Annotated in this window: 34 protein-coding genes (1 of these 34 running past the window's edge); 18 read left to right on the forward strand and 16 right to left on the reverse strand. The window is 59.7% G+C overall.

Going from position 1 to position 57671, the window contains the following annotated elements:
- Positions 1 to 4: 4 nt before the first annotated feature.
- Positions 5 to 655 carry a class I SAM-dependent methyltransferase gene (locus TBK1r_RS00915; RefSeq protein WP_473772518.1) on the forward strand — a complete coding sequence of 217 codons (651 nt, stop codon included), beginning with the start codon at positions 5 to 7 and terminating at the stop codon, positions 653 to 655.
- Positions 656 to 859: 204 nt separating this feature from the next.
- On the opposite strand, the gene tsaD is transcribed toward TBK1r_RS00915, so the two are convergent.
- Positions 860 to 1882, reverse strand: a complete 1023-nt coding sequence (gene tsaD, locus TBK1r_RS00920; protein WP_145207105.1) for a tRNA (adenosine(37)-N6)-threonylcarbamoyltransferase complex transferase subunit TsaD — start codon at positions 1880 to 1882, stop codon at positions 860 to 862.
- Positions 1883 to 1988: 106 nt separating this feature from the next.
- Between tsaD and rpsL the strand changes: the two genes are divergently transcribed.
- From rpsL to fusA, 3 genes are all read left to right on the forward strand, one after another.
- The gene (gene rpsL / locus TBK1r_RS00925) at positions 1989 to 2354 is read left to right on the forward strand and encodes a 30S ribosomal protein S12 (RefSeq protein ID WP_095742113.1); all 366 of its coding nucleotides are present in this window, start codon (positions 1989 to 1991) and stop codon (positions 2352 to 2354) included.
- Between the two features lie 70 nt (positions 2355 to 2424).
- On the forward strand, positions 2425 to 2901 hold the full coding sequence (gene rpsG, locus TBK1r_RS00930) for a 30S ribosomal protein S7 (RefSeq protein WP_095742114.1): 477 nt from the start codon (positions 2425 to 2427) through the stop codon (positions 2899 to 2901).
- Positions 2902 to 3107: 206 nt separating this feature from the next.
- Positions 3108 to 5204 carry an elongation factor G gene (gene fusA / locus TBK1r_RS00935; RefSeq protein WP_145207106.1) on the forward strand — a complete coding sequence of 699 codons (2097 nt, stop codon included), beginning with the start codon at positions 3108 to 3110 and terminating at the stop codon, positions 5202 to 5204.
- Between the two features lie 126 nt (positions 5205 to 5330).
- Here the strand turns inward: fusA and TBK1r_RS00940 are convergent, their stop codons facing one another.
- Positions 5331 to 7163: an ABC1 kinase family protein gene (locus tag TBK1r_RS00940; RefSeq protein ID WP_145207107.1), complete on the reverse strand. Its 1833-nt coding sequence runs from the start codon at positions 7161 to 7163 to the stop codon at positions 5331 to 5333.
- 179 nt (positions 7164 to 7342) lie between these two features.
- Between TBK1r_RS00940 and TBK1r_RS00945 the strand changes: the two genes are divergently transcribed.
- From TBK1r_RS00945 to TBK1r_RS00960, 4 genes are all read left to right on the forward strand, one after another.
- A complete protein-coding gene (locus TBK1r_RS00945) occupies positions 7343 to 8365 on the forward strand; it encodes an AAA family ATPase (RefSeq protein WP_145207108.1) in 1023 nt (340 codons plus the stop codon).
- Between the two features lie 244 nt (positions 8366 to 8609).
- Positions 8610 to 9512: a lipase family protein gene (locus TBK1r_RS00950; RefSeq protein ID WP_419580830.1), complete on the forward strand. Its 903-nt coding sequence runs from the start codon at positions 8610 to 8612 to the stop codon at positions 9510 to 9512.
- Between the two features lie 44 nt (positions 9513 to 9556).
- On the forward strand, positions 9557 to 10570 hold the full coding sequence (locus TBK1r_RS00955; protein WP_095742119.1) for an AAA family ATPase: 1014 nt from the start codon (positions 9557 to 9559) through the stop codon (positions 10568 to 10570).
- On the forward strand, positions 10563 to 12161 hold the full coding sequence (locus tag TBK1r_RS00960; protein ID WP_145207110.1) for a Ppx/GppA phosphatase family protein: 1599 nt from the start codon (positions 10563 to 10565) through the stop codon (positions 12159 to 12161). The genes TBK1r_RS00955 and TBK1r_RS00960 overlap by 8 nt, the downstream gene beginning before the upstream one ends.
- A 3-nt stretch (positions 12162 to 12164) precedes the next feature.
- Here TBK1r_RS00960 and TBK1r_RS00965 read toward each other — a convergent pair whose 3' ends face one another.
- Both TBK1r_RS00965 and TBK1r_RS00970 read right to left on the reverse strand, forming a co-directional pair.
- Positions 12165 to 13004: a hypothetical protein gene (locus TBK1r_RS00965; RefSeq protein ID WP_145207111.1), complete on the reverse strand. Its 840-nt coding sequence runs from the start codon at positions 13002 to 13004 to the stop codon at positions 12165 to 12167.
- Between the two features lie 148 nt (positions 13005 to 13152).
- On the reverse strand, positions 13153 to 19812 hold the full coding sequence (locus tag TBK1r_RS00970) for a dockerin type I domain-containing protein (RefSeq protein WP_145207112.1): 6660 nt from the start codon (positions 19810 to 19812) through the stop codon (positions 13153 to 13155).
- Between the two features lie 383 nt (positions 19813 to 20195).
- On the opposite strand from TBK1r_RS00970, the gene TBK1r_RS00975 reads away from it, so the two are divergent.
- On the forward strand, positions 20196 to 25490 hold the full coding sequence (locus tag TBK1r_RS00975) for a protein kinase domain-containing protein (protein ID WP_145207113.1): 5295 nt from the start codon (positions 20196 to 20198) through the stop codon (positions 25488 to 25490).
- A 231-nt stretch (positions 25491 to 25721) separates the two neighbouring features.
- Positions 25722 to 28262 carry a TonB-dependent receptor gene (locus tag TBK1r_RS00980; protein WP_419580831.1) on the forward strand — a complete coding sequence of 847 codons (2541 nt, stop codon included), beginning with the start codon at positions 25722 to 25724 and terminating at the stop codon, positions 28260 to 28262.
- Here the strand turns inward: TBK1r_RS00980 and TBK1r_RS00985 are convergent.
- Entirely contained in the window at positions 28259 to 33331 is a 5073-nt protein-coding gene (locus TBK1r_RS00985) for a caspase family protein (RefSeq protein WP_145207115.1), read from the reverse strand. The genes TBK1r_RS00980 and TBK1r_RS00985 overlap by 4 nt on opposite strands.
- 118 nt (positions 33332 to 33449) lie before the next feature.
- Entirely contained in the window at positions 33450 to 33851 is a 402-nt protein-coding gene (locus TBK1r_RS00990; RefSeq protein WP_145207116.1) for a class I SAM-dependent methyltransferase, read from the reverse strand.
- 188 nt (positions 33852 to 34039) lie between these two features.
- On the opposite strand from TBK1r_RS00990, the gene TBK1r_RS00995 reads away from it, so the two are divergent.
- Both TBK1r_RS00995 and TBK1r_RS01000 read left to right on the forward strand, forming a co-directional pair.
- Positions 34040 to 35479 carry an NTP/NDP exchange transporter gene (locus tag TBK1r_RS00995; protein WP_419580832.1) on the forward strand — a complete coding sequence of 480 codons (1440 nt, stop codon included), beginning with the start codon at positions 34040 to 34042 and terminating at the stop codon, positions 35477 to 35479.
- Between the two features lie 327 nt (positions 35480 to 35806).
- On the forward strand, positions 35807 to 37033 hold the full coding sequence (locus TBK1r_RS01000) for a pyrophosphate--fructose-6-phosphate 1-phosphotransferase (RefSeq protein WP_145207117.1): 1227 nt from the start codon (positions 35807 to 35809) through the stop codon (positions 37031 to 37033).
- A gap of 124 nt (positions 37034 to 37157) precedes the next feature.
- Here TBK1r_RS01000 and TBK1r_RS01005 read toward each other — a convergent pair whose 3' ends face one another.
- A complete protein-coding gene (locus TBK1r_RS01005) occupies positions 37158 to 38756 on the reverse strand; it encodes a PP2C family protein-serine/threonine phosphatase (protein WP_145207118.1) in 1599 nt (532 codons plus the stop codon).
- 399 nt (positions 38757 to 39155) lie between these two features.
- Positions 39156 to 39938, reverse strand: a complete 783-nt coding sequence (locus TBK1r_RS01010) for an enoyl-CoA hydratase-related protein (protein WP_145207119.1) — start codon at positions 39936 to 39938, stop codon at positions 39156 to 39158.
- A gap of 200 nt (positions 39939 to 40138) precedes the next feature.
- On the opposite strand from TBK1r_RS01010, the gene TBK1r_RS01015 reads away from it, so the two are divergent.
- The gene (locus tag TBK1r_RS01015) at positions 40139 to 41350 is read left to right on the forward strand and encodes a GumC domain-containing protein (protein WP_145207120.1); all 1212 of its coding nucleotides are present in this window, start codon (positions 40139 to 40141) and stop codon (positions 41348 to 41350) included.
- A 131-nt stretch (positions 41351 to 41481) separates the two neighbouring features.
- On the forward strand, positions 41482 to 42468 hold the full coding sequence (locus TBK1r_RS01020; protein ID WP_145207121.1) for a hypothetical protein: 987 nt from the start codon (positions 41482 to 41484) through the stop codon (positions 42466 to 42468).
- 37 nt (positions 42469 to 42505) lie between these two features.
- Here the strand turns inward: TBK1r_RS01020 and TBK1r_RS01025 are convergent, their stop codons facing one another.
- The 5 genes from TBK1r_RS01025 to TBK1r_RS01045 form a co-directional block, all read right to left on the reverse strand.
- Complete coding sequence (locus TBK1r_RS01025; protein WP_145207122.1) at positions 42506 to 43300, reverse strand: hypothetical protein; 795 nt, start codon at positions 43298 to 43300, stop codon at positions 42506 to 42508.
- Positions 43297 to 44232 (reverse strand): ABC transporter ATP-binding protein, encoded by a 936-nt coding sequence (locus TBK1r_RS01030; RefSeq protein WP_145207123.1) that lies wholly within the window; start codon positions 44230 to 44232, stop codon positions 43297 to 43299. Before TBK1r_RS01030 ends, TBK1r_RS01025 begins: the two co-directional genes overlap by 4 nt.
- 3 nt (positions 44233 to 44235) lie before the next feature.
- Complete coding sequence (locus TBK1r_RS01035; RefSeq protein ID WP_145207124.1) at positions 44236 to 45231, reverse strand: ABC-2 family transporter permease; 996 nt, start codon at positions 45229 to 45231, stop codon at positions 44236 to 44238.
- Positions 45218 to 46144: an ABC transporter ATP-binding protein gene (locus tag TBK1r_RS01040; protein ID WP_419580833.1), complete on the reverse strand. Its 927-nt coding sequence runs from the start codon at positions 46142 to 46144 to the stop codon at positions 45218 to 45220. Before TBK1r_RS01040 ends, TBK1r_RS01035 begins: the two co-directional genes overlap by 14 nt.
- A gap of 106 nt (positions 46145 to 46250) precedes the next feature.
- Positions 46251 to 46817: an RDD family protein gene (locus TBK1r_RS01045; RefSeq protein WP_145207126.1), complete on the reverse strand. Its 567-nt coding sequence runs from the start codon at positions 46815 to 46817 to the stop codon at positions 46251 to 46253.
- 247 nt (positions 46818 to 47064) lie between these two features.
- Here TBK1r_RS01045 and TBK1r_RS01050 point away from each other — a divergent pair, with 247 nt between their 5' ends.
- Positions 47065 to 51270 carry a neutral/alkaline non-lysosomal ceramidase N-terminal domain-containing protein gene (locus TBK1r_RS01050; RefSeq protein ID WP_419580834.1) on the forward strand — a complete coding sequence of 1402 codons (4206 nt, stop codon included), beginning with the start codon at positions 47065 to 47067 and terminating at the stop codon, positions 51268 to 51270.
- A 262-nt stretch (positions 51271 to 51532) separates the two neighbouring features.
- Here the strand turns inward: TBK1r_RS01050 and TBK1r_RS01055 are convergent, their stop codons facing one another.
- Positions 51533 to 51781: a DUF2513 domain-containing protein gene (locus TBK1r_RS01055; RefSeq protein WP_419580835.1), complete on the reverse strand. Its 249-nt coding sequence runs from the start codon at positions 51779 to 51781 to the stop codon at positions 51533 to 51535.
- A gap of 517 nt (positions 51782 to 52298) precedes the next feature.
- On the opposite strand from TBK1r_RS01055, the gene TBK1r_RS01060 reads away from it, so the two are divergent.
- The gene (locus tag TBK1r_RS01060) at positions 52299 to 52913 is read left to right on the forward strand and encodes a response regulator transcription factor (protein ID WP_372898114.1); all 615 of its coding nucleotides are present in this window, start codon (positions 52299 to 52301) and stop codon (positions 52911 to 52913) included.
- Between the two features lie 99 nt (positions 52914 to 53012).
- Here TBK1r_RS01060 and TBK1r_RS01065 read toward each other — a convergent pair whose 3' ends face one another.
- Both TBK1r_RS01065 and TBK1r_RS01070 read right to left on the reverse strand, forming a co-directional pair.
- Positions 53013 to 54251, reverse strand: a complete 1239-nt coding sequence (locus TBK1r_RS01065; RefSeq protein ID WP_145207130.1) for a zf-HC2 domain-containing protein — start codon at positions 54249 to 54251, stop codon at positions 53013 to 53015.
- The gene (locus tag TBK1r_RS01070) at positions 54248 to 54772 is read right to left on the reverse strand and encodes an RNA polymerase sigma factor (RefSeq protein WP_145207131.1); all 525 of its coding nucleotides are present in this window, start codon (positions 54770 to 54772) and stop codon (positions 54248 to 54250) included. Before TBK1r_RS01070 ends, TBK1r_RS01065 begins: the two co-directional genes overlap by 4 nt.
- Before the next feature lie 232 nt (positions 54773 to 55004).
- Here TBK1r_RS01070 and TBK1r_RS01075 point away from each other — a divergent pair, with 232 nt between their 5' ends.
- Together TBK1r_RS01075 and TBK1r_RS01080 are read left to right on the forward strand one after the other, a co-directional pair.
- Complete coding sequence (locus TBK1r_RS01075; protein ID WP_145207132.1) at positions 55005 to 56408, forward strand: hypothetical protein; 1404 nt, start codon at positions 55005 to 55007, stop codon at positions 56406 to 56408.
- A 491-nt stretch (positions 56409 to 56899) separates the two neighbouring features.
- Positions 56900 to 57671 carry the 5' end (the start) of an AMP-binding protein gene (locus tag TBK1r_RS01080; RefSeq protein WP_419580836.1) on the forward strand. 1067 nt of this gene lie beyond the right edge of the window, so the window shows 772 of its 1839 coding nt (coding positions 1-772); it begins with the start codon at positions 56900 to 56902; the stop codon falls past the right edge of the window.

Below are 57671 nucleotides of genomic sequence, written 5' to 3' on the forward strand. Positions count from 1 at the left end.
CGCTCTGCACGTCACGCGACATCATCACGTTGTGGGTCGCGCGGATGGTGCTGATGAGCCTGAACAACCTGAACGAAATTCCGTTCGACGAAGTCTTTATCCATCCAACGATTTTGGACGGAAACGGGTCGGAGCGATTGCCCCGAGCAGCCCGGGCTTGGTTTCGGCGATGGTGGATTGGTTCGATTGGCCGTCGATCCGCAACGTCGTCGAATTCGGCCCCGGCACGGGGGTTTTTACCGAAGCAATCGTCGAGCGTCTGCATCCGGACGCCAAGTTTTTTGCGATCGAACGCAGCAGCGAAATGGCTGCGGTGGCCCGGGCGAGATGCCCGGCGGCGAAGGTGATCGAAGACAGCGCGACCAATCTGGGAGCGATTTGCGACGCCGAAGGGATGGGCGAGATCGACGCGGTGATCTGCGGATTGCCGTGGGCGTCGTTTCCCGAGTCGCTGCAAGCGGAAATCATGCAGGCGATGATCGATCGGATGTGCGAGGGCGGCCGGTTCGCGACGTTTGCCTATTGGCAGGGCGTCGTGTTGCCCGCCGGGCGGCGTTTTTCTCGGCGGCTGAAAGCCAGCTTTGCCGAGGTCGGACGCAGCCACACGGTCTGGCGAAATCTGCCTCCGGCGTTTGTTTATCGTTGTGTGAAGTAGAGGGGGGAAGCTGAAGCTTTCTGGGGGTGGCAAGCTGGAAGCGTGCCCCACTAGTATTCCGCCGCACCTTGGTTTTCGGGTTGGCGGTAGTGGACGAGGCGACGAGTCCTTGCAAATTTGCCGACTACAGAGGACTCGTCGCCTCGTCCACTACCTGGACTCGTCGCCTCGCCCACTACCTGAAAATTGAGCTGCGGTAGACTACTAGAAGCCGCGTTGCAGGCCGGCGGTGATGTCGAGATCGAGGGGGGCGAATTCGCCGCGACGAATTTTTTCGAGCGCGATCGCTCCCATCACGGCATTGTCGGTGCACAGGTTCATCGGGGCGATCACCAGCTGGAAACCGTTTTTTTCAGCGGCCGTTTGCAGGCCCGTGCGCAGCACCGGATTCGCCGCGACCCCGCCGCCGACGATCAAGAACCCGGCCTCGTACGCTTTGACCGCGCGGACCGATTTGGCGACCAGCACGTCCACGACCGCGGCCTGAAACGAGGCACAGATATCGGCTTTGGCTTGATCGCTGAGGTTGATGTTCGAGAAATCCTTCACGCCGGGTGGGGCGATGCTGTAGCGGACCGCGGTTTTTAGGCCGCTGAAACTGAAGCGGTACCCGGGTTCTTTGAGCATCGATCGCGGGTAGGCGTGTGCTTTCGGATCCCCTTGGGCGGCCAAGCGGGAGACGGCAGGCCCACCGGGAAAGCCGAGATTGAGCATCGCGCCGACCTTGTCAAACGCCTCCCCGGCCGCATCGTCGATCGTCCCGCCGAGGTATTCCAGGTCCAGCGGGCTGGTGCAGTGATACAGACTGGTGTGCCCGCCGCTGACGACCAGCCCGATACAGGGATAGACCGACAGGTCGGCTGCCATTTGGCAGGCGTACAAATGGGCGTGCAGATGATTGATCGCCACCAGCGGCTTTTTCCAGGCCACCGCCAGGGTTTTGGCGGCGACGACTCCGACCAGCAGCGATCCGGCCAACCCGGGTCGGTCGGCGACGGCGATCGCATCCAAATCGGCGCCTTGCAGCCCGGCCTTTCGCAGCGCGGTGTCGATGACGGGCAAAATCCGCTCGACGTGGGCTCGGGCGGCGACTTCCGGGACCACCCCGCCGAACTGTTCGTGCAGGGTTTCTTGGGTGGCGACACACTCGCCGAGCACGCTGCCGCCGTCGGAAATCACCGCCGCAGCGGTCTCGTCACAGGTCGATTCAATGGTCAAAATGGGCATCGCCAAATCTTACTGCTGATCAGCCCTTGACACCAACCGGTAGGGCACGATACTTGCACGCTTCCAAATACGGCAAACAACGGATAAACGCCAGAACGACGACTCTATGCCCACCATCAATCAACTCGTCCGCAAGCGACGCAAACTGAAAAAACGCCAAAGTAAGTCTCCCGTACTGGAGAAATGCCCGCAAAAGCAGGGCGTTTGTCTGCAAGTTCGTACGATGACCCCCAAGAAGCCGAACTCGGCACTGCGAAAGATTTCGCGGGTCAAGTTGAGCAACGGCAAAGAGGTCACCGTTTACATTCCCGGCGAAGGTCACAACCTGCAGGAGCACTCGATCGTGCTCGTCCGCGGTGGCCGGATCCGTGACTTGCCCGGTGTTCGCTACCAGGTCGTCCGCGGCAGCCGTGACGCGTTGGGCGTCGAAGGCCGTAAACGATCTCGCAGCCGTTACGGTGCCAAGAAATAGCATCGGCGGCTCGGCCGCTTGAAACACGCATTATTCAGAACGAACATCACTCGACATTTGAAAGTTTGAAATGGGACGGATCACCGCAAGTAAGAAACAGCTCAAGGGCGACCCACGCCACAATTCGATGCTGGCCGGAAAGTTCATCAATTGCTTGATGCTGGATGGAAAGAAGACCGTCGCCCAGAAAGTCTTCTACGATGCGTTGGCGGAAATCGCTCGACGTGGCGAGACCGAAGGCGACGAGCCGATCGAAGTCTTCGAAGCCGCGCTGGAAAACATCAAGCCGTACATCGAAGTTCGCAGCAAGCGAGTCGGTGGTGCCAGCTACCAGGTTCCGATGCAAGTCAATCGTGCCCGTCAGCAAAGCTTGGCCATCCGCTGGTTGCTCGAAGCGGTCCGTAGCAAGAAGGGCCGTCCGATGCACCTGAAGCTGGCCGACGAAATCATGGCCGGATACAAGAAGGAAGGCGTCGCGTACACCAAACGCGAAAACACGCACCGCATGGCCGACGCCAACAAGGCGTTCGCACACTTTGCGTGGTGATCGGCGTTCCGATCACTCCCAAAAACAACAACGAACCAAAACTCTCAAACCGCGACACGGCAATCCCGCCGTGATCGCGGTTTTTTGTTCCCATCGGATCCATTCCTGTGCGGTCTAGCGGAAATCGCTAAGACGTTACAAAATCCTTCCCATCGACGTTGCCCTCGGCGGAGCTCCGCTGCCACTTCCCTACCCCCTGATCAATCATGTCTGCCGACATCAATTTACTGCGCAACATTGGAATCATCGCTCATATCGATGCCGGTAAAACGACAGTCACCGAACGGATGCTGTACCTCAGCGGCGCAAAGCACCGCGTCGGACGTGTCGACCACGGCACGACCGACACCGATGACGACCCCGAAGAACAGGAACGCGGGATCACCATCTTCAGCGCCTGTGTGAGGTACCGCTGGGACAAGTACCACATCAACTTGCTCGACACGCCCGGGCACGTCGACTTTACCGCCGAAGTGGAGCGATGTTTGCGTGTCCTGGATGGCGCGGTCGTCGTGTTCTCGGCGCGGGAAGGCGTCGAGGCGCAAAGCGAAACGGTGTGGCGGCAAGCGGATCGCTACAACGTGCCGCGAATCGTTTTCATCAACAAGATGGATCGCGAAGGCGCCGATTTTGATTCCGTCTTCAACGACATCGGTCCCCGACTGGGCGGCCGACCGGTCGCGGTCGAGTTGCCCGTCGGCCAAGGCCCGACTCACGTCAAAAACCCGTTCCGCGGGGTAATCGATCTGGTCGAGCTGAAGTTGTTGCAGTTCGATCCGGCGACCGAAGGCAAGGAGGTCACGCAAACGGATATCCCCGACGAGTTGATGGACGATGCGCTGCTGTGGCGTGAACAACTGCTGGAAACGGTTTGCGAGATTGACGACGACGCGATGGCCCTGGTGATGGAAGACCAGGAGGTGCCGGTGGACGTGATTCGCAAAGCGTTACGCAAAGGCTGTATCGAGCAGACCATCCAACCCGTACTGTGCGGGTCGGCGCTGCACGGCATCGGCGTCCAACCGCTGATGACTGCCGTCGGGCACTACTTGCCCAGCCCGCTCGACCGCCCACCGGTCGAAGGGACCAATCCGAAAAAGCCGGACCAGCAACTGATCCGAAAGCCGGACCCGACCGAGCCGTTTAGCGCGCTGGTGTTCAAGATCCTGCCTGCCAAGACGGGCGACAATTATTGGATTCGGATTTACAGCGGACAACTGAAACAGAACTCACGGGTCTATTGCCCCAACCGCGACAAGAAAGAAAACGTCGCCCAACTGTGGCAGATCCACGCGTCCAAAAAAGAACGCGACGGGCAAACCGAATCGCTGGCCGCCGGGGACATCTGCTGTGTCATCGGTCCTCGCTTTGCCATCACGGGCGACACCCTCTGCGACACCCAGAACCAGATCGAATTGCCCAGCATCACGTTCGCCGACACGGTGTTGTCGATGGCGATTGAACCGGAGAACACGGGCGACCGCAAGAAGCTCGATGACACCCTGGACATGTTGCGTCGCCAAGACCCGACGTTTCGCGCGGTCGACAACGAAGAACTGGGGCAGACGATCATCAGCGGCATGGGCGAGTTGCACCTGGAAGTGATCCAACACCGGCTCACTCGCGACTTCGGGTTAAACGTCAAGTTCTACAAACCGCGAGTCAACTACCGTGAAACGATTGGCGGTAAAGCCGACGTCATCGGTGTCTGCAATCGGCAAATGGGCGCCAATCAGATGTTTGCCCGTTTGAGTGTCCGGGTGTCGCCCCTGGAAGACAGCTCCGCGAAGCCGATCGTGTTCGATCGCCTGCCGCCGGACACGCTGTTGCAAGGCGACGTGCGGCACGCCGCGATTCAAGAACTTCGCGACCGCGCCGAAGGCGGTGGTGTGCTGGCAGGTTTCCCGCTCTCGGGAATCAAGCTGGAAGCCTATGACGCCGAGGTCAGCGAAGAGGGGGGAATCGAAGAGGTCGCGTTCCGCATCGCCGCCGGCGATGCCTTTGACAAGGCGCTCGAAAAAGCCGGCCCCGTGCTGCTCGAGCCGATCATGAAGGTGGAAGTCACGACGCCGGAAGACTACATGGGTGAGCTGGTCGGCGACTTGCAACAACGCCGTGCCTTGATCGCCGCCACCGAAACACGCGGCGCGATGACCGTGATCACCGCCCACGCCCCGCTGAAAGAGCTGTTCGGCTATTCCAGCGCCGTCCGCAGCCTCAGCCAAGGCCGCGCCGGAAGCAGCATGGAACCGCTCGGCTACCAACCGGCTCCCAAAGAAGACGCGCACAGTTTCCAGTTTTGATCGTTGCCACGTGCTTCGACACTGAACGTGTTAGCGGAACGGCGCGAGCCGTCCGGTTCCCGCGTTGAAAACGCGGTGGCGGACCGGAGGGCTCGCGTCCTACCGCTAACAAGGCCTGCCCCCGATTCAGTTGTCGTTGTCACGCGTCAGGTGACCGCTGCGGGCGATCGCCAGCAGCAACCACAACATCACCGAGATGCTTCCGACCATGCCGACCAGCCCGAACAGGCTGATCGGTTCCAGCGTGGTGAAGTACAACGGAATCGAGATCAACGGCGAGACCTGCTGCGCGAGCAACAGTGACGATCCGAGAAACACCGCGCTGGCCATCACGCCCAGAACCAGACGATTGACGGACGGTCCCAAACGCTGATGCTCCAGTGTGAATCGTGTTTCGCCGCGGCGAAGCATTTGCATCAACGAAACCAGTTCGTCGGGCGCCGATTCGAGAAAGCTTTCCGCTTCTAAGTAAATGCGACGGGCTTGGCGAAACCGACGCTGCGGGCTCAAGCGGCGAAGCATCGTCTTGTGCGCCAGGGATCGAATCACTTTCAAGGAGTCAAAACTGGCGCCCAGCTCGCTCAGGGTGCCTTCGAGCGAGATCAACATTTTCAGCAGCAAGGCCGATTGGTTGGGCAATTTGATCGAATGCTTGTGCAGCAGTTCGGTCAGCGCGGTCAACGCGCCGGCCAGATCGAATTCGTCCATCGATTGCTGGCCGTAGGTGCCGATAAAATCGGCGACGTCGATCGACAGCGCGGACTCGTCGAGGGTGGGAGGCGTTTCACCGACGCGGCGGATCAGACGGGTCAAGCGGTTTTGGTCGCCCCCTGAAATGGCGACCAACATGTCTTCGATGTTCTCTCGCAATCGCTCATCGATCCGTCCGGTCATCCCGAAATCCAAGATTCCGAGCCGACCATCCTCGAGCAAAAACAGGTTGTCGGTGTGGGGATCGGCGTGAAACAGGCCTTCTTCAAAGATCATCGCCAGATAGACATCGGCGATCGCATGGCCGATCATCTCGCAGCGATCCGCATCCAGGGTGATCTTGGCCAATTGTTCCCGTCGGCCATTCTCGGCGGACGGCTTCGCCGCGGCGCCGTTGCCTTGGGATGCCGGTTCGTCGGTGCGCGTCGATTTGGCTCGCCGCGATGCAGTCGAAGAAGTGGAGTGTTCCGCGTCACGCAGGCATTCGGCCAGCGAGCGGCCCATCAGTTCGTCCATCACCAAGACGCGGCGGGTGCACAGTTGGGCAACGGGATTGGGCACCACGACGTCCGCGCTGTGTTTGGCGATCCACGCGGAAAAGTGCTCCAGCGATTGCCGCTCCCGGCTGAAATCCAGCTCGCGGGTGATGATTGGGGCGAGCTGGCGGACCACATCGCCCGGTCGCCAGGCCGCCACGGTTTCGACGCGTTCGGCCAGCACGGCCAATCCGCTCAAGACCTCGATGTCCTGCTTGACCGTCTTTTCGATTCCCGCCCGCTGGACCTTCAAGACCACCCGCCGCCCGTCATTGAGCACCGCGCGGTGGACCTGGCCGATCGAGGCACTGGCCAGCGGCTGGGCATCGATGCTGGCGAAGTGGGATTCGTAATCGTCGCCCAATTCGCCGGCCAGCGTTTTCCGTACCGTCGCAATGTCGTCCGGCCGAACGTTCGCCCGCAGCCCCTTCAACTCTTCGCTCAACGCGATGCCGACCAGGTCGGGGCGTGCGGCCAGGATCTGGCCGAGTTTAATGAACGTGGGGCCGAGGTCCGTCAGCGCCATCCGCACCCGTTGTTCCCGCGTGTACTCTGCCAACGGCGTGCCCCGATGGTCCTTGAACCAGCCCTGGAAGGGGAGCCGACGGTGTTGGCTGAGCCAATCGGCCAACCCGTAGCGGCGCAGCACGGCCAGGATCTCGCGCCAGCGACGCAGATTCCGGTAAAGCTGGGGGATGGCGGTGATTTTCATGCGAAAACGATGAACAAAGCGGTGGCCGGGCCATTGTAGCTGGAAGGATGAAATTCAAGCCGTTGGCGGGGGTCGCAAAAAGATTTAGACAAATAAACCAAACGGATTGATCAGTTAAACTGGTAGTCAGCCTTCGCCACCGCCCCGCTCCAGCTCGTCTTTCCCGCGATTTGTTTCTTATGACCGAAGCCCCACCTGTCGTCGACCCGTCTGCCCACGCAGGAGCCTCGGGCGGGGGTGCCGGCGAAGTCGCCAATGTCGCGGCGGTCTCCGAATTCGCCAAACGGGTGATCGCCAATGTCGAGCACGCGATCGTCGGCAAACGAAAGCAACTGGTGCTGTCCCTGGTCGCCTGGTTCAGCGGCGGCCACGTGTTGCTCGAAGACGTGCCGGGGGTGGCCAAAACGATGCTGGCCCGGGCGTTGGCCAAAAGCATCGGCTGCCAGTTCAAACGGGTCCAGTGCACGCCGGACTTGTTGCCGACCGACGTGACGGGGACATCGATTTTCAATCAGAAAGAGGCCGAGTTTGAGTTTCGCGCCGGGCCGGTCTTCACCCAGATTTTGCTGGCCGACGAAATCAACCGCGCCACGCCGCGAACCCAGGCCTCGTTGCTGGAGGCGATGGCCGAGGGCTGTGTCACCGTCGACGGAACCACGCATGTTCTGGAAAAGCCGTTTCTGGTGATCGCCACCCAAAACCCCGTCGATCACGAAGGTACGTTCCCGCTGCCGGAGGCCCAGCTGGACCGTTTTCTGATGCGTTTCAGTCTGGGTTACCCGTCGATGGAAGAAGAGATGCGGATGCTGGAATTGCTGCAGCACACCCATCCGATCGATCGCTTGCCGGCCGTCGCGACGGCGAAAGAGCTGATTGCGGCGCAAGCGGAGATTCGCAAGGTCCACGTCGATCCGCGCGTGCGGCAGTACTTTTTGCAAATCATCGAGCAGACGCGCCGTCACAATGACCTGGCACTTGGCGGCAGTCCCCGGGCGACGATCGCGTTATTTCGCTGTGGTCAGGCGATGGCGGCGATTCGGGGTCGTGGATTTGTCACACCCGATGATATCAAACGCGTGCTCTCCCCGGTGATGAACCACCGTCTGATCCTGCGGCCGGAAAGTCGACTTCGCAAAGTCACCACGGAAAGCGTGTTGCAGGAAATCGTCAGCGAAATCGCCGTGCCGACCGTCCAGGCTTAGTATTCCGCGTCAGTTCAATTTTCGGGTAGTGGACGAGGCGACGAGTCCTCTGCAGTCGGCACATTGGCAAGGACTCGTCGCCTCGTCCACTACCGCCTACCCGAAACGCACGGTGACAAGGAATACTAGTGCTGGGCTGGTCAGCAGAGTGGGCTGGTCAGCAGGGGGCTGCTGGCTCTAGGCTGTACGCCGATTTCGTCTCTTTCGCCATTTCGGGCAGCGAGGTGCAGGGGTGCTTGAAGACGTGACCCAACGATCCGTCGAAGCGATCGACAAGGTACAGGATCCGGGCGAAGTCCCGTTGGTCGTCCATTCTGCGGTCAAGGGACCGGTCGCGGAATTGAGTTTTCTACGTCGATCGTTGTTGTTCGCGGAATTATCGATGATTGCGTACAACGACGAAGCCGAGGCGCGGGCGGCCGCGGCGATCGCCGGCTTTGACGACGTGACCTTCTTCGATCGCGACGGATCCCAAGCGTATCGCTTTCGCAACCAGCACGACTGCGTGATCGGGTGTCGGGGCACCGAACCGAACGACTGGAACGACATCCGGGCCGATGCGAACGCGGCGAGTGTGGTTGCCGAAACGATCGGACGGGTGCACCGCGGATTCAAGACCGAGGTCGACGATCTTTGGCCGATGATCGAAACGGCGCTGTTGGACAACGAGCACGCACTCTATTTCTGTGGTCATTCGCTCGGCGGGGCGATGGCGACGATTTGTGCCGGTCGCTGTCATCTGTCGCACATTCCCAGTCACCCGGTTGAGCTGTTTACGTTCGGGAGCCCACGGGTGGGTGACAAGCGATACATCAACTACGTTAAACTGGATCATTACCGCTTCGTCCACAACAACGACATCGTCACACGAGTGCCGCCTTCGTTTTTGGGTTACCGACACAGCGGAAGCGAAGTCTACTTTGATCGAAATGGCCGCATCCGCAAACTCGGGCGTGTCTCCAAACGTCGTGACAAGTGGCACGGATTTCTCCGCGGGCTTCGACGGTGGAAGATCGATCACTTTGCGGATCATTCAATCCATCAATACATCGATGCGATTGTGGCGGCCGTTCGCGACGAAGAACAACGGGTCCGATCGGGCGGTCTGGCGAAACCCGCCTCCGCCTACGCCGACACGGACGAATGAGTACGATTCCTAACGGCCAACCTGGCACGGCACCAACAACACAGATGAGCCCTACGAAAGACGCGATGACGAACCCCGACGAGAATGATGCGATGCGATCGACGCACGTTGAAATCGACGGTGTTCGATTGAAACTGGCCAAGCCCTATGTCGATCCCGGCCGCTGGATCGGCCAAGCGGAGATCTTGCAGCAACTGTTGGCGTGTTGGATTTCACTCGACGAAGCCGATTTGCCGCTGACGCCGCGGTTGGTCGGCGCACCGGGCGTGGGCAAGACCCAACTAGCGATCGCGGCGGCCAAAGCACAAGGCCGGCCGCTGTACATCTATCAGTGCACCGCCGACACACGCCCCGAGGATCTGTTGGTCACCCCGGTGCTCAGCCAGAATGGCGAGATCGCCTACCACGCATCCCCGCTGGTCACCGCGATGCTGTGTGGCGGCGTCTGTGTGCTGGACGAAGGCAACCGGATGAATGAGAAATCCTGGGCATCGCTGGCGCCGTTGTTCGACAATCGACGCTACGTCGAATCCATCGTCGCAGGGATCACGATCGACGCGCACAGCGAATTTCGCGCCGCGGTGACGATGAACCAGGACGAGTCGACGTTCGAGATTCCCGATTACATCATGAGCCGGTTGCAACCGACGTTGCCGGTCGGCTTCCCCAACAAGCAGGACGAAATGGCGATCCTGCAATACCACCTGCCCTTTGCCGAAGCGGAAATGCTGGCTATGACGGTGGAGTTCCTGCAGCGATCGCATCAATTGAAATTGGAATTCTCGCCGCGTGACGGAATCAATTTGCTTCGTTACGCCCTGAAACGCATCTCGCAAAATCCCGATCACCCGGTCAGCCGCGATGCCGCCTGGCAGGAGGCGCTGCAGAGTTGCCTGGGCGATGAAGCATTCGATCTGGAGCAATTGTCGCAGCGGAAGAGTCGAACCCTGGGCGGCGACGCCGTTCCGCTGGGGCTGGCCGATCTGTTCTTTGATCCCGACGATCCCATGCATCCGGATCGAGACGACGATGAAGAGGATGAAGATTTCAATGTCTAGTTCGCCTGTCAAAGAAGCCGACGTGGGACAACTCGAACCGGCGGCGTCGACGATCCAGCGGGTCGTTGCCGTCATCGACATCGGGGCCACCGCGATGCGCATGGCGGTCGCCGAGATCCACGCCGGCGCCAAGGTCCGGATGCTGGACCAGTTGGTGCAACCGGTGCAGTTGGGCAAGGAAGCGTTTGAGACGCGACGCTTGTCGCGAAAGAGCACCGAACGGGTCGTTTCCGTCCTGTCCCAATACCAGCGTGTGCTGCGCGAATACGGCATCGAAGGCACGTCGGACATTCGCGTGGTGGGAACCAGCGCCGTCCGCGAAGCCTCCAATCGACTCGCCTTCGCCGATCGCGTCTACACCGCGACCGGCTTGCATGTCGAACCGATCGACGAAGCGGAAGTCAATCGGATCACCTACATGGGCATCACGCCCCAGTTGCTGGCCAACGCCGAGCTTTCCAACGGCAAGGCGATGGTGTTGGAAGTCGGTGGCGGCAGCACGGAAGTGTTGATCGTGCGCAGCGGCAACGTCTTGGCCAGCAATTCCTTTCGACTCGGATCGCTACGGATGTTGCAGGCGATCGATCTGGCCCGCGCGGGCGTCGATCGCCGCCGCGCCCTGTTGGAAAATCATATCAATCGGACGTTGAACCAGTTGAGCGATTTTGTTCGCGGCGATTCGCAATTGAATTTGGTGGCCGTCGGCGGCGACATTCGATTGGCAACACGGCTGATCGTCGACGACTGGCAACCAGGTGAATTGGCGGTCATGCCGACCAAGTCGCTGACCGAATTGACCGACACCGTGTTGAAGATGGGCGATGATGAAATCGTCAAACGATTCGATGCCTCGTTCATCGAAGCCGAAACGTTGGGGCCGGCGCTGCTGGCGTATGCGATGTTGGCCAAGCAGTTCCGGTTGGAACACGTCTACGTCAGCGACACCAACCTGCGCGAGGGACTGCTCAAAGACATCGCGGTCGGCGGAAGCTGGACGGCCGAATTTCGCAACCAGATCGTGCGTTCGGCGCTGTCACTCGGACGGCGATTCCATTTCGACGAAATGCACGCCCGCAGCGTCGCCGAGTTGGCGCGAAAACTGTTCGATCAGCTTCGATCGGAGCATTTATTGGACAACCGCCATGAAGTGATCCTTCACGTCGCGGCGCTGCTGCACGAGATCGGCATGCAGATCAATGTCCGCAGCCACCACAAACACTCCCTGTACATCATCAAGTACAGCGAACTGTTCGGACTCTCCAGGAGCGAGTTGTTGCAAGTCGGGCTGATCGCACGATACTATCGCCGGGCCCCACCGCAACCGTCGCACACCGATTACATGTCGCTGGACCGCGAGACGCGGGTGATTGTCAACAAACTGGCGTCGATCCTTCGGCTGGCAACGGCGCTTGATGACACGCGGACCAGTCGCATTCGCGAGATCGAATGCCAGACCGATGGAAAACGCTTGATGATCCACGTCCCGGGCGTCCGGGACGTCTCGTTAGAACAGATCGCGATGAAACAACAAGCCGGTCTGTTCCGTGACGTGTTCGGCTTGTCGGTCGTGCTGCGAGCCGGTGAGACGTAAGCCTCAGGCTCCGCAGCCGCAGCTGCATGCACAGGTTTGCTGAACCGTCTTCATCACGGTGCAGGGGACCTGTTTTTCAACCGTGTAGGGAACCTTGACGGTGCAGGTGCGGGTTTCTTCGACGTTGACGGTTTCCGGCACGCAAGCGGTGACCATCTTGGTCTTCTTGCGATATTCCATCGTCTTGTAGGGATGCTTGATGGTCTTGGTTTCCGTCTTCGTGAAGTACTCCTTCACCTTGCGAGTTTTCTTGATCGGCACGGAGATGCAGACTTCGCACGTGTAAGGTTCTTCGACACAGACTTCCTTCATCACCGTGACTTCCTTGGTGACTTCGACCGGGTTGGGGCACCAGACTTTCTTTTCGGTGCACTTGCATCCGCCGCAGGAATCGGTGGCCACCATTTGCACTTCCCAATGCCCCTGGTCTTCGATGCAGGTCTTGGTTTCGGTCACGGGCACGCACTCGGTTCGCTTGCGAATCTTCGTGACGGTGTCCTTGCCGGGGACCATGATCGTGTATTCTTGATCGACCCAGCGGAACTTGGGCGTTTTGACTTCGATGACCTGCTCGTCAACTTTGTCGACACACACCAGCGCGTTGTATTCGTAGGGAACTTGTTTCTCGACCGTGATTGTCTTGGGAACCAGCACGGTTTCGACGCGTTGTTCTTCGCGATAGCAGGTTTGCGTGACGGTCTTCATCACGGTGCAGGGCACCTGGACCGTTTTGGTGCAGACGCCGGACCCCTTGCATTTGGCACAATCGTCACAGGCGTTTGCGGTTCCGACCAGTAAGGCGGTTGCGGCGACCAGTCCGCCCCAGAATTTTGCGGCTAACATTTCGGTTGAACTCCCCCGAGTCTTCGATCTTGTGGTTTGATTGCCGCACCCGGATACGCTGGATTGTGCGGATTCGAAGTAAACCTAGGTCGATCGTGGGGGGAGTCAAATCAACAATGTTGACTTTTGGCAACATTGTTGCAAATGATCACAGCTCGCCGATTCCCAACAACAGATCGTCCAGGAAACGCTCTTCATCGTCGGTGTCGCCAAAGACGCTGTCAACGGCGGGGATCCAGCCGGACGCCGCACTCGCCTCCCCTTCGCCACCGGTGTCGCTGTTCTTGGCCAGTTCGTTGATCACCATCAGGGCATCGGACGGTTCGATCGCTCCATTTCCGTTGACGTCCATGCTGCGGTTGGCCGCGCTCAACAATTGCTCGCCCGACGCGTCACTGTTTTGCATCCGAGCGACGTGGTTGATGATGATCAATGCGTCTCGGGCGGAAACCAAACCGTCTTGATTGACGTCGGCGGGATCAAAATCCTGGTGCCGTGTCTTCGGCTGGGAATTGTTGGTGTTGGCGACCAACGACGGGATCTGGCTCAGTTCGGTCACCGCCAGCAACGGAGCCGGATTGGGGCGAACCGGAACGAAGGGCAACAAGAACGGGTTGTTGGGGTCGGCAAAGTTGACCGAGCCGGCGGGCAGAATCACTCCGCGTAGCCAGGTCAAGACATCCTTGATGCCACCGCCATCTTCAAACGCTTCGCAGCTGATAATGTTATCGACACCGAGCTGAACGCAGACGTCACCAGGGGTGAGACTGGTTTCACTGCCCCCATTGAGCACCTCGCCGTCGGTGATCAACGGCGTGTCGCTGCCGAAGTCCTGGTCACTGATCAGCACGTCGTTTCCGGCGCCACCGAACAGGAAATCGACACCCGGACCGCCGGTCAGCAAGTCTTGGTTGAATCCGCCATAAAGCGTGTCGCTGCCCTCGCCGCCGTTGAGCGTTCCCAGGGTCGGCGTTTGCGTCGAAATCTGGTCATCGCCGCCGTTTCCGTCGATCCGGACCAATTCGACGTTGGCGATTCCGAACGGTTCAAGCTGTGCGTCGCCGGATTGACCGACGGTGATCAAATCCGCGTCGTTGCCGCCGATGACTTCGAATTTGTCGGTTCCGTTGCCACCGTCAAAGGTCAACAACTGGGCGGTCCCGGTGATTTCGATCGGAATGTCACTGGTGACGGTCAAGATGTCGTCTTGTGTGCCGGAGACGATATCGATCGACTCGATGCCCAGCGTTTCGAACACTTCATTGCCCGTCGTGGCTCGGGGCGTGCCGGGAGTCGTGGTTGCCAAGACACCCTGCGAGGCCGCGGTGATGACGTATCGCAAGTCCAGCGACTCGGTGGCACTGCCGGCGAGCAGGTTGACGCGGTCGCCGGTGGCGATGCCCGGTACGCTGCCTTCGACCGGGAATCCACCGGCGTTGGTCACGCCTTGGGTCACCGAGTTCGTGCCCGCCGAGTTGACTCCGCCGTCGAGGAACAATTGGCGGGTCGCTGCGACCGCGTCGTTGCCCAGCGGGTCGTTGTTGATTCGCCCCAGGTATCCGGCCGTGTCGGCACCGGACGCGTTGAGATTGATCGTGTCGTCGCCGGCGTCTCCGTTCAAGTCAACGATCGTGTTCAAAAAGACTTCGTTGACATTCAGCGTGTCGTCGCCATCTCCGGCCGCGACATTCACGACCGCGGATCCGGTGCGAGTCGGCGGGGCGGTTTCGAACAGCAAATCGACGCTGTCAATGTCGGCTCCCAAATTGACTTGCAATCCGGCCTGGTCACCGAGCGATGAGATGGAAACGGCATCGGAGCCCGCTTCGGTATCGATCACCGTGACGCTTGGGTCGTTCGGCGGAGCAACGCTCAAGCCGCCGGTCGAAGCGACGCTGACGACATCGGCGTTGTCGCCGGTCGCGATCTGGCTGATCGAACCCGCCCCGGTCGATGTGATCGTCAGCGTGTCGGCGCCGGCATAGCTGGTCAGAGTGAATGTGGTGTCATCGGCCGTCGAGGCGACCGTGACGGTGGCGTCACCCTGAGTGGTTCGCACGTTCAACGTTTCGGTCGTCTCGTAAGCCACATTGCCACCGCCGGTTCGCTCGACCGAAGTCGCCGTGACCGTGTAACTGTGGGCTGCCACGGAGAGTTGATCGGAGACGTTCAGCGTGTCCCCCGTGTCGACGGTGGCGGTTCGTGTGACGTCCGATCCGATCGTTTGACGGCCCGTCACGGATTCGCTGATCGACACCGCGTCGTGGGCTTCGCCAAACACGCAGATGTCGCCCAAGATCCCATCCAAATTGCCGTTCAAGTTCCCGTTCGGTGTCCCGAGCGAGCCATCGGCGGTGGAGGTGATGTTGAAGGTGTCGTTGTTGCTGCCGCCGGTGACATCCACCGCGCTACCGGTCGCGGTCGCACGGATGTTGGTGATGTCGTCGCCAGCACCGAGCGAGATTGCGGTCGCCGAAGTCGTCCCGGTGCCAAGCAATGTCACCGTGTCGTTGCCGCTGCCGGCATCAATCGCCAATCCGCTTTCGGCACCGGTGGTGGTCACCATCACGGTGTCATCGCCATCGCCGGTGCTCACCCGCGTGACGCTGGCATCGACAACACCGGGTGTTCCCGTGGTTCCCGTGTTGAGAATGTTGACCGCGTCATTGTCGATTCCCGAATCGATCAGGAGAACGCTTTCCAGTCCCGTCGTGGTGACGTCGATCGTGTCCGCACCGGCATAGGTGTTGACCGTCGTCCGAGTCCGGTCTCCGGTCGTGGTGATCGTGACCCTGTCGGCTGCGGAGCCGGTTTCCAGGTTCAGCGTTTCGATCGTGTCGTAAACCAGCGGAACGGCCAAGGCGGTCGACGTCAACGTCGTTGCATCGAGTGTGTAAGTGTTGGCCGCACCACTTCCTTCGTTGCTGATGTTCAACTCGTCACCCAGGTCGTAACTCTGCTCGACCGTGATGGTCTTGGCCGTCACGCTTTCGGTGACTCCCGGGCTGACCACACCGGGATCTTCGCCGTAAACGCAGATGTCACCCAAGATGCCATCGAGCACGCCAGCCGGATTGCCTCGCATCACTGCACGATCCGCACTGCGTGTGCCGGCGGCGTCGGAGGAGATGTTGATGGTGTCCAGCCCGGTGCCGGCAAAGATGTCCGTGGCACTGCCTGCGGCGGTGGCACGGACGTTGACGACGTCCGAGTCTGAGCCGGTGTTGATGTCGGTGGCCGAAAGTCCGCCGGTGTTGATCACGGTCACGACATCGTCACCGCCAAGGGTGTCGATCGCCAGCCCGCTTTCGGCGCCGGTGGTGGTGACTGTCACGTCGTCGTCGCCATCGCCCGTGGTGACCAGCGTGACGCTCGCATCCACCACACCCGGTGTTCCCGTGGTTCCCGTGTCGAGAATGTTGACGGTGTCGTTGTCGATGCCCGAATCGACCAGCAGCACACTTTCGAGCCCCGTCGTGGTGACCGTGATCGTGTCCGCACCGGCGTAGGTGTTGACCGTCGTCCGAGTGTTGTCGCCGGTTGTGGTGATCGTGACGTCATCGGCCGCGGCGCCGGTTTCCAGGTTCAGCGTCTCGATCGTGTCGTAGGTCACGCCACCGGTCAGCCCGACACGAGTCAACGTGGTGGCGTCGAGGGTGTAGGTTTGTCCGACCAAGTTGCCTTCGTCACTGATGTTCAGCTCATCGCTGAGTTCATAGCTTTGGGTGACGGTGATCGCTTTGGCGGTCACGCTCTCGCTGATCCCCGGTGCCACGATACCTGGATCTTCGCCGTAGACGCAGATGTCACCCAAAATGCCGTCCAACACGCCGGCCGGATTGCCTCGCATCACCGCGCGATCCGCACTGCGTGTTCCAGCAGCGTCGGAGGAGATGTTGATGGTGTCCAGCCCGGTGCCGGCAAAGATGTCCGTCGCACTGCCAGCGGCGGTGGCACGGACGTTGACCACGTCCGAGTCAGCGCCGGTGTTGATATCGGTGGCCGAAAGTCCGCCGGTGTTGATCACGGTCACGACATCGTCACCGCCAAGAGTGTCGATCGCCAGCCCGCTTTCGGCACCGGTGGTCGTGACCGTCACATCGTCGTCGCCATCGCCCGTGGTGACCAGCGTGACGCTCGCGTCCACCACACCCGGTGTTCCCGTGGTTCCCGTGTTGAGAATGTTGACAGTGTCATTGTCGATGCCCGAATCGACCAGCAGCACACTTTCGAGCCCCGTCGTGGTGACCGTGATCGTGTCCGCACCGGCGTAGGTGTTGACCGTCGTCCGAGTGTTGTCGCCGGTTGTGGTGATCGTGACGTCATCGGCCGCGGCGCCGGTTTCCAGGTTCAGCGTCTCGATCGTGTCGTAGGTGACGCCGCCGGTCAGCCCGGCGCGAGTCAACGTGGTGGCGTCGAGGGTGTAGGTGTGTCCGACCAGGTTGCCTTCGTCACTGATGTTCAACTCATCGCCGAGTTCATAGCTTTGCGTGACCGTGATGCCTTTAGCGGTTACGCTCTCGCTGATCCCCGGCGCCACGACACCGGGATCTTCGCCGTAGACGCAAATGTCACCCAAGATGCCGTCCAACACGCCGGCCGGATTGCCTCGCATCACATTGCGATCGGCGCTTCGTGTTCCAGCAGCGTCGGAGGAGATGTTGATGGTGTCCAGTCCCGCGCCGGCAAAGATGTCGGTGGCACTGCCGGCGGCCGTGCCGCGCACGTTGATGACGTCGGATCCCAGGTCGGTGTCGATGACGGTTGCCGAGTCGGCACCGGTGTTGATCAACGTGACGACGTCGTCACCGCCTTCGGTGTCGAGGATCAGTCCGCTTGCGGCTCCGGTCGACGTCACGACGACATCATCGTCCTGATCGCCGGTGGCGACCCGCGTGACACTGCCGGCGCCGGTGTTGGTGATGGAAACGGAATCCGCGTCGGCGAGGGTGTTGACAGAAAGAATGCCGCCCGCCCCCGTGCTGGCGATCGTCACGGTATCGTCACCGCTACCGGTATCCACCGACGTCGAGCCTGCGGCGATGGTGCTGGTGATCGCGACGATGTCATTGTCGCTGCCCGTTTCAAGCGAGACCGATTCGACACCGGCGTAGGTCAGGCTGCCGGTCAAACCGGTGGAGACCAAGGTGGAATCGGTCAGGGTGTAGGTTTCCGCCGTCACGCTGGAGCTGTCCGAGACGATCAGTTGGTCGCCGATCGGAAGTGTCAGGTCGACGGTGAGGGTCTTTGCCGTGACGCTGTCGCCGGTCGTCGGTGCGGCATCGTTCGCGTCACCGCCAATGACGACGGCCCCGAGGATGCCGTCCAATGACGTCAATCCGACGTTGAAGACATCGTTGCCGACGCCACCGTTGAGATTGGCCGTCAACGTGGCCGGGACGCTGGCGATGTTGATCGTGTCGTTGGCGTCGTCACCGTTGATCGTCAGGGTGGGGGACAGGGTCAGCGTGTCCAAATCGAGAACATCAATCAGGTCGTCCCCGGTTCCCGCGTTGATGGTCAGCGAACTCGTGGGGTTCAAGAAGTCGACCAATTCGCCCAACGTCGAATCGATCCGGTTGACGTTGTCGGCCGCGACCGGATCGTCAGAAAGCGTGATCGTTTCGCTACCACCGGTGAACGTAAACACGCGGTCCACGGCACTCAAATTGTCGACGATCGGTTCCAGCCCGGTGTACTGAATGGTCCCCGAATCGACGGCATTGAACTGGATCGAAATCGTGCCGCCCATCTGGTCATTGATCGGCGCGGCAAATTGGTGCTCGACCATCAGCGTCGCGCCGTTGACCAGCTGCAGCGCGTCGCCGGGGACCCCAGGGTTGTTGGGATCGTTCAACGGATCGGCGCCGTTGAAGGAGATGGGCGTCACGATCACGCCGCCGGAGTAATCAATCGTCAATGTGTCCTGATCCGAGCTTCCTTGAACGGCGATGTTGGTGATCGTTGCAATTGGGACCCGGCTCAGCAGCGTGCCGTTGATGGAATCATTGACCTGGAGATCGGCACCCGAGATTTCGATCGTGTATTGGTCGGCGACGTTATCCGAGACCGCGGGGAAGATGAACAGGTCGCTGATGTCGACAGTTGCCTGAGCGGTCGAGCTGAGTCCACCGCTGTCGGTGACAGTCAAGTTGATCGTGTGGGAACCGACACCGATATGATTGATCACGGTCAGCCACGGAATGGTGGCAATCGCGTCGGTGGTCGTAAAATCAGCGACGTTGTCCTGATCGAGATCCCAGTTGTAGGTCAGCGTGTCGCCGGCATCGACGTCGGTCGATCCGCTGGCATCGACGTTGATCGTCAAGCCTGCGTCGATCGAATACGGGCCACCCGCGTCAGCCACCGGGGCTTCGTTCACACCGGCGACGGTGATTTGAATCGGTTGTGAGTCGGAGTTTAAGTCGCTGTCGGTGACCACCACGGTGACGTCATAGACGTTGTCTTGGCCAGCATCGGCGGGCTGTTCGAAATCGGGGGCAGAATTGAATTGCAGCACGCCGAAGTTGGGATCGATGGAGAACAGATTCTGATCCGCTCCACCACCGAGCGAATACGTCAAACCGCTGCCTTCGGAATCGAGATCGTCGGTGGAATTGACATCGATCGCGAACACTTGGTTTTCATCGACCGTCGCGGTGTCGGCCGAGGTGATGACAGCGAGAAGACGGCGATTTTCGAGGGATTCGACCAGAACTCGACGCCGCTGGGTCCGCTTGCGGGCGTTCTTTCGGGGCTGGCGTTTGGAAATCGAGCCGAGCAGACGGTGTGGCCAGTTTCGCGGCATGACAGAACCTGGATGACCTGAAGACGTTGAGGTGAAATAATGTCGACCACTCGAAAGCGGGCTGGCTTTCATGTTCGTCGACCGATTCGGATCGAGAGTTCGGCACGTTTACTGGAAATCCGGCCCCTAGGATCACCGATGCTCTCACCCCCGAGTAAAGTCACCCAGCTGCGAAAAACAAGCCAACAGTCACAAAAGGACCAACTTGCCTGCTTTCTCCCCTTTCTCAGCTGCTAAATCCCTGCAAACGCTTAAAATCAATTGTCAGGTTGGGGGACGCAAAACAGCGCTTGAAAGCACACGTTAAGCTGGTATCACAGGGTTGGCCCCCCGATTCGATCTACCCGCCGGACATGACCCCCTCCAATGAGCCATGCCCTCTAATGAGCAATGCCCCTCCCGTCGAATTCCATCCCGGTATGGAAGTTGTTCCGGGTTACACCTTGATCGCCCCCCTCGGCAGCGGAATGGCGGGCGATGTGTGGCAGGCTCAGGCTGCCGGCGGGATCAAGGTCGCTTTGAAGGTGGTTCGGAACTTGAAGGATTTGGGCGGTCGCAAGGAGCTCAAGGCACTCAAGACGATTCGGGATGTGCACCACCCGAACCTCTGCCCCCTGTTTGGGTTTTGGACAAAAGACGCCGACGGCCGCGTGTTGGCCGACGGCGAAACCGAAGACCTGACGTTTGATTCGGTCAGTGCCGCCGGAGTCGGCATGCCTCCGAGTCCCGCCGCGGGGTCTCCCGCCGCGGCGGCCGACAGCGGCAACGTCGCCGAAATGGGCGGCACGATGGCGATCGGCGCCGGGATGCCCTATTCCGCGGCCGGCGCGGGGACCGGCGGAACAGGTGCTGGCGGCCCAGCCGCTGGCGGCCCAGGCGCGGCCGACCATGGCTCCCAGGGACAGCCTGCCAAACCGAAGGTCACCGCCGAGCAATTGATCGTCGTCATGGGGCTCGGTGATTGCACCCTTTACGATCGGCTGAAATTCGTGCGTCAGGAAGCTGGGCTTTCCCCCGACGCCCACGACACGCCGTATGGATTGGACGCCGCCGAAACGATTCGTTACCTCCGTGCGTCGGCCAGTGCGATCGATCTGCTCAATCAAGAGCACCAGATCTACCACTGTGACATCAAGCCCCAGAATATCTTGCTGGTCGGTGGTGAAGCCCAAGTGTGTGACTTCGGGCTCGCCAAACAGATGGAAGGCGACATGCGTCAAACGCAACAAGCCTTTGCGACACCCGCCTACGCACCACCGGAGGTGCTGCACAACGAAGGGTACAGTCGGCAGGTCGATCAGTATTCGCTGGCGGTGACGTATTACGAGCTGCGAACCGGTCTGCTGCCGTTTGACATCACCACGCACGCCAGCATGTTGGTGGCCAAGTCGACCGGAAAGCTCAATCTCGACGCGCTCACCCCTGCCGAACGCAAGGTGTTGCAAAAAGCACTCCGCCGGGTGCCCAGCGAGCGATACGGATCGTGCACCGAATTCATCAACGCGATGGCTGTCGCATCGGGTGTCGAAAAAAGCGGCGGCATCACGATCGGTCGAATCATCTCTGCTGTCGCCGTGTTGTTGGCAGCCGTGGGAATCGGAATCGGAATCTGGAGTGTCGCCCATCCGGAAAGTTTTAATTCTGTCTTCCGTCGCAGCGCCATCGAAGTGGCGAAAGATCTGCAAGAAGTCAGGGCGAGCTATGAACGCACCGAACCGTTGTTGCTTGAGGAGTCTCACGTCACGCTGACCGAGGTGATGAGCCGGTCGGCGGAAATCGGCGCGCAATCCGAAGGGGAATTAAAAGCGAAGGCCGATGCGTTATTCGCCGATGCGGCCGCCCGATTGATCAACAAGATCCACGCGGCGTTGAAGCAGTATGAAGAACGACCGGGTTTGGCGATCGCGCAAAAGGAAATTAATTCGTTGACGAGTTGTTTGGACGAACTCGTGATCGAACCCGAGAAACCCGAGTCGCCGATCTGGCTGGGATTGCAACGTTGGCAATCGTCCGACGACGAGATGCTGAGTAACGCCTGCGCCGAATACCTCTCGCTCTATCATGCCGCCGCGATCCGGTTCGACCTGTTGCTCGGCACACGCCCGTTGCCCGATCGATTGCAGGCGCTTCGCCAGACGTTGCCGCAGCATCTGCAATCGCTGCGGCAGTCGCTCGAGCAGCGCCCCGGTGATTTCGCGCAGCAGTCGATCGATTTGACGCTCGCGTCGCTGCTGCCGGTGCTGGCGACCATGCCGACACAAGAGATCAAGACCTGGCCGGCCGAGGCTTGGCTAGAAGAGTCGCGACTCAATGATCTGATCCGTGCGGAATCGGTGGTTCGCCAATTCGGGCCCTACCCGTTGTACTCACAACGTTGGTCGGAAATCCGCGAGACGTTCACCGTGGCGGTCGAACCCGCCGTCACCGAAACCGTCGCATCCGATGCGACGATCAGCCAGCAAACCAAGCAACGTGTGCTGGACGGATTCCCTGACTTGAGAACCGAGAAGCAGTTCGCCGAACTTCGCAATGCGGTCCAACAATCTGACTGGAGCGAGGTGGATCGTCTGCTCACAGAATTGCGGCTTGCGACTTCGATCAACACCGAACAGAAAGCGGTCTTGGCTGTCGTCGGCGCCATGGCGCAACATCGCTCCGACGACCAAGCGTTGGAACGGACGCTGACGTCGATCACCAGTGCCGACATCTCGCCCATCGAGTTGCGTGAGATGCGGGCCCAGCCTTTGTTGGCCAGCTTCATGCGTTCGACGGGCCAACGCATCCTCGACAATCCCGATCGATCGGCAACGCGTTTCTACACGCAAATCAAGTCCGCCCGCTGGATTGAGCGCGAACTTGACACGCAGGTGCCGGAAGCGTTTTTGTCGGCCGCCGCGATCTCCCTGCTTCGTGAAAGCCCCGAACTGATCTCCGATCCTGCCGGCCGAGCCGACTTGGACCTCGATGGATGGTTGAGTCTGCTTGATGGCTCGCCGCAGTCAGCCGTGCTGGCCGCCGCGATCCGAATGGAGCAACAAATCGCGGCCTCCTCGGCCGACCAGGCGGTCGTTGCCGCGGCCAACCAAGTGCTCACGTCGTCCGGCCCCGGATACTTGGAACAGATCTCCAACGGCTACGCCAACTATTTGTTGGCCTGTGCCGCCTGTCTGCAGAACCAAGACCTCGGTCCACTTGGCGAGCAATTGGCCACGACGGCACGGGAATCGATCCAATCCCTCGGGCCGACACGGCTGTACAAGGGAACCGAGATGTTCGTCCGCCAAGCCATCGCGACCTCGGAGATTGCCGACGAGGAAATCACGTCACTGCGTTATTCCGAAGGATCCGCAAACGCCTCCGACGTCAGTCGCGCCCGGTCGTACTTGGACCTCGCCGAGACCTTGGTGCGCTCGACCGATCAGGGTTTGCCCACGGTGCTGGAAAACGAACTGTTTCTTCAATCGGTGGCGAGCGGCGCCGCTGGCGCGTCCACGATCGTCATCCCGCGACTGATCAACGACCGCTTGGGCAGCCCGGAAACGACAGCGGAACTGTCAACACAATTGCTCAGAGCGGTGCATCGGATCGGGCTGGAGCGATGGGAACAGACCGGGGACACGAAAGCAAAAAGCGAGGTGGCCCTCCGCCTGCTCATTCGCCCCACGCGCGCGTTGCTTGAACGATTCGGTCGAGAGCGTTTCGGCCCACGGACATTGCAATCGAATCCCAAAGGGGTGTTGATTCGAATGGTGGTGCTGCCGACAATCACCGATGTCGTCGACGAAGCGTTGCGATTCAACGACAACCAGTTGCTGCCGTCGGGCTTCCAACCCGAATTTCAATGGCCGAAGGACGAGGTCACCAAACTCTGTCAACTTGCCGCGGTCGCCTACACGGATCCGCTGACACGGTCGGAATTTCAGGATCAAGATCTGTTTCGTCGTCAACAGGTCGCGATCTCCGCCATCGCAGCCCAGGACGCAACGTTGGCCGATGTCGAAACACGTCAATACCTGATCGAGGTTGCCATGGCTGCGGTCGATATCCGCAGTTGCGATGGAAACCAGTTGCTGACGCTGGCCGACACGCTCTCCCGATCGGGCAAGGCCGAGGACGTCATCCAATTCCTCCGCAGCGAAGGCTTTGAACGATTGGCCAACGCCAGCGCGACACGGGAGGAACGCGGCGGCTTTCTCCGCCAAGCCCACGACGCCGCCGAATCCGTCCTCAGTCAGACCCCCACACAGGTCGACGCAGATCAACCCTACCAACGACGGCTCCTCTATGAAGTCTTCGCCAAGAGTGCCGACCTGGGAGTCCGATTGGCGTTCCTGCAAAAATCAATCCCAGACAAATTGCGGCTTCTGCAGCCCTCGTTGACCCGAGCCGACCGGGCGTTGGAGTTGTACGACGAACAATGGGGCGATGACGTCCACTGCCCGATCGTATCTGCCTACATCACCAAGGGAAATGTTTGCGAAGACATCGCCCACTATTGCTCCATCGCAGACGACCAGGCAACGGTCAAGCAACGCGAGGAGCACTTCCGGCTCGCCATCGCCGCCTTCACCGAGGCCAAGAACAAGAACGATCAAGACCTGAAAACACGATTCTCGCTGGGACGTTGTGAATACCGCTGGGCGCTGACGTTGGACGGCAGTGCCAAAGACAACGCGCTCGCCGACGCATCCAAATCGCTCGGCGCACGCCCCGCGGACATCGCCAATCTGAACGACGTCGAAGCGAACAAGGCGGCCGAGTGGTACGTTTGGAAAATCAATGTTGAATGGGAACGTGGCAACCAGAACGACGCACTGCAATTCTCCCTCGCCGCCGTCCCGTTGGTCGGCGACGATCTGGTGCATCTGAGTATTCGCAGCGATCTGGCTCGCAAATGTGCCTGGGTGATGGCCAAAAGCAATCGGCTGGCCGAAGCGATCGAGTGCTTGCGGATCTTGGACGGGCGCGGGGACACCGTCGACGTGATCATGCGAATGGGGCTGCTGTCGGACATCGCATTCTTCCGAAATTGCCCTGACAAGGAACTGTTCACCGTCCCGCTGAGAATTCTGGATCGCAGCGAGAAGCAACCGGCCCTCAGCGAGGGCGATGATGCGACGTATGAATTGGCTAAGATCGCGACGCGCTGTGTCCGCGAACAACTGACCGAACTGATTCCCAGCGTCCCACGCAAAACCGCTAGCAAACCCGATGATCTGTCGATCGGTCCCCGAGAACTCGACGCGCGACTCGATCGCGATCAAGGCGGCAGCTACCGACAACTGTCCCAGGTCTTTCTGCAGGGTGACACCGCCGCACGGAATCGCGATGCCGATACCATCTTCCGCTTCGCCTGCGATCTTGCCGCGGTCTCCGACACGATCCCCCAGCCGCCTGCTTATGTCGAAGACCAGGACTACATCACTAACAATTTGTGCCTGACGGTGCTTTATTCGCTCAATTACTGGGTCAGCGAAATCGCAGGCCAAGACGCCTTGAAAATCCAGCAAAGCCAACGCAGTGCGAGTCAGGCACTGGCCGATGGGAAACACGAGCAAGTCATCCGCTGCCTCGACTTCCTGAAAATCAGTTTCCAAAAGGCCGGCAACCGACGTTATGAATCGATCGTCGACGATGCGATCAAAATGGTCAACGAGCTAAAAAATCCGCCAAACTGACCCTCTGTCAAAATAGGAGCCCTGGGTAGTTTCGCATCTTTGCCCAACATTTGCTTTAGGCATTCGGGGGTGGCCGTCGATCTACCCCTGATAACGGGTTGCGCGGACGGTTCACGGATGAAGCGTCAGGGTCGATCGGTCTCCCACCTAAACTGATAGTTGACAGGGAAAGCAATGTTTCGAACAAGGCAAGGAAGCCTGCTACCGCTGGCGATCGTGGCGTTAATCTCCATGCCCGCTGTGAAGGCCGAAGATCCGCAGGTCAATGAACCCGCAGTCAGTCAGCCTGCAGCCAGCGAGCCCGCACCCAGTGAGCCTGCAGCCAGTGAGCCCGAGTTCCGGCTCCTTCGCATCGCCGAAGACCTGGAACGGCTCGTCGGCACCGGCGTGATACCGGCTCAATTCGAAGAGGAAGACCTGTTCGGCAGCCCCAGCGCGACCGTCGGACAGCAGGGGATTCAGCCGATCGACGCAGGCCCCTCGGGCGGACTGGAATCGTTCGACACCGGCGAACTCTCCGAAGACTTCGGTTTCGGCGATTGGAGCCTGATCAGCCGGCCGGCACTGAGCACCGACACCTCTTCGTTGGTCGATTCGACCAGCTTTATCGAGGACTTGGAACAGGTTCAAGGTACCAGCGAGGTGGGACTGAACGAGGCACCGGCCGTCGACATCGTGACCGCACAGACCTTTAACTTGACCGCCACGCCCGACATGGGTGAAACCCTGGTCAACAACCCGACGACCCAAACGGTTCGCGCACGCCAGCGCAGCCAGGTGGGTTTCGATCCGCGGATCCGTGGTTTCTACAACGGCCAGATCTACACCGCGCATGATGGATCCTACCAGTTTCCCGTTCGTAGCGACTTGGACGGTGTGTTTTCCAAGATCGACCAATCCTTGATCGGAAACGTTCAGGTCTACAGCGGCCCTTACACGGTGCGCTACGGCAGTGGGTTCTCGTTCTTAAACGTCGATACGATTCCCGCACCGCGATACAACTGCGGCTGGGAAAACCACATCCGCTTGGGCACGAATGTCCGCACCAATGGCGGCCAAACCTACAACACGATGACCTTGTTCGGTGGTGGAGAAAGCTTGGGCTACTTTGCCAACGTCGGTTATCGAAAGGGTAGCGATTACGCGGCCGGCGACGGGCTGTTGGTTCCGTCCAGCTACGATGCCTTCAACCTGTTCACCGGAATCGGTTACGACATCGACGACCAGACCCGCAGCGAGCTTCGCTACACGCACATCGATCAGGACAACACCGAATACGCCGGCCAGTTCTTCGACGTTGACGACTTGAAAAGCGACGGGCTGACCCACAGTTTGATTCACCGGGACGACCGCGCCGGGTTCGCCTATCGTGTCGACAGTTGGGTGAACTACACCGAGTTCAACGGCGACACGAGCAACGGCAGTAAACGCCGGGCCAATTTCCCGGTCCTGCAGCGAGTCGATGACGCCCTGGCCGCGGTCGGCGTCCACAACACGGGCCCCCCGACGACTCCGACCATCGCGGCTCCCGGCCAGGAATTTTTCGGAACCGTCAATGGTGACCTGATCAGCGCCGGGATGCGAGCGGGCGTGACGCAGGAGATCGACCGCGACACGACGCTGGGTGCCGGATTTGACTTGCGATACGTTCGCCAAGAGATCGACGAATCCTTTGACCTGTCCGATTTCGATGACCTGAGTGGTAACCCCTTGCTCGGTTTCAATACCGGACTGCCCGCTGCCGAACTGTTTGAACCCGGCATCTACACCGAGTATTCCTTCAAACCCAAACCGTTCTTGCAAACGGCCGTCGGGGCACGCATCTCGTTCGCCCAGACCGAAGCGGATCCGCGTGATGTGGATCTGGGCCGATCAAATTTCCGCGACTTGGGAACGGGGGCGATCAACAGTGACTTGGACGTCTCCGACGTGCTGAGCGCGTTCTTTCTCACCAACGACATCGATCTGGCACCGGCGTGGAAGGCTCGTATCGGTTTCGGCTATGCCGAACGCCTGCCGAACCTGGAACAGCGCTACAGCGACGGACTGTTCTTGGCGATCATCCAAAACGGATTCAGCCGCATCATCGGTGACCCGACGCTGAGCAAAGAACGCAACTGGCAAGTCGACGCTCGTGTCAACATGGAATACGACTATCTGCGTGCCCGCCTGAGCGGTTTCCACAGCTGGATCGTCGACTATGTCACCTACCAAGCCAACGAAGTGAGCGATCCGACCGGGGCTCAATTGCTGCGGGCGATCAACACCGAATACGCAACGCTGACTGGTTTCGAGTACTATTGCGAAGCCGATCTGGTCGACGGCTGGCAGGTGTTTGGAACGCTGGCGTACCTGGACGGACGCGACCGCGAGATCAACCAGCCCTTGTCGGGCATCAATCCGCTGGAGGGACGTTTAGGTCTGCGACTGACCGACACCCGACCGGAAAATGCATGGGGTGTCGAATGGGGCTTGCGAATGGTCGACAATCAGGACCGATTGGCGACACTTCGCACCGTGCCTCCGGCGACCGGTGTGGTGGAGTTGGAGACGGCAACGCCGGGGTTCACGACGAGCTATCTTCGCGGTTACATCCGCCCGACGAACAACGTGAACATCACCATGGGTGTCGAAAACTTGTTTGACAACAACTACTACGAACACCTGAACTTGCGACTTCCCGCCCAACAGCTACCGCAGTCCCCGTACGGGCAAACCGTCGTGCTGTCGCCCGGCATCACGCCGTACTTCGGTATCGAAGTCGACTATTAGCGGCTATCGAAGTCGATCGGGACGGCCCCTTTGGCCGCCAGCGTGCTCTGTTTCTGGATCTCGCCGGCGGCGATCGCACTGAGCGACACCGATACTTCGGCGTTGGCAAAGTCAAAGGTGCGCGTGACGACCCGTTTGTCTCGATAGACGACCGTCGAGGCCTCGTCGGGAAGCGGCGACGGCAGGACTCGGATGCTGTTCGGTTCACGTTCGTCGCTGTATTGCTCGGTGACCGTGACGCGAATTCCGCCTCCGGAATTGAGTTCCCGTTGGGTTCGAAACGAGACGCCGGGCAGGTCGTCCAGCGTGATCAGATTCGGCCGGTCCATCGGAATCGGGGTACCGGCGAGACGTTGATCGCCAAACCGCAACCACGCTTTGACGGCGACCTGGTCATACCGGGCATCAAAATCATCGATGCGGCAGAGCAGAACCGGAATCGGTTGACGCTCCAGAAACTCGGGCAGACTGAACGAGTACGTCTCTTGGCGTCCGCCGCTTGCCGCACGACTATCAATCCCCGTCAGTTCGACCCAGATATCCGACGGCCGCGGCGTGAATTTCCCATTCCCCTGGTCACCACTGGCACTTTCGATCGCCAGCTGAATCGTCAACTGCCGGTCGACCCGCCTGCTCATCGCGCCGGCGCGAACTTGGAAACGGCTGGAATCGGATAACTCCGTCGCGATCTTGCTGAACGGACTGAACTGGAAATTATAGGGTTGGTGCGTCAGCTGCTTGTCCGCCAAAATCAACTCGAACTGCTCGCCGCCTTCGACGCGGACCTCCGTCGATTCGTCGACCGGTTCGCTGTCATCGGGCAGGATCGCCCGGATGGAGAAATTCTCAGCGGGCAAGACCGGATGGCCGCTCGGGGTCGCGACACCGGTCGGCGGCCACTGCGAAATGGAGACGATCGAATCGAAGTCGGCTTTGATGCTCGCTTCTTCGCGATTCCGCTGCCAATAGACTTCCGGTTTGGAGCGGATGTTTTGCAGGTGCCGCAACAGCGCCTTGCCGTCGGCCGCATCAAGAAACTTTGCCCCCCGGAATTCGCTCTCGAGTTTCTTGGCGTTGATCAGGTAACGGACGAAGGTCAGTTTGATCGTATTCTTATTCTTGGCGTACAGGGCTTGTGCCTGATCACTCAAATCGTCGACGTTGATGCCTTCGGTGTGCACCGTCGCGGGCAACCCATCGGTCAGCACGATGATGTGGCCGCGGCGGCGTTCGAGTTGCTTGTAGGCTTCGACGATCGCTCGATAGGTCGGCGTAGTACCGATCGCACCGAGGTTTGAGATCTTGTTTCTCAGGTCACGGACTTGGCGGGCGTCGAGCGCCTTGATCGGTGCGGCGACGCGAACGTCAAAGTTCGGATTGCTGGCGATCTCTTCGTTTCCGGCGACATGACCGGCGTCGATGACTTGCCCCTGGACAAGTTGCTCGACCCGAAATTTATACTGCCCGTTGACTTCGACCGGCCAGATCTTTGTCTTGCCGTCACGACTCTGCTTGCCGGTCAACGGATTGATCACCGTCTCTTTGAATCCGAATTGATCACCGAAAACGATCAACCCGACTTCCACATCCGGCGTCAGTCCGTTTAGGAATCCGGTGACGGCGGTCTTCGCCACCTCCAAACGCGGTAACCCGGCATTGGTACCGATGCCCATCGATCGCGAACAATCCATCACCAGCAACAACCGCTCGGGTTCTTTCTGGCGGCGGACGACTCGGGCCGCCGGCTCGGCATAGTTGGGTAGCCGAAACACCATCCGCGTTCCGCCGGTCAGCGTTTTGAAGGCGATGCGTCCGGTTCGTCGCATACCGCGGAAAAACACGCCGGTGACGATCGATGCTTCATCCGCCGCGGTGTCCGCGGGGACAGACATCGGGACCGTAATGGCCGCTGCGTTGGACGGCTCCGAGGGCGCCCCGGCGGGCGGCTCCAACAACACCGTCTTGGACTGATCGCCCAGCCTGGACCAGATCGAGGCGTACCCGACGGGAATGGAAGCCGGTCGGTCCAGCACAAACCGCACCTCCTGTCCAAGCACAAATTTCAACAAGGTGCCCACGCGAAAGTCTTCCGCAGGCTGGGGCTGCAAGGATTGCTTTGCGACGGCGGCCGCAGCGGACGAAGCCAAGCGGGCACTCAAGTCCACACCGTCCAAATTCAGTTTGATCGTCGGAAACAGCGGATTCTGATTGCGTGATTGAAGCAATCGATTGGCGGCATCGACGAAGAACGGTTGATCGCCCTCGCGTGCACCACACCAATATTCATCCATCGTCCGCGAGGCATGGTCGAACAGGAACAATTGCTGGTCGATGGCGAAACGTCCCTTGCCGATCTTTTCGACTTCCGGGGGAGCGTACGTGAACAGGATCGTCCGAGCGCGCAGGTAGGTGTCCCAGCCCTCGATCTTGCGACGCGTGGTCTCCAACGACGCCTTTTCTTCGGAGCGTTGGACCGGATCTTGAATCACGTCGTCGGCCATCGTTCGCTCGCCCAAACGTCCCCCGGCGAGCTGAGCCACCTGTTTGCGGAAATTGACACCAGTGGCTTGAAACAACTCGACCAAGTTTGGTGCCGGGGCATCGCCGTCGGTCGGCGGGGGCGTGGCGCCCAGCAGCGCCGGGTCGCCGGTCACGCTCAACCAATGGTCCCAAACGTGTTTGCGTCCGATCGCCATCAGATCCAGCGTCGTCGTCACCGTCTCAGTAGCCTCCCGACCCGGTTGATTACTCTTGACGGTTCCGACCCCGGCGCTGACATCGGCAATCAGATCACACAGCCGCGTGTGAACGCGTTGCCGCAATTCCGCCCTGTCGGTGCCCGACCCGGCCAGCAACGCGAAGTTTTGACGCAAACCCTTGGCATCACCGGCTTTTTCCTTGGTCGCCAGATTCAATCGATCGATGATCCGATCGGTCAGTGCGTCGTATGCCTTTTGCGCCGTCAAACGGGCCGCCTGAATCTGTGGCTCTCGCGCTGCGATCGGTTGGTTGTCGTCGTCTTGCGGGAGCTGCAAACTGGAGACGAGTGCGCCGAGGCTATCGATCGCGCGTCCGACGATCGCACGCGTTTGGCTATCGGGAAACTGTTCTTGATAGTCGAACGCCTCCATGTCACTCATCAACGTCTCGGCGATGCGTGGGATGGAATGCAACATCTGGTCGCGCAGTTTATACGCTTGCGAGATTTCCGATGCCGATTGTGCAAGCGATTCGAACCCGCCGCCGACTTCGCGCCAACGGCTGCGGCCAATCCCCTGTTCGCCACCATTGCGCGACAACATTCGGTCGACGCACGCCAGTCGTTGCTGTTGCAGATCATGGAACCGTTTTCGAATCCAAAACGACGCCCGCAGGTCATCGCTGCACAGGGTTTGACGGCTGACGTTTTGGGAATCAAACAGCGTCGCAACGGTTTGCGGTTCCAAGTGCGCCAGGTCGGGCGCCGAGCAAAGCCGCGTCAGTTGAGATTCGATCAGCGCCGCCGGCTGCGCGCCGGTCACCAGGTTGGCGCGTTCGAGCAACTCTGACGCCAGTCTCAGTGATTCCGCGTCATACTTTTTTTCCTCGATCCACGACAGTAGAAACCGGATCGCTTGCGCCTCATTCATTGGGACCTGAACGGCAGCGGCGACGTCTGGCTTTTTTCGCCAATTGTCGACCATCTCACGAAACGCCGCCCGCTCGTCCTCGTTCAAGTCAACCAGTTCGTGACCGGCACCGCGAAAATAATCACGCAGCGCCAGTTCCGGCAGCGAACTCGTGTCGGGCATCGTGTCGGGACCAAGCTCGAACTGCGCCAAATCACTTTCGCAGCCTGAACGGATCGTGGCAAACCGGTCCCGGTATCCTTTTCCGGACAGCAGCAGCGCATCCAGTCGCGCCAGTTTCTTTTCCAGAGTCGCCCAGCCCAAGGGGTTGAACGCCAACGGCGGGTGCGTCATGCGGGTTAGTCGATTGTGACGCTGCCACAGCTTGTCGACTTCGGCGAACTCGCTGCGGAGTTGAGCGTGGTCGACGATCGGCAGTGACGGAGCGGGTTGCGGTCCCGGCTGGCTGATGAAATTCCAATCCACCGCCTGTTGACCGACGATCATCGGAGTCTGCGTGGCATCCCAAGTCGCCTTGGCGTCTTCATTGACTTGGCGTTTGAGGTACTCCGCGATCTCGCCCACCGTGACCATCTGGTCTTGATCCAGGTCGCCTTTTCCGGTCAGCGCTTCAACAAGGGCTTTGGTAAACAGCCCGTGGCCATTGCGTGGATCCCACCAACTGCGTTGCCCGGGGCTGGCCGACAGCACGACGGCGATCCGGTCCGACGTGTTGCTGGTCACTCGCTGACAGGCTTCGGAAAACGATTCGGAAAATTGGCCCCAATCCCATTGCGGACCGACCCGCGCCGCATCGATGAAGATCACCGTCTTGACGTCTTTGGAAGCGTTGCCACGCTCATCCAAGGTGCGGACGATTTCGTCGAACAAGTCCTGAAAGCGGATCCAAGTGTCTTCGCTATCGGCGCGACTATCGCCGACGGCCAGATACGGCGTTCCCTTGTCGACGAACCCGTGGGCGCTCAGATAGATCGCGATCATGTCCCCGCCCGGGCCGCCCGGCTGAACGTTGGCCAACGGTTTGGTGATCGCGGTGATCAACCGGTTCGTTTCGTGGCCCATCACGCCCGACGCATCGTTCGGATTGCCGACCACGACGACGTTTTCAGACGGATCGCTGACGCCGCCGCCGAACCACGCCCACAACAATTCGACGTCTTCGAGCGCGAAGGGGTTCGGTGCGGTGAACAAGGCGGAATTGTTCGCCCGCGCGCCCGATTGCGAGACCACCGAAACGATCATCGGGACATCGCGGTCGGGCGAACGACGCAACATATAAACCAGCAACGCCAACAACAGCACGCCCAAGGTGGACAACATGCTGACGCGAAACAACAGTTTGCGGCTTTCACGCCCGCGATGACCGAATTCCGTCGTCGTTGCGGCGACCACGCGTTTGTTCGATTTGCGCCATCCGGCTCGTTGATTGGCTTTTGCCATCGTGCTGTCGTTAGGATTTCGATGCGTGCCGTCAGAGACTTGCCGCTGGAAAGCACGTCATCAGGGATTTCGTTGTCGATCTGCTTTAGATTCTAGGGCACCGCTTGGTGTGAATCGATTACCCGTCTTCGTAACCCCGCAAGAATGCCGAAAAGCGTTCGGCACCTTCGGCCATCAATAACCAGGTCCCCGGCGGCATCACCGTTACGAATCTCTCTCGGACCGCGACCGCTTGCCCGGGCCAACAATAGACGAACACGACGTCGGTCGGTACCACGACGTCGTGATAGCTGGCGTTGATCGTTTCGGCCGACAGATCAAACTGTCGGTACAGTTCAGCCGATCGCTGGGCCAACTCGGGGTTGATTTCGATGCCCGTCGCCTGGAAACCCAACATCGCTGCGATGCCGGTTCCAATCCCCGGTCCACTTCCCCACTCGCAATAACGCTTTCCCGGGATGACGCGCAAGTAGGCGTGCAGCAATTCGGCGCTGCTGGGGATGTAGTCAAAGCAATCCACGGACTTGCCCCTCCGACGCCCCGCTTCGATCCATTGAGCCACACGCTGGGTGACGGGACCGGGGGCGGGATCAAGTGCGATTGGCTGAAGACACACGGGCTGAAGACACATGGGCAGACAGAGTTGGAAAATGGATCGCAGAAATCGAGGTTTACCAGGGGTATTCGTCGCGTCGCCGCCAAAGTTTCGTGATTCCTTGTCGACACGAGCCTGTTTCGTTACTTTCTGGCTACCGGTGGTGCACCTTCAACAGCCTACCATGCCAGACCACGCGACCAGCGGGCGAAGCGATTCATAGACCGACCGACAGTTTCGATTCTCAACCGCCGGCCGAGTCACAGCGGCGAGCCGAGCAGCGCGTCGCGATTTGGGCGGCGGCTTGGTTCTTTTTCGTGTTGCTCAGCTACAGTGTCGTCCGCCCGGTGCGCGAGACGATGGGGGCGATCGGCGGCACCAAGCAACTGCAAGGGCTGATGCTGGTGACGTTTGCCGCCATGCTGATTGCGGTTCCGATCTATGCGTCGCTCGTCAATCGGCTGCCGCGACGCTGGTTGGTCCGCGTCGTGTTTCATTTTTTCAGCGTGTCGTTGCTGGCCTTCAGTGCCTCGCTCAGCTTCGGAGACGAATGGGTTCGCGTGTGGGCCGCCCGAACGTTCTTCATTTGGGTCAACGTCTTCGGCTTGTTTGCGACCAGCGTGTTTTGGTCCGTCTTGGCAGACCTGTTTAGCAGCGAGCAAGGGAAACGGCTGTTCGGTCGCATCGCCGCCGGCGGGACCGTGGGTGCGGTAACAGGATCGTTGTTGACCAGCCAGGTTGCGACCGAGTTCTCCACCGCCGGCTTGCTGCTGATCCCGATGGTCACGCTCCAGGCGGGTCTGTGGTGTGCTTGGCGGCTGGAGAAGCGTGTCGCGATCGATCCACATTTCGCGCCGAAACGCACGCCGCGTGATCCCGACCAAACGCCGACCGTCGGCGGGCTCTGGGAGGGCGTGACCCATGTCCTTCAATCCTCCTATCTGGCCTCGATCTGCGTGTTCCTGTTTTTTGTTCAAGCGGCCGGGACACAGCTGTATTTTCAACAGGCAGAAATTGTCGGTGCGAGCGTTCCGGACGATCAATCCAAGACACAATTGTTCGCCTACATCGACTTTGCGACGCAGGTGTTGACGCTGACGGCGCAGCTGGTGTTGTCCGGTTGGATGCTAAGGCGACTGGGGGTCGGAGTCTCGCTGATGGTGCTGCCCCTGATCTATTTAATTTCGTTTTCCGTTCTGTCGTTCGACGGCAGCCTGGTCGTCGTTGCAACGGCCATGGTCGTTACACGGGCGGCCGGTTATGGAATCACCGTGCCGGCACGCGAGGTGCTGTTTACCGTCGTCAGCCGCAAAGACAAATACAAATCGAAGAGCTTCATCGACACGGTGGTGCTGCGCGGCGGTGACGCGATCTCTAGCCAAGTGCTGGGGTCACTGCGCAACCTCGCCGGCTTCGGATTCGCGACGCTGAATCTGTGGACCCTGCCGATCATGGCGGTCTGGACCTACGCCGCCTTCCGCCTCGGCCGCCGCCAACAGCAACTCGCCGCCCGCCAAGACGAAAACGTGTCCGACACCTTGTTGGCAAACTAGGGCGTTGCGGGGGCGCCCCATTTTGCCAAAAAGGTGTCGGACACCTTGTTGACGCCCGGACACCTTGTTGACGCTGCTTTTTCGCGTGGGGTGGAAGGTGGTTCTCCCCCTCGTGACTCCTTCCGGGAAGTTTCCTAAACTGAGGCCGGTCAAATCCCGTTTATTTGACGCGGTGAAGCATTGATTTCCTGTGTTCGACGAGGTTTTTGCGGCAGGGCGCGAGCCCTCCGGTTCGTCCTCGTTCCCAGAACACCGGAGGGCTCGCGCCCTGCCGCCAAAAAATGCTTCGCAGCGCAACCTTTCATTGGTCCAACCGAGAAGCAAGCCATGACAGTTAAGAAGGTAGGCATCCTGACGGCAGGCGGACTGGCGCCCTGCCTTTCTTCGGGCATCGGCGCCCTGATCGAGCGTTACACCGAATCGGCTCCGGACGTGGAGATCGTCTGTTACCGATCAGGCTACAAAGGTCTGCTGCTGGGCGACAGCTTCGTGGTCAACCAAAACGTTCGCGACCACGCGGCCCTGCTGCACGAACGCGGCGGCAGCCCGATCGGCAACAGCCGCGTCAAGTTGACCAACGTTGCGGACTGCGTCAAACGAGGCCTGGTCCAAGAAGGCCAGGACCCGCTGGAAGTCGCAGCGGAGCGACTCAAGCAAGACGGCGTCGACGTGCTGCACACGATCGGGGGTGACGACACGAACACGTCGGCTGCCGATCTCGCGGCGTTTCTGAGAAAGAACGGCTACGAATTGACGGTCGTCGGGCTTCCTAAAACCGTCGACAACGACGTGATCCCGATCAAGCAAAGTCTGGGCGCGTGGACTGCCGCCGAACAGGGCGCCAGGTTCTTCGAAAACGTGGTGGCCGAGCAAAACGCCAATCCGCGGATGTTGATCGTGCACGAAGTGATGGGCCGCAATTGCGGCTGGCTGACTGCCGCGACGGCGCTCAAGTATCGCAAGCTACTCGATCAGATGGAATTCCTGCCCGACGCCGGACTCAGCCGCGAGCGAGATGAAGTGCATGGCGTTTATATCCCGGAAATGCACTTCGACCTGGAACAAGAAGCCGCACGCCTTCGCACCATCATGGATGACATCGATTGCGTCAACATCTTCATCTCCGAGGGTGCCGGCGTGGATACGATCGTGGAAGAAATGCAGTCGCGTGGCGAGGAAGTGCCCAAGGATGCGTTCGGCCACTACAAGCTGGACGCCGTGAACCCCGGAAAGTGGTTCGGCGAGCAGTTTGCCAAGATGATCGGCGCGGAAAAGACGCTGGTGCAAAAGAGCGGTTACTTCAGCCGCGCGGCACCCGCCAATGAAGAAGACTTGGCATTGATCAAGCGTTGTGCCGACAAGGCCGTCGAATGTGCCCTGGCGGGCCAAGGCGGTGTGATCGGCGAAGACGAGGAACGCGGCGACGAGCTGCGGGCGATCGAATTCGAACGGATCCGCGGCGGCAAACCCTTCAACAAGGACGTGCCCTGGTTCCGCGACCTGCTCGACGCGATCGGCCAACCCCACGACACCGAAGCACTGCAGCCCCAGTGAATCGGCCAGTGAATTGGCTGTGAATTGGCTGTGAATTGGCTGTGAATTGGCTGTGAATTGGCTGTGAATTGGCTGTGAATTGGCCGGTGACGCATCACCGATGCAACCACCCGCATCGGTGACGTCATTGTGGTCGGTCTGTCGATAGCGCTTTCAGCACGACCGCCGTCATGTCGTCGTTCTGGGGATCAGGGGCCGAGAATGCCTTGGCGTCGCGGCACAGCGCTTCGATGATCTCGCCGGCCGGACGTCGGCGATTGGACCTGACCAAATCCAACGCCCGCTTCATGCCGTAAAGCTCATCTTCATCGCCTGCGGCTTCGGGAATGCCATCGGTCAACAGCAGAATCAGTTGCGACGGTTGCAACGTGATCGGCGCCGAGGTCTCGATCACCGCGTCGTCGACCAAGCCCAACGGCAGGCCGGTGGACTCGAGTGTTGTCACTCGGCCGTCGGCGTCCAACAAGTGACTTTGATGTCCGGCACCGGCGTAGACGAACGACCGGTCCGCTGGATCAAAACGACCCAAAACCAGCGTCACAAAGTAGCCGTCGTCAAAGTCCGGGGCCAACAACTTGTTCAATCGCGTCAAGATCTCACCGACGTCCGAGTAGGTTTCCGCCAGCGCTCGCAGATAGGCGCAGGTTTCCGTCGCCAACAACGCCGGTCCTGTTCCATGACCGCTCACGTCTGCAACGACGATTCCCAGACAACCGTCCGGCATCTCGATAAAGTCATAGAAGTCGCCGCTGGTGACTTCCGCGGGATACGATAAACCGGCGAGTTCAAAGCCGGGGATCACGGGCACCGCGCTGGGAAGCAACCTCTGTTGGATCGCCCCTGCCAAACGAAGCTGCGCTTGGCTCTCCAAGTTCTCTTGTTCGGCTTTTAAACGAGCGTGGCGTTCGGCGAAGGTGGTCAAGCGGACCTCTTTTTCCCTCAATTCCTCTTCCGCGTTCAGACGGCTCTCGACGGCTCGGCGATGGCGCCGCATGCCCGTGGCGATTCCCGTCAATCCGATCACCCAGAGCAGACCGTGCCCGGTGCAAACCGCGATGGTCTCCTTCGTGCCCGCGTCCCAGAGCGGTTGCATGGGCACCGACACACTGATGCCTCCGCGGATGTCTCCCACTTGGTAACCCTGCTCGGCGTGGCACTCCAGGCACGTCTGTTCGGTCACCAATGGCCGCATCAATCGAATGTAGCTGCCGCCGGGCAGTCGCTCCAAACTGCACACCTCCGTGTCGCCGGCGTCCAGCAACCGAAGCGCTTCGGCTTCCCAAGGGTCGGGCGCGTTGAGGGGGTTGATCGGCCTGAGACTGGTCAGATGGCTGCGGACGCCATACGCTTCCGCTTCCATCTCGTAGACCTGGCGCGTCGCGGTGGCCGGATTGATCAGTGTCAATGTCCCGCGCGGCGTGCTGACTTCACGTCGCGAGCTGCCGGCGAGGTAGACGTTTGGCCGGGTTTCGCCGGTCACCCAAACATACACACCGCCATGATCCGCCAACCAGCGGCGATAAACCAAGTCCTTCTCGTAAGCGGTCTCGGCGTTCTTGCGGCCAATCTCAAAGATGTTCTGTCGCTGTTCGTGAAGACTCCAAGCCAGCGAACACGCCGCTGCCGCGGTCCACATCCCCACCAAGCCCCAGAAATGCGTACCGAATCGTATCGCGTGGGAGTCACGCGTTTCTGCGACGAGCACGGTGTTGCTGGCCATCATGATTGCGGCCCTCGATCATCTGATGCGGAACCCCTGCCAATCTGCGTCGATGATGACGTGACGCTCTTGGGCTGCGGATCTCATCACAACCGACGGAAAACCCATTATACCCGAGCCGCGTTCAAATCGGCACCGCTCGCGTCAATACGACACAGAGCAACGTTCGACCTCGAGCGCAGGTTGATGCCCAATACCGCAAAGTGAAGACCAGTTGGGGTGCCTGGACGCTTGCGGGATGTCGATTTAGTCGATGCGCTGAATTGAGCGCGAAGACCTTAGAGCGACGCGTGAGCGAGGAACGCTGCGTGGCCCCGTGCTGACGCATGCGGGCTTGAATCGACAGCCGGCTCGCGCGAACCGGCTGAGACCAAACGATTATCAGTTGTTTGGCATCTCCAGCTAAGTTCGATACTTCCCGAACTCCGGTTTGCGTTTCTCCTTGAAGGCTTGCACACCTTCTTTCGATTCCTCGGTGCCGTAGAACAGCTTGACGGTTTGCAAGCCCATCGCGGAAAGGCCGCTGATGTGGGCGCTGTCGGCGTTCATGGAGTACTTGGCGATGGCCAGCGCCGTGGGACTTTTTTCCAAAATCTCCTGGCACCACTGTTCGACTTCTTTGTCCAGCTCGCTGTCCGGAACGACGACGTTCGCCAAGCCCATCCGGACCGCTTCGGCACCGGAGTATTGGCGACACAGAAACCACATTTCCCGAGCGCGTTTTTCGCCGATCACGCGTGCCATGTAGGCGGTCCCAAAACCGGGGTCGACCGAACCGACACGGGGGCCGACTTGCCCGAACACGGCGGATTCGGCAGCAATGGTCAGGTCACACAGCAGTGCCAACACGTTGCCGCCGCCGATCGCATAGCCTTGCACCCTGGCGATGACCGGTTTGGGAGCATCGCGGATGGCGGCTTGCAACTCCTCCAGCGGCAATCCGATCGTGCCGCGACCTTGATATTGGCCTTCGTGGGCGGATTGGTCACCGCCGGTCGAAAACGCCTTGCCACCGGCTCCGGTCAGCACCACCACTCCGATCGCATCATCCCAGGCGGCTCGTTTGAACGCATCGATCAATTCTTCGCAGGTCTCGGCGCGGAACGCGTTGTACACCTCCGGCCGATTGATCGTGATCGTCGCCACGCCCTCGTTGGTCTCGAACAAGATATCCCGATAGCTCATCCCAACTTCCTCCGGTCGGTCTGCGTTCGCGTCGTTACGGCGTGGTTAAAACCCACGCACTCGAGCAAGAACGTAACCGATTTTCTGCAAACTCGTTGCGCCGTGCTCGACGCTCGGTTAGCATGTGGGTCCGGAGCCCCCCATTGAGGACTCCCGTTCCTTCACTTCCCCAAGCCACAGGATCCGCAACGAGTCCAACCATGACGAACGTACTTGAACCGGCCGATTCAGAACGCGCGGCTGAACAGGGTCGCACACGCACCACCATTGCGGGTCGAATGCGTTGGAGTGTTCCACTCGGCATTCTTTTCGCTCTGATTGGAGGTTACTCCGTTGTTGCAACCTACACGCCGAGGTTTCGAGCGAGCGTGGTGCTTTCCGCCAACCCGAGCGGTTTCGTCCAAGCGGAGCAGGCACTGATTTCGGGGGTCTTGGCCGACCGAGAAAAAGAACTCGTCGTAAGCGAAACAGTTCTTGATCCGGTACTTGCCGATCCCGCGATCGAGCGGTCTCCCACGTTGTCCAACGCCGAACTCGCAGCGAAAACGCTGCGTCAGAATGTCTCGGTTGCCCGCGGAAGTAGCGACCACACGATGCTGATTCACTTTAACGACACGGACCGACAATCGGCATCCGACGTGTGCAATTTGATCGCGGACGTGTACCTGGCCCGTCGAAGCGAATTGGATCGTCGCCGAGAGTCGCAGTTATCCTCGTGGATTGAACCACAAGTGGAGCACTACAAACGAAAGGTCGAAGAATTGGAGAAGCGGGTCGTTGGCATCGCAAGAGAACAGCCGGCGGCGTATGTTGGGTCCACACTGGGACCGACACTTCGCGACATCCAATCTGATCGGGCCATGCATTTGCAACGGAAGATCGAGGATGTCGAAGTGGATCTTGCCGTTTTGAAGGCGGTCGAGCTTGAACCAGTCGAGCTTGAACCAGTCAACGCCGACTCCTCCGCGATCGGCCAAAACGACGAGACAGCAGCCACGACGGCGGAGGGTGCAGCTGAACGCGACGATACGGTTGAATTGTCCCGAACCGCCCAGAAAATACATCGGCTAGAGGTCTCTCACGCAATCCTATCGGAGCGATACGCCGCGGTGCATCGCGAGCTCACCACGATGAGTGGGATGAACGCGCAGCTTCAGTTTGCGCAAGCGGATCTGGATCGAGCACGTGACGTCCTTCACAAACTGGTGGATCGACTCGACGCCATCCGAACGGAAAGCTTGCGAGACACTTCGGTCGTCGCGGTATCCCGGGCCACGCCCCCCGATGCCCCGATCGAGGACATTCCCACCGGGAAAGCCGCATTGTTCGCGGGAATCGGATTTCTGATCCCGACCCTCTTGGGTTGTTGCTGGCCAAGACGTAGAACTGACGCAGGGCAGGCGGACCAGTAGGTCACGCTGTGCGTGACGAACTTCGTCGTCTCACTTGAAGAGACCTGTAGGTCACGCTGTGCGTGACGATCACTGTGAGTGATAATCGGTGTGCGTAACAGTCTCCGTTATCTCACTCAATGAGGCCTTGTATGCGTTTCCACCACATTGCGACTCAACGACTCTGCCAATCAACCATTGCGCTGGTTCTCGTGTTAGCAGCGGTCTTCGGCAGCCAGTCATCGGCAGCCGAACCGGTGGCCGTGCCGGTGGCCGTGCCGGTGGCCGTGCCGCTCGCGCAGTCGTCTCTGCCCAGCGGCGATGGAATTGCGGCGGAGGTACTCGGCACAAAACAACGACAGCAGCACCCGTCGTTCATCTTTTTCGACGACTTTGAGACCGGCGGGATCGGCGATCAATGGGACGAAACCCGCAACCCCAACGGCAACACCCTCTCGCTGGTTGCGCTCGATGATGAAACCGCGCCCGTGGGATCTCGATCGCTGAAGGTCACCGCGCATCTGGGCAAAGACACCGGTGGTGGCATGACCAAGTGGTTCCCGTCGGCGAAAGACGTGTTCGTCAGGTTCTACGTCCGCTTTGCCGCAGACAGCGATTACATCCATCACTTCGTCACGTTACGCGCTAACCGTGGCTTGACCGGCGGAGACCGCTGGTCCGGTTTCGGCGGTGCCGGTAATCGGCCACCAGGTGACCAGCGTTTTTCCACCGCGCTCGAACCCTGGGGCAACTGGGGCCGATCGCCCGCTCCCGGGCGCTGGAATTTCTACAGCTATTGGCACCAGATGAAAGCGAGTCCTGATGGTCGATATTGGGGAAACGGATTCCGGCCGGAAACCCAAGGCGACATCCCCAAGAACGAATGGATCTGCTGTGAATTCATGTTGCGACACAACTCCCCGGGGCAACCTGATGGGGAGCAAGCTTATTGGATCAATGGCGAATTACGGGGGCATTGGAAAGGCTTCAATTGGCGAACCGACGAGACGCTGCAAGCGAATGCCTTGACGCTGGAGAGTTATGTGACCGATCGTTGGACCAAGAACCCGATCAATGTCGTCTACTTTGACAATCTGGTCATCGCATCAAAATACATCGGACCGGAAAAGCCACGCTGAGGCGGAACGGTAGAACGGCAACGCCGCAACGCATTTTTTAGCCTTCTTGCTGGGTCGGGTATTCGGTACGTTCGACTCGGTACAGTGCGATGCCCAAGAAAAGGACGACCATCACGCCCAGCAGTTGCAGATGTGTGGAGACGGGTTCGTTGCCGAAGATGTGTTCCGCTTGACTGCGGGCATCGTCCCACTGCATCCAATCGGCCAACAAACCGCGTAGCCGATAATTGATCGTGAACTTGTTGACCAGCGCTGGAATAAACGAGACGACGTACTCCACCACAACGGTGTACATGACCGCGGCGACCATGGTACGTCGATAGAACAGCGTGCCGATCATCAAGTACAAGGCCGCATGGACAAAGCACGACAACACGACCAACTTGGTCAACACCCACCACAATTCGGATCCGATGGGTGAATCGACGACGATCGTGCAGAGCGCCACCGCGGCCAGGGAAGCGGAAAGCGTCCAAACCACGGCCGTCAAGTATTTCCCGATCAAGACCATTCGTCGGCCGGACGAACGCATGGTCAGATACACCCACGTTTGGCCTTCGATTTCCGTACTGATCGCCGGTGTGGCCCACAACAACAACCCCAACAGACAGCTGACTTCGGGGATCAAAAAATACATCGCCATCCCCAGCGGCTCGATCATGTTCTCGGCGTCAAAACGTTCGCCCATTTCAATCTTTGCGATCAGATGAATGGCGGTGATGATCGCGACCGGAAACGCAACCAGGATGAACCAAATCGCGATCCGGCCGATCGTCAGGGAACGGCGCAGTTCGAAAATCATCACCGCCAGCGGCAGAGTCAGCTTGTTCACGGCGTTTCTCCGCGATGATGTTTCAGCAGCGATTCGAACAACGTTTCCAGGTTGCCATCGGACGTCCGCAACCGCTCGATCGCGAGTCCGTCACTGCGAATCCAATGCGGCAACTGACGGTAGAACTCGCCGGGGTCGCGCAACGAGACCGCCAGCTCGGTCCGACCGGCGGACAAGGACAGCGAGTCGACCCACGGAACATCGGCCAAGCGATGCACCAGCCGCGCGGCGTCGGGCCCGATCACACGGACTTGTTGCGGCGTGTCAGCCAGGATCGATTCGATTTCGTCGGCCGTCCCCGAAGCCAGCAAGCGTCCTCCGTAAATCAACAAGAACGACGACGTGACCGCTTCGATCTCCTGCAACACGTGACTGGCAAACAGCAGCCCCCGCCCTTCGTCCGTCCAGGCCTTCAGGACCGCCGTCATGTCCGCCCGACCGACCGGATCAAGCCCGTTGTAGGGTTCGTCCAAGATCAACAGGTCCGGCTGGTGGGCGATCGCCTGGGCGATTTTTGTCCGTTGCCGCATCCCCAGCGAATAGGTTCCCATCGGCCGACGCATGGCGTCGCTCATCCCCACGATCTCCAGCGCCTGTTCGGCCATCGTGCGGCTCTCGCGGCGCGAGATGCCGTGCAAGCGAACGAGATACTTGACCCATTCCAGCGCGGAGACATTGGGATACAACACATCCGAAGCCGGGCAGAGGCCGATGTTGCGAAGAAGACTTCGGTCTTTCGTCGGGTTTCTTCCGAAGACACGCACGCTGCCCAGGGTGGGACAAAAATGGCCGATCAACAAATTGATCAGCGTCGTTTTGCCCGAGCCGTTGGGGCCGATCAATCCGTAGGCGGCCGATTCCAAGGTGACGTTCAAATCGTTGACGCCGACCACGTTCCCGTACATCTTGCTGACTTGATGGAGTTCAATCATCGCTCAAACACTTAGCCTCGCGACGATGCGACGATGAACGATCCAAAATCCGATCACGGTGATTCCGGCCAGGACACCGATCGCGGGAACGACGCTGGCGGCGGTGGTGTCCAGCCCGAACACCCAGGCTTCGACTTTCCCGAGCGTGTGGTACGGCGACAGCAGTCTCCAACGATCCAAATCCACGCCGTACTCCTCCCAGTTGACCGGGCCGCGTCTTCGCCGTGGAGGTCGTTGGCCGGACATTGCCGCGGTGGTAAACGTCAGGAATTGGTACGCCACAAACCCCATCGCCCAGGTCGCAAACCAGGCAAACGTCGCGTAGCGGCTTTCCGCGGTGAGCGACGAATAGACGACGGCCAGCGTCGTCGTCGGAAGCACCAACACCACCGAGGCAGCCACAATGCGTAGCGGAATGTCCCAGGTCTGTGCGATCACCGACAAGTCGGGCGAGAGCAACACGCCCATCACGTACAGCAACAATGCCGGAATGGTCGCAACGACGGCCAGAAAAAACCAGATCACCGCGGACTTGCCGACGATGTACTGCGTCGGCGACAGCGGCCGCGAAAAGTACATCAAGTATGCTTTGGTGCGGAGATCGTAGGAGACCAACAGCGGTGCGATCAGGCCGATCAAACCGACCATCGCAAACAGTTGTGGGTAGCGGAAATAGGCCAGGATCAGCGTCGACCAGACTTCATGCCGGGCCGATTCTGGGTCCGCCAAAATCAGGGCTCCCAAGTCGGGACGTCCCAACGGACCGCTGACCGTGCTGACGATCATCCGCTGCATGTCCGGCTCGGTCGACGAAAACTCAAACGCGAAGATCCCCAGCGCCGGCAACACGACTGGCAGCCACGCCAGCACCAATAGCACCCGCAACCATCGCCGCTTCAGAATCAGTGAAATGCCACCGCGGGCGATCACCAACGGGCGAAGAAATTGATCGGCGCGAACGCCCGACCACTTGCGGTAGCCCAAGTCATGAACGGGCACGGACAACCTCCGCAGGATTCAGGCTTGGACCCGCGTCGATACCCGCCGTCAGCGACCCCGAGGCGACATCGATAAAAATCTGCTCCAGCGAATTGACGGCCGGCTCCATTCGCCGAATCGCCGTCTCGGTCTCTGCCGCCCAAGTCCACAATCGCTGGGTTTGATCGGGATCGATTCCGCCGATCCGCAGGGTTCCGGTCTTGGAGTGCCAATCCACGCGATGCCCTTCGCTGCTGACACGGCGAGCCAGCGCGGCGTGATCACCGATGACCGAAACGTGCATCGTCGGCTCGACCGGTCGGCTCAGGTTTTCCAGCGTGTCGATGACTCGCACGGTTCCGCCCACCAGAATGACAACGTGATCGCACACCGTTTTGACATCGGGCAAGATGTGCGTCGACAGAATGACCGATTTGCCATGGCGAGTGGCCAACGTCCTGATCCGCCGCAACATCGCCAGCCGTTGATCGGGATCCAGCCCCGTCGTCGGCTCATCCAAAATCAACAGCGGCGGATCATGCACGAGTGCCTGGGCAAATTTCAATTTTTGACGCATCCCGGTGGAATACGATTCGACCTCCCGGTAACGCTCTTCGCCGAAACCGCAGAAGTCCATCATTTCATGGCTGCGCCGCAACCCTTCGCGGCCGGCCAACCCGGAGAGCTGGGCCATCAAGGAAACCGACTCGATTCCCTCCAGCCCCGCAATGTAACAATCGTCTTCGGGCAGGTAGCCGATCGAATCGCGGATCGCCTTGGTGTCACGCGGCCACTTGTAATCAAGCACGCGCCCGTTGCCCGCGTGGGTATGCAACAAACCCAGCAGCGCCTTGATCAGCGTGCTCTTGCCCGATCCGTTGGGCCCCAACAATCCGGTCACACCCGGTGGAATGCGCAGCGAAACATCCCGCAAGGCTTCGATGCCCCCGTAGCGTTTACAGACGTTGTCAATCTCGATGATCGGTTCCAGCTTGTCGTCTCCCTAGGACGCGAACGTGAAGTGTCTCGTCGGCAGACACCTACGACCGATGGACCTTCACGACTTTTGACCCCGCGATCAGATCATGCAGACAACGTTTGTCGGCGCGGAAAATCATCAGCGCATCGACAAGGAACACCAGATTGATCAAGTAGTCGTCGGTAAAACCGGGGATGATCAACGTGGTGAACGTGAAGGGAAGGGTCCAGAGATAGCGATAGACGTAGATTCGCAGAAACGAAATCAACTCGTTCGTCTCCGCGTCTACGATGCGGATGCCCGCGGCCAATTTTCCGATCGATTGGCCTCGCGTGATCAGCAGGTAACCGTTGAGAATCAAGAACACAATCATTCCGAACACGGACATCGCCAACTGTTCCAACAAACCGACCTCTCCCGTCACGGTCCGTGCGGTGAAATCCGTGACGATCTGGACGGGAAATATGATGAACATCATCAGAAACCCATCGATGATCAACGCACCGAGTCGCGACAATCGACTGGCAAGTTCCGGCGGGGCGTTTTGATCGACGAAGGCATCGTTGGAGAGAAAGTCCGTCGGCGCGTAGGGATTCACCGGATCGTTTTCATGGGATGGATCGTTCATGACATCTCCGCGCGTCGGCTCACTGTGGTTTAAGTTTCGACTCAATCAACAGCCCGTGAAGAGAGTCTGACAGACCTCAAGTCTAGCGAAAAGTCTGGCGGGCGGGGGCAGGGGATGTGGACGGTGCTGGCCAGCAGGATTCGCAGGCTGGAAGGACGCGGGATTCGCAAGCTGGAAGCTGACGCCACTTGTTTCGGCTAAGATGGTGGCTTTGGTTGTCAAAACAGATGAAGACGGCAGAGACCTTATGAATTCAGTTCATCGATTCGCATGGATTGCCCTGACGCTGGGGCTGTGGTTCAGTGACGCACATTGGACCCTCGCGGCGACGACTTGGCAGGCCGGTTTTGCCAAGCAAGACGTGACGCCGACCGAACCGGTTCGGATGTCCGGTTATGGCAATCGCGATCACGCCAGCGAAGGCGTCGACACCCCACTGTTTGTTCGCGCGGTGTGCTTGGAATCAGAAATCGACGCCGCGCAAGGGCAGCCCTTGGTGTTGCTGAGCATCGACAACATCGGGCTGTCGGGCGGCCACACACGACAATTGGCGTCCGCCATCGAAGCCGAGCATGCGATCCCCCGAGAACGGATCGTGTTCTGCAGCACGCACACCCACAGCGGTCCCGACTTGGGAGGTCAGCTGTCGAACATTTTTGCCACGCCACTGTCGCAAGCGGAAGCCGAGGCGGCCGAACGCTATCGGGCACAATTGGATGCGGCGATCCTGCGTGCGGTGGGTCTCGCGATCGGCGATTTGCAACCGGCACAACTGGCCTATGGCGTCGGCCGGGCAGGATTTGTCGCCAACCGCCGCGTCTTGTCCGACGGCAAATGGACGGGCTTTGGCGTGCAAGCCGATGGCCCCGTCGATCATTCCGTCCCCGTGCTGCGAATCTCGACGCCGACGGGGCAGGTTCGGGGTTTGATCTTCAACTACGCCTGTCACTGCACGACCGTCGGAGGCGATTACTACAAGATCAACGCCGATTGGGCGGGCTACGCGGCAACCGAACTGGAACAAACCTTTCCCGATGCGATTGCACTCTGCACGATCGGATGTGGAGCGGATGCCAATCCCAACCCACGCGGTACCGTCGACATGGCGCGCATGCATGGCCAGACCTTGGCTACGGAAGTCGAACGAGTCACCCGATCGGAACTGCCGTCGATCGACTCGGACGTCGAAGCACACTTTGACTACGCCGCTCTGTCGTTCGATTTACCGACCCATGAAGAATTGCAACAGCGGCTCAGTGAGTCACGCCCGCAAACCCGCCGGCATGCCGAACACATGCTCAAAGTGCTCAAAGAGAAAGGGCGGCTGCCGGCGACGTATCCTGTGCCAATCCAATCGTGGCGTTTCGGTGACCAGTTGACGATGATCTTTTTAGGCGGCGAAGTCGTGGTCGACTATGCACTGCGGCTGAAGAATTCGTTTGACGATCCGAATTTGTGGGTTTCGGCGTACAGCAACGATGTGCTCGGCTACATCGCCAGCGAGCGGATGCGATCCGAAGGCGGCTACGAATACGATCGCTCGGGAATCTATTACAGCCTTCCCGGTCCCTGGGCAGCGGGCTCTGAAGACTTGCTGATCCGTCGAGTCGAAGAGATTGTCAAAAGCAGTGGACGCCCGCGCCCTCAGGACCCGGCAACGTCCTTGAAATCGATTCACGTCTCCGACGACTACCAAGTCGAACTCGTCGCCGCGGAACCCTTGGTTCGAGACCCCGTCAACATCGCCTTCGGTGACGACGGAAATTTGTGGGTCGTCGAAATGGGGGATTACCCCGAAGGCACCGATGGCGGACGCATCAAGTCGTTGACCGACTCCGATGGCGACGGGACGTTCGACAAAGCGACGACGTTTCTGGACGGACTGCCGTTTCCGACCGGCGTCCAACCCTGGAAAGACGGCGTCTTGATCTCCGCCGCTCCCGATGTCCTGTTTGCCCGAGACACCACCGGCGACGGGCACGCCGACGACGTGGAAACGATCTACACAGGATTTCGGCTGGCCAACCCCCAGCACCGGATCAACGGCTTCACCTACGGGTTGGACCATTCCCTGCATCTGGCGGCGGGAGACAACTTGGCAACGCTCACTAGCGTCGCGACGGGCCAGACGATCGATGCCTCGGGACACGATGTTCAGATTTGGCCGGACAGCGGTCGCATCGCCGTCACCAGCGGACGAACTCAATTTGTCCGCAGCCGCGACAGTGCCGGTCGTTGGTTCGGCAACAGCAACTCGTTGCCGATGTTTCATTTCCCGATCGACGATCACTACCTGAAACGTAACACCGCCGTCTCGTTCTCAACGAACAAACAACAGCTGTTCACGCCCGCGGTCGCGCCGCCGGTCTTTCCATTGACGTCGGCCGCCGAACGCTTCAACGATCTTTTCGCGGCCAATCGATTCACGTCCGCCTGCAGCAGCATCATCGCGCGGTCGCCGTCGTTCGCAGAACCCGAACAGACCGTTGCATTTGTGTGCGAGCCCGTTCACAACCTGGTGCACCGCGCGGTGCTGCAACCCCGCGGCGCGACATTCCGCGCCGAACGTTTGGAGCAGGAAACCGAGCGTGAATTCTTGGCATCAACCGATCCCTGGTTCCGCCCCGTTCGGGCGTTGATCGGTCCCGATGGCATGCTGTATGTCGTCGACATGTATCGCGAGGTGATCGAGCATCCGGAGTGGATTCCCGATGCCTGGCAAGAACGATTGGACTTGCGTTCCGGCGAACAGCTCGGCCGCATCTATCGTGTCAAACCGGTGGGCGAGCAAGCGGCACCGATTCCCGTTCTGCGAGAACTGTCCAACGAGACGCTGGTGCACTTGCTGCGTTCACCGATCGGGCCGCTTCGCGACGATGCCCAGCGGCTCTTGGTCCATCGCGACGCCGACACCATTCGGCCGGTGCTCCAGTCGATGGCGAAGGACGATCCCAGCCCGTTTGCGAGACTGCATGCCTTGTCCATCCTGGCCACGTTCGACGCGTTGGACGAAAACACACTCGCCGCCGCATTGACCGACTCCGATCCCGGCGTGCTGCTCGTTGCGGCTCGGTTGAGCGAACGCCACGTCGCAAGTTCTGAAAAAGTGCTCAACCACCTGAGCAAACTCGCCGCGAACCAAGACGCCTCGGTCGCCTTGCAGGCCGCGCTGGCGCTGGGGGAATCCGACTCCGCTGCCGCCGGAATCGCGCTGGCCAAGATCGCGACCCGATCGGACCTTGATCAATGGCTTGCCGACGCCGTCGCCAGCTCGGCAACGGCCCACGCGATCCCGATCGCCGACGCGGTCCTTCAGCAGGCCTCGGAACACCCCGTACAATTCACCGAGCATCGCGTCGGACTGTTGCGACGCGTCTTGGCCACCGCGCAACAGCATGACGCGCCGATCGAGGAACTGGCAGCGGCCCGGCTCGGATCGTCCGAACTGGATTTCGAAACGCAGCTCCGACTGGCCGAATGTTTTGTGGGCGCGACGGGCAATTCCGTGTCACAGCAGTCCGGTTTGTCCAAAGTCTTGCGTCCCCTTCAGCAACGGGCCGAACGTGTGGCCGTCGATGCGGCGCAATCGGAATCCTCGCGGTGCCGTGCGGTCAGCCTGATCAGCTTGAATCTCGATGCCGACGGACCAAGGACGGAGTTTCTGATCGCTCTACTGGATCCCGCGACACCCGCGTCGGTCCAGTGTGAAGCCATCACCGGCCTGGCAAGCCAGAACGACAACGAGATTCTGAATGGGTTGATTGACCGCTGGCCCACACTCTCGGTCACAGTCAGAGACCATCTGGTTTCCCAGTTGCTCGCCCGGCGTCAGGCAACCGAAGTGTTGCTGCAAGCGTTGCAAGCTGAACGGATCCGAGCCAACGAGCTTTCTCTGGCGACCCGCGAACACCTGCTCAAATCGGGCAGCCAGTCGATGCGGGTGATGGCCCAACGGATCTTTCGCAGCGGTGGATCCAAACAGCGTGGCGAAATCGTGCGCGACTACTTGGCGAAATTCTCCGCACGTCGCGAATCACTCGATCCGTCCGCCGAGAACGAACTTGAACTCGGACGCACGCTGTTTGAGAAACATTGCGGCGTGTGTCATTCGCCCGATCCCAGTGGCGTGGCGATCGGCGCCAGCCTTCAGAACCTGACCAATCGCAGCGATGCGGCGCTGGTGGAGGCGATTCTGGATCCCAACCGGGCGGTCGAACCCAAGTACCAAAACTATGTGGTTCAAACCGAAGAAGGGCGGACGTTGGCCGGCGTGATCGAATCGGAAGTCGGCGACAGTCTGACGATCGCACACGCCGACGGAAAACGAACGACCCTTCGTCGCGATCAGATCGAACGCATCAAAAGCACGGGCACGTCGTTGATGCCCGAAGGTTTCGAAACGACGCTCGACGTCGAAGCACTGCAAGCGATCGTGCGGTATTTGCAGCGTTAGGTGCGCGGTGGGACTCGTTGACTCGTTGCCTCGTTGCCTCGTTGCGACGCGGTGCGTTGCGGTGGGACTCGTCGCCTCGTCCACTACGTTGTGGGTGCTGGGGGACTCGTCGCCTCGTCCACTACGTTGTGGGTGCGGTGGGACTCGTCGCCTCGTCCACTACGTTGTGGGGGCTGCTACGTTGTAGGACTCGTTACGTCGTCACGACGGTGTAGTGGACGAGGCGACGAGTCCACTCCATTAAGGGCACAGGGCACCGCGATCACTTTCTGTCTTGTGCCTTCAGCTCCTCCAAGTAATCGCAGCCCTTCCAGGTCAGCACCAGCGGTCCCTTGTCCGCAAGGGTATCCTGCCCCAGTTCGATAAACCCGGCGTCGGCCAGCAAGAACAAGTGCAGTGTGATTTGTTCCCGCTCGTACCCTTCGATTTGAATCGAGCCCTTGAACAGGCGCGCTCCCCTGGCTTCGACAAAATCCAAAAGCTTGCGGACAAGCACCATGTCTCGTTTCATCGTGAACGATCCCGTCGGAAGTGGACTAATCAGCATCCCGGTGATTCAGTTGCCACCGTCGCCACGTTGTATCCGGCAAGACGCCGATGATCAATCGGCGGCAGCGACTGTGGAAACGTGGCAATGGCTTCCAACCTGGCAGATGGAGTTTTCCCAGCGGTACTGTATCGACATAAAAAAACCTCTGCGGAGGGGCAAACCGCAGAGGCCCATGACCGACGAGAAATCTCTCGGGGTCAAAATCGTTGAAGATGAAAGCATTATCACTCCAGCGCTGCACATAAATCCATGCGAATTTTGAGCAATTTTGGTACCGAATTGCAACCACCGGGCGGTGCAGATGTCTACATTGAGGGGGTTCAGGGTATTGGTACCCTGTTTGCCAGGGGGAAGAGCGGCGAGTTGACGCAAGGCACCTTCCCCCTTTGATTCCGAGTTCGGGGGACACGCACGCATGTCCACTCCACAACGATGCGATGCAATGGCGGATTTTAACGATTCCCCAAGGAGCGACACCATGACCGACCCAACCGTGGTCGTTGTCGATGACGACCAAGCCGCTCTGCACTCGTTGGCGTTTCTGATCGAGTCGATGAACATCAAGGTGCAGACCTTCGATCGGCCTCAGGACTTCCTACAACACTACGACCCCGCCGTCCCGGGATGTTTGGTGTTGGATGTCCGCATGCCCGAATTGAGTGGGCTGGACCTGCAAGCGGAAATGTCGAAGTGGGACTACATTCCACCTATCATTTTTGTGTCCGGCCACGGCGACATCCCGATGAGTGTTCGCGCCATCAAAGCGGGGGCGATCGATTTTCTGCAGAAACCGATCAAGGACCAGATCCTGTTGGATCGGATCAACGAAGCGATTCAGATCGACAAACACGCCCGCGAATCCCTGCCGCCGAACAAGGACTTTTTCAGTCGAGTGTCTCGGCTGACCAGTCGCGAACGTGAAGTGATGGACCTGCTGGTTCAAGGCCGGTCACTGAAGCAGATTTCGATCGAATTCGGCATCTCGTTCCAAACCGTTTCCAAGCACCGTGCCCGGGTCTTGAACAAGTTGGAAGTTGGCAATGATGTCGAACTCGTGCGTCTGTGCCTGGGCTGCGACCAGCTGCCAGACTAACGCTTCAACCCGAAGACTCAATCTGGACGAACGACTCCAGCGATGTTACCGCGCTAACCATCGAAAGTCGCGCTGCCATCGGTGGGTTCAGCGGCCATTTCATCGCTCTGCTGCGATTCGCTCCAGCGTTTTGACGGCTTGAGCGGACAGAAACGGATCTGGATCCGCGGCCAATTTCGCTAACCACGGCTTGGACCGCTGATCTGCTAGATCGCGCGCCAGCGCGACGGCGGTTCGTCGCAATGGCAACTGATCGGGCGCCGTTTCGGTCGCCGCGTACGCTAACAGCGGAAGAGCACCGCCCGGTCCCAGGCGACGAATTTGGGTTTCGTTGAGGTGCCTGGCTTTCGTTTTTCCGATCGGCGCGAGTAACTCCGACATAGCATCGGCCAATTCGCGGTCGCCCGGATCTCCGATGGCCAACAACGGCAATTGCCAGACCTTGGTGGTCGAATCGCAGACGCCTTTTCGTTCCACGTTCTGCTCGACGTCGATGGACACGGTTTCGCCCGGCTGCACGGCGTATCCGTTGGCACCCACGGTCATCTGGGCCGGCGGGTTTCGCAGCGAGTTGGAATCACACGACGCGACGTTGTCTCCAACGCTGCATTGAAACTCCGAGGAACTGGGACAAGCCATCGACGCGATGATGGGCGTCGCTTTCTGTCGCAGGGCGAAATCGATTTCGATCTCACAATCCTCCGGAGCCAGACACCAAATCTGGCCCTTGACCAATTCGATCTCGGTCGTGTCGTGCAAGACGACTTCACCCGCTTCATTCAAACGGATCTTTCCCTTGTCCGACGTCTGCAGTTCACACAGGACGGTTGGCTGAGTCCGTAGACGTGATCCCTTGGCCAGGGGCGTTACATCGGAATGCTCAATCGAATCCCACGCCGCACTGCCCGGGTGCTGCACTTGCACGACTCCGGTGGCACGAATCAAGGTCGCGACAATCGGAGTCTCCGTTGCCGGCCGTTCGGCAACTCCCTCGTCGACTGCCCAAGGAACCCCGTTGCGGACGACAAGCGAAGTGACCAAGAAACAGACGGCGGTGGCGAGGGCGACGACCACCCAAATCGATCGCGTCCTCGGCCGGACAGTCGGGCAAGCGGCGTGATCACCGAACGATGATTCAATCGCAGCGACCGCCTGATCCACTCCGTCCAGACGCAGCGCCGATCTGAGCTGCGTGTCCAAGGCATTCAGCGATTCCCAGTCCCGACGACACTCGTCGCATTGATTGAGGTGATCCCGCACCGCATCGGATTGCGCGTCCGCTAATTCCTGGTCCATCAGCGGGCCGAGCAATGAACGCGATTGTTCGCATGACATCATGATGCACCCCCCGTTGTCGTCAATTCGGCTTTTAAACTTTGCCGAGCGCGATGGAGACGGTCGCACACGGTTGATCGTGCGATGCCCAGCCACGCGGCGATCTGGTCATACGTCATGTTTTCGTAGTAGTACAACAAGATGATTTCACGTTGCGACTGGGGCAAAGCACGGATCAATCGCATCAGGTGTTCTCGTTGATCGCGGTCAGCGGGCAGGTCGGCGGTCGCGTCGTTGGCGATGGTTTGGACGTCGACCGGATCGGTGCGCCGGATCTGTTGGCGGCGAATCATATCGACGCAGACGTTGTGGGCGATCCGTCGCAGCCACCCTCCGACCGCGTCACGGGTGCGGAGTTCGGGGAAGTGCTTGAGTGCCCGCGCAAAGGTCTCTTGCACCGCGTCCTCGCTATCGGAATCAGAAATCAGCCGCGCCTGGCAGAACGCGTAAATCCGTCGGTACCAATGTTGGACGTCCAACCGGTTCGGCGAGGTGTCGCTGGTCTTCCCCGACGTCGACGCCATCGGGGTGGAGTTTCTGTTCAATGCGGCTGAAGCGGTTTCGAAGGGCGGTTGTCTCTCAGACGGCTCAGCGGACGTCCCAGACCGGCACGATCTTCAGAAAAATGTCAAAAGAGTCATTCTTGGCCGAACGCCGTGTTTTTCTCCGGTCCGTCGCCGCCGCCCGTGCGACTGAAACAATGTAACCCAACAGACGTTCAGACGGGCGTTTTCGATTTCCCAACGGAGCGATGTCATGCGTAAGATTTTTATTCTCTCACTGGTCATCACACTCGTCGCCGTGATCGCGTCCCAAGCACGCCGGTCGTCCGCGGAACCCGACTCGACCAACCGGCCTTCGGATCCGTCGGCGATCCTCCATGCCTCCAACGACTCGACCGACGACGACAACTTGATTGTCCACGAGTGGGGAACGTTCACCACGTTTTCCGGCAGCGACGGCGTCTTCCTCGACTTTCGCCCCTTGGCCGCCGAGCACAGCGATCTGCCAGCCTATGTGCTGGACCGAGGCTCGTTCTCGCCGTCCAGATACTTTGCAAAAAATCGGTTGCGGGGACGGGTGCGAATGGAAACACCGGTCACCTACTTCTACACCGATCGGATTCGGACCGTCAACGTGCGTGTCGATTTCCCCGAAGGCCTGCTGACGGAGTTCTATCCGCCGGTTCAATCGATGCTGCCCGCGATCGACCAGGAAAACATCTTTGGCAAAGGAGAATTGATCGGTAAGTCGAGCTTGGATTGGGGACAGGTCGACCTGATCCCGATCCGGCAATTGGTCCCCAATCTAGCCGACAGCGACAAACGACAAGCCATCGCCGACGACTTGGTCCAACGCCTGTTGCCACATGGCGTGAACGAACAACACTATGCCGAAGCCCGAGCGACTGACTCGGCGCTCGTGCACGTCCGCGGAAAAACCGGGATGCACCAACCGGATTCGGGACACTTCGAAAAGTTTCTGTTCTATCGTGGCGTCGGCAAGTTTCAGCTCCCGATCTCCGCCCACTATCAAGATTCATCGATCGTGTTGGCCAACGACGCTGACTTGCCGATCCGATCGGCTATTCTGATCGACGTCGACGGTGACGAAATCAAAGCATCACAACTCGCTCGCATCGATTCCGCACAGAGATTGAGTTTCGATCCAGTCCGTCCGGTCAGCGAACAAGCCCTGGCCGAAATGGTGCACGAGAGTCTCGTGGCGGAAGGGTTGTATGAAAAGGAAGCCGCATCGATGGTCAAGACCTGGCAACATTCGTGGTTCACCGAAAATGGAACCCGCATCTTGTACATGGTTCCCACACCGATCACTGATGAACTGTTGCCGTTGCACGTGACCCCGGCACCGCAAGAAACCCTGCGAGTCCTGGTGGGGCGGATGGAGATGATGTCGCCGCAGGCCGAACAACAGATGATCGAGGTGGTCGCACAAAGTGTCCGCGATCGTTCCGCTCACCTTGCCGACCAAAAAGACCGAGCGACGAAGTTGCCATACACCGTCCCCATGGCGGTCCGTGACTTCGGACGCATGGCCGAACCCGCGCTGGTACGAGTCAGCAAGATCGCCGGCGACGTGAAGGTTCGCTCTGAAGCAACGTTGCTCGCCCAACAGCTGCAAAACGAGTCGATCCGGTAAGTCCGTCCCGGTGCGACACGCCTCGGGTCAGGCACGGGGCGTCGCCACCAGCCGTCCGCCATGCCACGCCCACGGGCGTGCTTGTGAAAAACCTCACAAAGAAGCCGATTTTCCCCTTATTCGAATTCTAAGGTTTTTCACTTGCCCTTAAATCCGTTCGGCGTATGATTGAGTGCGTGAAGTGGGCGGCAATTTCGGCTCGGTTGCTGCCGTCCTGCTTGACGGTGAAGCTGTACCGACAGACCTGTACTGATAGACACAGCGACGCCACGTCAACGCGAACTTATCTCACTCTCCGCAGGGCTCCGTTTCGCCGACCACATCGGCTGGTCCCGCCAACCGTTGGCGTGCGAAACGGGACTCTCCTCGGGCCGATTCGGCGACCCAATTGGAGCGCCGGATGCGACGCGGTCGTGTCGACCGATCAGGTTGATACCGCGCAGAGATCACCCGTCCAGGGATGGTGGCCTTTTCCGAGGGGAGAACCAGTTATGGTTGGACCAAGCGGAAACGATCAACCGACCTCGGCATCGGATGATGCCAAGGACCGACTGATCCGTCCAAACGCGAACGTGCTGGGTGCGTTGCGCGATCGAGCCGTCGAAGAGCGTCGGTCGTCAGCGAGTCATCCGGCGCGTGGTTTATCGAGTTATCGCAATTGCCCTGCCTTCGGATTGTTGCAACACGCCGCCGAGCAGTTGCCCGACCGATTGGCGTTGATTTATGGCAATGCGCGGTGGACATACCGCGATTTGAATTCAGACGCGGTCCGCGCTGCAGCGATGCTGCAACGCCTGGGCGTTCGGCCGGGTGATCGCGTCGGATTGTTGTTGCCCAACGTTCCCGAATACATCATTGCCGCCAACGCGATTTGGCGTGCCGGCGGCATCGTGTTGGCGATCAGTCCGCTGATGGTTCCCGGTGAAGTCGATGCGTTGCTGCGAAAAACCAAGTGTCGACATGTCATCTGTTTGGATTTGCTGTCCAATCTCCTGCCGGACACCACGAGCGAAACAGGGGGGCGGCAATCACCGCTTCAAACGACCTTATTGGTCTCGATTCGCAAACAGTTGCCGGCGCATGAGCAACTCGGGTACCTGATCAAGCGTGGTTACCAGTGGTTGCAAGCGCGGCCGCAAAGCTCCAGCAATCGTGTCGGCTGGTTTTGGGAAGAAATCTCGACGATCGAACGAGCCTGGCAGCCGATCACGATCGATCCGGCTTCGGATCCCGCGTACATTCTGCCGACCGGCGGAACGACCG

Origin of the sequence: Stieleria magnilauensis (genome assembly GCA_007753675.1) — a bacterium.
GTDB classification, from domain to species: Bacteria; Planctomycetota; Planctomycetia; order Pirellulales; family Pirellulaceae; genus Stieleria; species Stieleria magnilauensis.

Coding starts and splice junctions, on each gene's coding strand:
- TBK1r_RS01010 (WP_145207119.1), bottom strand. CDS start 39,938: ATGAGCTATCGGGATATCTTGTTCGAGACCAACGAGGGCGTGGCGACG.
- TBK1r_RS00965 (WP_145207111.1), bottom strand. CDS start 13,004: ATGTTAGCCGCAAAATTCTGGGGCGGACTGGTCGCCGCAACCGCCTTA.
- TBK1r_RS00980 (WP_419580831.1), top strand. CDS start 25,722: ATGCCCGCTGTGAAGGCCGAAGATCCGCAGGTCAATGAACCCGCAGTC.
- TBK1r_RS01030 (WP_145207123.1), bottom strand. CDS start 44,232: ATGATTGAACTCCATCAAGTCAGCAAGATGTACGGGAACGTGGTCGGC.
- rpsG (WP_095742114.1), top strand. CDS start 2,425: ATGGGACGGATCACCGCAAGTAAGAAACAGCTCAAGGGCGACCCACGC.
- fusA (WP_145207106.1), top strand. CDS start 3,108: ATGTCTGCCGACATCAATTTACTGCGCAACATTGGAATCATCGCTCAT.
- TBK1r_RS01055 (WP_419580835.1), bottom strand. CDS start 51,781: ATGAAACGAGACATGGTGCTTGTCCGCAAGCTTTTGGATTTTGTCGAA.
- TBK1r_RS00985 (WP_145207115.1), bottom strand. CDS start 33,331: ATGGCAAAAGCCAATCAACGAGCCGGATGGCGCAAATCGAACAAACGC.
- TBK1r_RS00940 (WP_145207107.1), bottom strand. CDS start 7,163: ATGAAAATCACCGCCATCCCCCAGCTTTACCGGAATCTGCGTCGCTGG.
- TBK1r_RS01015 (WP_145207120.1), top strand. CDS start 40,139: ATGACGAACGTACTTGAACCGGCCGATTCAGAACGCGCGGCTGAACAG.
- TBK1r_RS01075 (WP_145207132.1), top strand. CDS start 55,005: ATGCGTAAGATTTTTATTCTCTCACTGGTCATCACACTCGTCGCCGTG.
- tsaD (WP_145207105.1), bottom strand. CDS start 1,882: ATGCCCATTTTGACCATTGAATCGACCTGTGACGAGACCGCTGCGGCG.
- TBK1r_RS00960 (WP_145207110.1), top strand. CDS start 10,563: ATGTCTAGTTCGCCTGTCAAAGAAGCCGACGTGGGACAACTCGAACCG.
- TBK1r_RS00975 (WP_145207113.1), top strand. CDS start 20,196: ATGAGCAATGCCCCTCCCGTCGAATTCCATCCCGGTATGGAAGTTGTT.
- TBK1r_RS01070 (WP_145207131.1), bottom strand. CDS start 54,772: ATGGCGTCGACGTCGGGGAAGACCAGCGACACCTCGCCGAACCGGTTG.
- rpsL (WP_095742113.1), top strand. CDS start 1,989: ATGCCCACCATCAATCAACTCGTCCGCAAGCGACGCAAACTGAAAAAA.
- TBK1r_RS01060 (WP_372898114.1), top strand. CDS start 52,299: ATGACCGACCCAACCGTGGTCGTTGTCGATGACGACCAAGCCGCTCTG.
- TBK1r_RS00955 (WP_095742119.1), top strand. CDS start 9,557: ATGAGCCCTACGAAAGACGCGATGACGAACCCCGACGAGAATGATGCG.
- TBK1r_RS01005 (WP_145207118.1), bottom strand. CDS start 38,756: ATGATGGCCAGCAACACCGTGCTCGTCGCAGAAACGCGTGACTCCCAC.
- TBK1r_RS00945 (WP_145207108.1), top strand. CDS start 7,343: ATGACCGAAGCCCCACCTGTCGTCGACCCGTCTGCCCACGCAGGAGCC.
- TBK1r_RS01065 (WP_145207130.1), bottom strand. CDS start 54,251: ATGATGTCATGCGAACAATCGCGTTCATTGCTCGGCCCGCTGATGGAC.
- TBK1r_RS00970 (WP_145207112.1), bottom strand. CDS start 19,812: ATGCCGCGAAACTGGCCACACCGTCTGCTCGGCTCGATTTCCAAACGC.
- TBK1r_RS01020 (WP_145207121.1), top strand. CDS start 41,482: ATGCGTTTCCACCACATTGCGACTCAACGACTCTGCCAATCAACCATT.
- TBK1r_RS01050 (WP_419580834.1), top strand. CDS start 47,065: ATGAATTCAGTTCATCGATTCGCATGGATTGCCCTGACGCTGGGGCTG.
- TBK1r_RS01000 (WP_145207117.1), top strand. CDS start 35,807: ATGACAGTTAAGAAGGTAGGCATCCTGACGGCAGGCGGACTGGCGCCC.
- TBK1r_RS01045 (WP_145207126.1), bottom strand. CDS start 46,817: ATGAACGATCCATCCCATGAAAACGATCCGGTGAATCCCTACGCGCCG.